Source organism: Pseudomonas sp. URMO17WK12:I9, from assembly GCF_900230165.1.
Lineage (GTDB): Bacteria > Pseudomonadota > Gammaproteobacteria > Pseudomonadales > Pseudomonadaceae > Aquipseudomonas > Aquipseudomonas fulva.
The window spans coordinates 1-56,364 of the sequence record NZ_OCMQ01000011.1 but is presented as its reverse complement, the minus strand read 5'-3'; the positions used below and the strand labels follow the sequence as shown (position 1 = coordinate 56,364).

54 protein-coding genes (1 of these 54 only partly in view) are annotated in these 56,364 nt (G+C 64.0%); 36 read left to right on the top strand and 18 right to left on the bottom strand.

What is annotated here, in order from left to right:
* Together CRP40_RS18650 and CRP40_RS18645 are read right to left on the bottom strand one after the other, a co-directional pair.
* Window positions 1-141, bottom strand: partial view of a hypothetical protein gene (locus tag CRP40_RS18650; RefSeq protein WP_027915238.1) — the beginning only. 246 nt of this gene lie to the left of the window's left edge; the window shows 141 of its 387 coding nt (coding positions 1-141); the start codon lies at window positions 139-141; its stop codon lies beyond the left edge, outside the window.
* A complete protein-coding gene (locus CRP40_RS18645) occupies window positions 134-1,540 on the bottom strand; it encodes a PAAR domain-containing protein (RefSeq protein ID WP_050587335.1) in 1,407 nt (468 codons plus the stop codon). Before CRP40_RS18645 ends, CRP40_RS18650 begins: the two co-directional genes overlap by 8 nt.
* Before the next feature lie 297 nt (window positions 1,541-1,837).
* On the opposite strand from CRP40_RS18645, the gene CRP40_RS18640 reads away from it, so the two are divergent.
* The 3 genes from CRP40_RS18640 to CRP40_RS18630 all read left to right on the top strand — a co-directional run bounded on the left by CRP40_RS18640 (window position 1,838) and on the right by CRP40_RS18630 (window position 5,692).
* Window positions 1,838-3,481: an acyl-CoA dehydrogenase family protein gene (locus CRP40_RS18640; protein ID WP_027915236.1), complete on the top strand. Its 1,644-nt coding sequence runs from the start codon at window positions 1,838-1,840 to the stop codon at window positions 3,479-3,481.
* Between the two features lie 102 nt (window positions 3,482-3,583).
* Entirely contained in the window at window positions 3,584-5,047 is a 1,464-nt protein-coding gene (gene amn, locus CRP40_RS18635) for an AMP nucleosidase (RefSeq protein WP_027915235.1), read from the top strand.
* Between the two features lie 6 nt (window positions 5,048-5,053).
* Complete coding sequence (locus CRP40_RS18630; protein WP_027915234.1) at window positions 5,054-5,692, top strand: pseudouridine synthase; 639 nt, start codon at window positions 5,054-5,056, stop codon at window positions 5,690-5,692.
* 36 nt (window positions 5,693-5,728) lie between these two features.
* On the opposite strand, the gene CRP40_RS18625 is transcribed toward CRP40_RS18630, so the two are convergent.
* Window positions 5,729-5,932: a DUF2788 domain-containing protein gene (locus CRP40_RS18625; RefSeq protein ID WP_023534618.1), complete on the bottom strand. Its 204-nt coding sequence runs from the start codon at window positions 5,930-5,932 to the stop codon at window positions 5,729-5,731.
* Between the two features lie 54 nt (window positions 5,933-5,986).
* Window positions 5,987-6,463 (bottom strand): Lrp/AsnC family transcriptional regulator, encoded by a 477-nt coding sequence (locus CRP40_RS18620; RefSeq protein WP_023534579.1) that lies wholly within the window; start codon window positions 6,461-6,463, stop codon window positions 5,987-5,989.
* A gap of 396 nt (window positions 6,464-6,859) precedes the next feature.
* On the opposite strand from CRP40_RS18620, the gene CRP40_RS18615 reads away from it, so the two are divergent.
* The gene (locus CRP40_RS18615; protein WP_027915233.1) at window positions 6,860-7,693 is read left to right on the top strand and encodes a DUF6515 family protein; all 834 of its coding nucleotides are present in this window, start codon (window positions 6,860-6,862) and stop codon (window positions 7,691-7,693) included.
* A 4-nt stretch (window positions 7,694-7,697) separates the two neighbouring features.
* Here the strand turns inward: CRP40_RS18615 and CRP40_RS18610 are convergent, their stop codons facing one another.
* Both CRP40_RS18610 and CRP40_RS18605 read right to left on the bottom strand, forming a co-directional pair.
* Window positions 7,698-8,567: a cation diffusion facilitator family transporter gene (locus tag CRP40_RS18610; RefSeq protein ID WP_027915232.1), complete on the bottom strand. Its 870-nt coding sequence runs from the start codon at window positions 8,565-8,567 to the stop codon at window positions 7,698-7,700.
* A 21-nt stretch (window positions 8,568-8,588) separates the two neighbouring features.
* Window positions 8,589-9,008, bottom strand: coding sequence for a hypothetical protein (locus tag CRP40_RS18605; protein ID WP_027915231.1), 420 nt, complete (start codon window positions 9,006-9,008; stop codon window positions 8,589-8,591).
* A gap of 119 nt (window positions 9,009-9,127) precedes the next feature.
* On the opposite strand from CRP40_RS18605, the gene hrpB reads away from it, so the two are divergent.
* Window positions 9,128-11,647 (top strand): ATP-dependent helicase HrpB, encoded by a 2,520-nt coding sequence (gene hrpB, locus CRP40_RS18600; protein WP_027915230.1) that lies wholly within the window; start codon window positions 9,128-9,130, stop codon window positions 11,645-11,647.
* Between the two features lie 49 nt (window positions 11,648-11,696).
* A complete protein-coding gene (locus CRP40_RS21845; RefSeq protein WP_128610956.1) occupies window positions 11,697-11,909 on the top strand; it encodes a hypothetical protein in 213 nt (70 codons plus the stop codon).
* A 185-nt stretch (window positions 11,910-12,094) separates the two neighbouring features.
* On the opposite strand, the gene CRP40_RS18590 is transcribed toward CRP40_RS21845, so the two are convergent.
* From CRP40_RS18590 to CRP40_RS22045, 4 genes are all read right to left on the bottom strand, one after another.
* A complete protein-coding gene (locus CRP40_RS18590) occupies window positions 12,095-12,823 on the bottom strand; it encodes an RHS repeat-associated core domain-containing protein (protein ID WP_081728210.1) in 729 nt (242 codons plus the stop codon).
* Between the two features lie 364 nt (window positions 12,824-13,187).
* Window positions 13,188-14,510, bottom strand: a complete 1,323-nt coding sequence (locus tag CRP40_RS18585; RefSeq protein ID WP_027915227.1) for an APC family permease — start codon at window positions 14,508-14,510, stop codon at window positions 13,188-13,190.
* Window positions 14,511-14,593: 83 nt separating this feature from the next.
* Window positions 14,594-15,418: a carbon-nitrogen hydrolase family protein gene (locus CRP40_RS18580; RefSeq protein WP_027915226.1), complete on the bottom strand. Its 825-nt coding sequence runs from the start codon at window positions 15,416-15,418 to the stop codon at window positions 14,594-14,596.
* A complete protein-coding gene (locus CRP40_RS22045) occupies window positions 15,415-15,570 on the bottom strand; it encodes a hypothetical protein (protein ID WP_154665194.1) in 156 nt (51 codons plus the stop codon). The genes CRP40_RS18580 and CRP40_RS22045 overlap by 4 nt, the downstream gene beginning before the upstream one ends.
* A 130-nt stretch (window positions 15,571-15,700) precedes the next feature.
* On the opposite strand from CRP40_RS22045, the gene CRP40_RS18575 reads away from it, so the two are divergent.
* Entirely contained in the window at window positions 15,701-16,480 is a 780-nt protein-coding gene (locus CRP40_RS18575; RefSeq protein ID WP_027915225.1) for a helix-turn-helix transcriptional regulator, read from the top strand.
* A gap of 16 nt (window positions 16,481-16,496) precedes the next feature.
* Here the strand turns inward: CRP40_RS18575 and CRP40_RS18570 are convergent, their stop codons facing one another.
* Window positions 16,497-17,153, bottom strand: coding sequence for a membrane protein (locus tag CRP40_RS18570; protein ID WP_027915224.1), 657 nt, complete (start codon window positions 17,151-17,153; stop codon window positions 16,497-16,499).
* Window positions 17,154-17,320: 167 nt separating this feature from the next.
* On the opposite strand from CRP40_RS18570, the gene CRP40_RS18565 reads away from it, so the two are divergent.
* The 5 genes from CRP40_RS18565 (at window position 17,321) to CRP40_RS18545 (ending at window position 21,682) form a co-directional block, all read left to right on the top strand.
* On the top strand, window positions 17,321-18,082 hold the full coding sequence (locus tag CRP40_RS18565) for a DUF2076 domain-containing protein (RefSeq protein WP_027915223.1): 762 nt from the start codon (window positions 17,321-17,323) through the stop codon (window positions 18,080-18,082).
* A 70-nt stretch (window positions 18,083-18,152) separates the two neighbouring features.
* Entirely contained in the window at window positions 18,153-18,632 is a 480-nt protein-coding gene (locus tag CRP40_RS18560; RefSeq protein WP_023534583.1) for an NYN domain-containing protein, read from the top strand.
* A 7-nt stretch (window positions 18,633-18,639) separates the two neighbouring features.
* Window positions 18,640-19,245 carry a 3'-5' exonuclease gene (locus CRP40_RS18555; RefSeq protein ID WP_027915222.1) on the top strand — a complete coding sequence of 202 codons (606 nt, stop codon included), beginning with the start codon at window positions 18,640-18,642 and terminating at the stop codon, window positions 19,243-19,245.
* Between the two features lie 130 nt (window positions 19,246-19,375).
* Window positions 19,376-20,269: a drug/metabolite exporter YedA gene (gene yedA / locus CRP40_RS18550; protein ID WP_027915221.1), complete on the top strand. Its 894-nt coding sequence runs from the start codon at window positions 19,376-19,378 to the stop codon at window positions 20,267-20,269.
* Window positions 20,270-20,350: 81 nt separating this feature from the next.
* Window positions 20,351-21,682, top strand: a complete 1,332-nt coding sequence (locus tag CRP40_RS18545; RefSeq protein WP_027915220.1) for a DEAD/DEAH box helicase — start codon at window positions 20,351-20,353, stop codon at window positions 21,680-21,682.
* Window positions 21,683-21,802: 120 nt separating this feature from the next.
* Here CRP40_RS18545 and CRP40_RS18540 read toward each other — a convergent pair whose 3' ends face one another.
* From CRP40_RS18540 to CRP40_RS18530, 3 genes are all read right to left on the bottom strand, one after another.
* Window positions 21,803-23,056, bottom strand: a complete 1,254-nt coding sequence (locus CRP40_RS18540) for a TIGR03862 family flavoprotein (protein ID WP_027915219.1) — start codon at window positions 23,054-23,056, stop codon at window positions 21,803-21,805.
* Between the two features lie 148 nt (window positions 23,057-23,204).
* Window positions 23,205-24,119 carry a histone deacetylase gene (locus CRP40_RS18535; RefSeq protein WP_027915218.1) on the bottom strand — a complete coding sequence of 305 codons (915 nt, stop codon included), beginning with the start codon at window positions 24,117-24,119 and terminating at the stop codon, window positions 23,205-23,207.
* A 110-nt stretch (window positions 24,120-24,229) separates the two neighbouring features.
* Window positions 24,230-24,916 (bottom strand): Ais protein, encoded by a 687-nt coding sequence (locus CRP40_RS18530; protein ID WP_027915217.1) that lies wholly within the window; start codon window positions 24,914-24,916, stop codon window positions 24,230-24,232.
* 181 nt (window positions 24,917-25,097) lie between these two features.
* Between CRP40_RS18530 and CRP40_RS18525 the strand changes: the two genes are divergently transcribed.
* The 8 genes from CRP40_RS18525 (at window position 25,098) to gabP (ending at window position 33,127) form a co-directional block, all read left to right on the top strand.
* Window positions 25,098-25,670, top strand: coding sequence for a GNAT family N-acetyltransferase (locus tag CRP40_RS18525; RefSeq protein WP_027915216.1), 573 nt, complete (start codon window positions 25,098-25,100; stop codon window positions 25,668-25,670).
* A 141-nt stretch (window positions 25,671-25,811) separates the two neighbouring features.
* The gene (gene tesB / locus CRP40_RS18520) at window positions 25,812-26,681 is read left to right on the top strand and encodes an acyl-CoA thioesterase II (protein WP_023534523.1); all 870 of its coding nucleotides are present in this window, start codon (window positions 25,812-25,814) and stop codon (window positions 26,679-26,681) included.
* On the top strand, window positions 26,678-27,268 hold the full coding sequence (locus CRP40_RS18515; RefSeq protein WP_027915215.1) for an HAD family hydrolase: 591 nt from the start codon (window positions 26,678-26,680) through the stop codon (window positions 27,266-27,268). Before tesB ends, CRP40_RS18515 begins: the two co-directional genes overlap by 4 nt.
* 48 nt (window positions 27,269-27,316) lie before the next feature.
* Window positions 27,317-28,327 (top strand): NAD(P)-dependent alcohol dehydrogenase, encoded by a 1,011-nt coding sequence (locus CRP40_RS18510; RefSeq protein WP_027915214.1) that lies wholly within the window; start codon window positions 27,317-27,319, stop codon window positions 28,325-28,327.
* 128 nt (window positions 28,328-28,455) lie between these two features.
* Entirely contained in the window at window positions 28,456-29,571 is a 1,116-nt protein-coding gene (locus CRP40_RS18505; protein WP_027915213.1) for an ABC transporter substrate-binding protein, read from the top strand.
* Between the two features lie 11 nt (window positions 29,572-29,582).
* Window positions 29,583-30,629 carry an iron ABC transporter permease gene (locus CRP40_RS18500; RefSeq protein WP_219858092.1) on the top strand — a complete coding sequence of 349 codons (1,047 nt, stop codon included), beginning with the start codon at window positions 29,583-29,585 and terminating at the stop codon, window positions 30,627-30,629.
* A complete protein-coding gene (locus CRP40_RS18495) occupies window positions 30,626-31,387 on the top strand; it encodes an ABC transporter ATP-binding protein (RefSeq protein WP_027915211.1) in 762 nt (253 codons plus the stop codon). The genes CRP40_RS18500 and CRP40_RS18495 overlap by 4 nt, the downstream gene beginning before the upstream one ends.
* Before the next feature lie 348 nt (window positions 31,388-31,735).
* Complete coding sequence (gene gabP, locus CRP40_RS18490) at window positions 31,736-33,127, top strand: GABA permease (RefSeq protein ID WP_027915210.1); 1,392 nt, start codon at window positions 31,736-31,738, stop codon at window positions 33,125-33,127.
* Between the two features lie 220 nt (window positions 33,128-33,347).
* Here gabP and CRP40_RS18485 read toward each other — a convergent pair whose 3' ends face one another.
* Window positions 33,348-33,827: a hypothetical protein gene (locus CRP40_RS18485; protein ID WP_042139356.1), complete on the bottom strand. Its 480-nt coding sequence runs from the start codon at window positions 33,825-33,827 to the stop codon at window positions 33,348-33,350.
* A 305-nt stretch (window positions 33,828-34,132) separates the two neighbouring features.
* On the opposite strand from CRP40_RS18485, the gene CRP40_RS18480 reads away from it, so the two are divergent.
* From CRP40_RS18480 to CRP40_RS18450, 7 genes are all read left to right on the top strand, one after another.
* Entirely contained in the window at window positions 34,133-34,984 is an 852-nt protein-coding gene (locus CRP40_RS18480) for an STAS domain-containing protein (RefSeq protein WP_027915209.1), read from the top strand.
* 3 nt (window positions 34,985-34,987) lie between these two features.
* The gene (locus CRP40_RS18475; protein ID WP_027915208.1) at window positions 34,988-35,350 is read left to right on the top strand and encodes an STAS domain-containing protein; all 363 of its coding nucleotides are present in this window, start codon (window positions 34,988-34,990) and stop codon (window positions 35,348-35,350) included.
* On the top strand, window positions 35,347-35,751 hold the full coding sequence (locus CRP40_RS18470; RefSeq protein WP_023534560.1) for an anti-sigma regulatory factor: 405 nt from the start codon (window positions 35,347-35,349) through the stop codon (window positions 35,749-35,751). Before CRP40_RS18475 ends, CRP40_RS18470 begins: the two co-directional genes overlap by 4 nt.
* A complete protein-coding gene (locus CRP40_RS18465) occupies window positions 35,748-36,761 on the top strand; it encodes an ATP-binding protein (protein ID WP_027915207.1) in 1,014 nt (337 codons plus the stop codon). Before CRP40_RS18470 ends, CRP40_RS18465 begins: the two co-directional genes overlap by 4 nt.
* Window positions 36,754-37,596 carry an ATP-binding protein gene (locus tag CRP40_RS18460; RefSeq protein WP_027915206.1) on the top strand — a complete coding sequence of 281 codons (843 nt, stop codon included), beginning with the start codon at window positions 36,754-36,756 and terminating at the stop codon, window positions 37,594-37,596. The genes CRP40_RS18465 and CRP40_RS18460 overlap by 8 nt, the downstream gene beginning before the upstream one ends.
* The gene (locus tag CRP40_RS18455; RefSeq protein WP_027915205.1) at window positions 37,593-39,536 is read left to right on the top strand and encodes a response regulator; all 1,944 of its coding nucleotides are present in this window, start codon (window positions 37,593-37,595) and stop codon (window positions 39,534-39,536) included. The genes CRP40_RS18460 and CRP40_RS18455 overlap by 4 nt, the downstream gene beginning before the upstream one ends.
* Window positions 39,537-39,657: 121 nt before the next feature.
* On the top strand, window positions 39,658-42,051 hold the full coding sequence (locus tag CRP40_RS18450; protein ID WP_027915204.1) for a TonB-dependent siderophore receptor: 2,394 nt from the start codon (window positions 39,658-39,660) through the stop codon (window positions 42,049-42,051).
* A gap of 210 nt (window positions 42,052-42,261) precedes the next feature.
* On the opposite strand, the gene CRP40_RS18445 is transcribed toward CRP40_RS18450, so the two are convergent.
* Both CRP40_RS18445 and CRP40_RS18440 read right to left on the bottom strand, forming a co-directional pair.
* Entirely contained in the window at window positions 42,262-44,115 is a 1,854-nt protein-coding gene (locus CRP40_RS18445; RefSeq protein ID WP_027915203.1) for a 3'-5' exonuclease, read from the bottom strand.
* A 121-nt stretch (window positions 44,116-44,236) separates the two neighbouring features.
* Window positions 44,237-45,124 carry a LysR substrate-binding domain-containing protein gene (locus CRP40_RS18440; RefSeq protein WP_027915202.1) on the bottom strand — a complete coding sequence of 296 codons (888 nt, stop codon included), beginning with the start codon at window positions 45,122-45,124 and terminating at the stop codon, window positions 44,237-44,239.
* A 168-nt stretch (window positions 45,125-45,292) separates the two neighbouring features.
* Here CRP40_RS18440 and CRP40_RS18435 point away from each other — a divergent pair, with 168 nt between their 5' ends.
* The 9 genes from CRP40_RS18435 (at window position 45,293) to CRP40_RS18395 (ending at window position 55,659) form a co-directional block, all read left to right on the top strand.
* Window positions 45,293-46,126, top strand: coding sequence for a MaoC family dehydratase N-terminal domain-containing protein (locus CRP40_RS18435; protein ID WP_027915201.1), 834 nt, complete (start codon window positions 45,293-45,295; stop codon window positions 46,124-46,126).
* A gap of 30 nt (window positions 46,127-46,156) precedes the next feature.
* Complete coding sequence (locus CRP40_RS18430; protein ID WP_027915200.1) at window positions 46,157-47,320, top strand: acyl-CoA dehydrogenase family protein; 1,164 nt, start codon at window positions 46,157-46,159, stop codon at window positions 47,318-47,320.
* Window positions 47,321-47,334: 14 nt separating this feature from the next.
* On the top strand, window positions 47,335-48,684 hold the full coding sequence (locus CRP40_RS18425) for an MmgE/PrpD family protein (RefSeq protein ID WP_027915199.1): 1,350 nt from the start codon (window positions 47,335-47,337) through the stop codon (window positions 48,682-48,684).
* Window positions 48,685-48,704: 20 nt separating this feature from the next.
* Entirely contained in the window at window positions 48,705-49,904 is a 1,200-nt protein-coding gene (locus CRP40_RS18420) for a CaiB/BaiF CoA-transferase family protein (RefSeq protein WP_027915198.1), read from the top strand.
* Window positions 49,905-49,919: 15 nt separating this feature from the next.
* On the top strand, window positions 49,920-50,747 hold the full coding sequence (locus tag CRP40_RS18415; RefSeq protein ID WP_027915197.1) for a CoA ester lyase: 828 nt from the start codon (window positions 49,920-49,922) through the stop codon (window positions 50,745-50,747).
* Between the two features lie 192 nt (window positions 50,748-50,939).
* Window positions 50,940-51,938, top strand: coding sequence for a TRAP transporter substrate-binding protein (locus CRP40_RS18410; RefSeq protein WP_023534545.1), 999 nt, complete (start codon window positions 50,940-50,942; stop codon window positions 51,936-51,938).
* Window positions 51,939-52,001: 63 nt separating this feature from the next.
* Entirely contained in the window at window positions 52,002-52,637 is a 636-nt protein-coding gene (locus CRP40_RS18405) for a TRAP transporter small permease (RefSeq protein WP_027915196.1), read from the top strand.
* Window positions 52,634-53,917, top strand: coding sequence for a C4-dicarboxylate TRAP transporter large permease protein DctM (gene dctM, locus CRP40_RS18400; RefSeq protein WP_027915195.1), 1,284 nt, complete (start codon window positions 52,634-52,636; stop codon window positions 53,915-53,917). The genes CRP40_RS18405 and dctM overlap by 4 nt, the downstream gene beginning before the upstream one ends.
* A 149-nt stretch (window positions 53,918-54,066) precedes the next feature.
* Window positions 54,067-55,659, top strand: a complete 1,593-nt coding sequence (locus CRP40_RS18395) for an argininosuccinate lyase (RefSeq protein ID WP_027915194.1) — start codon at window positions 54,067-54,069, stop codon at window positions 55,657-55,659.
* Between the two features lie 213 nt (window positions 55,660-55,872).
* On the opposite strand, the gene CRP40_RS18390 is transcribed toward CRP40_RS18395, so the two are convergent.
* Window positions 55,873-56,364, bottom strand: a 492-nt coding sequence (locus tag CRP40_RS18390; RefSeq protein WP_141400915.1) for a transposase, incomplete at its 5' end; no start/stop codon positions are given.

Below are 56,364 nucleotides of genomic sequence, written 5' to 3'. Positions count from 1 at the left end.
ACTGCGCTGGAGCGCTGCGATCATGACGTCGTATTCTTTTGAACATGCAATGCGCAGGTCCATGGCCAGTGAGATAAAGCCTATGATGAAAGGGGAAGTGAGCAGAAACAACTTCAGTTTTATGTCAAGGTGGTCAATCATTCTGCAAAGCCTCGAAGATTACCTCTCCTACGTATTCGCCGAATTCCATTCCTTCTAGGCTTCCAGCCAATGCTCCAGCCCCTGTAACCACTATCCCACAGGCCCATGCCTTTGGGCCGGTCCACCAGCAAATCCCGGGCGTTAATCTGCTAGCTAGCTTCGCTCCCCCCCATCCACCTACTAAACCACCCGAAAAATTACCAGCCTCAGTAAAACGCATTTTTCTACATGCTTTCGTATTCCCCACCCGGCACGCGTCGGCAATGTTCATCGCTGATCCAATACCCCCGAGCGTAATACCCACTGCCCCTCCAGCCTTCAAGTACTTGGCCATCTTCGCCAGTCTATCCAAGTGAGTCGAATACCCCGGTATGCTGGTGGGCCCGCCTGCTTTGCTCCAATGGTGCACCAGGCTTTTCGAGGAGATACCCAAGTCTCGGCGCAGTCGTGAGTAATCCCCAAGATTGAGCCTCTTGTTGAGAAAGGTGGCCTTTAAACCGGCACTCAACTGATTGAACAGGTGCTGGCGCTGGGCGAAGAAGTCTGGGTGGCGAAGGTGCCCGTGCTTGGTGAATTGCGCTTTGTGCAGGTCTTCGATTTTGCGCAAGAGGCGGGTGATTTCATCCAGTGACTTACCCGCCACCGTCTCGGCTACGCCCATGGCCAGACTGGTATCACCAAACAGCGCGGCGATCTCGGCCTGGTACTGCATCATGAAGCCGGCTTCCTCCTCGGTGAGGTCCGCCAATGCAGCACGCGCCTGCTCCGCTGCACCCATGACCGACATTTCTTGCCGGGTACACATGGGGTACCCCGATTCTTCACCCACGACGAACAGTTCGCCCGGTTTGAATCCGTTTCGCGAAGTGGGGTTGAGCCGTTCCAGTGCTGATCGGGACAAGTGAGCGTATGGGGCACCGAGTTCTATCAGCACCTCGTCATACGACATGCTGCGCGGCACGATGTAGAAACCCGGTTCATTAACGGGCTGAGCCACTGAAGGCGCAGCGTCCCGGAACCGCTCCGGATCGATCGTCCTAGCGCGGGCGTCGGGGTTTCGCACGGCGTCATTGACCGGTTCAGGTGCAGATGCCCTGGACGTTGCAAGGGCCGCAGATCCGCCCGCAATCACGCGGTTGCTGCCTATAGGACACCCACACGCCACCAATGCGCCGTCCAGGACCGTGGGTATGCCGTCCTGACTCCAATAGGGCTCGCCCTCCACCAGCGTGCCGGGTTGCCCGCAGCCGGGGCAGGGCGTGGTCTTGTCGCCTTGCAGCAGCCAGTTACGGCCATGGACGCGCCCCCTGGCTTGCCCGGCAATGCAAATGGCGCCGGTGGTGGTTTCATCGCTGTCCAGGCCTTGGTACCGACCCAGGATGCTGATTCGCATGCTCATGGCTTGCCTGCTGGTCAAGAACGAACTCGCAACCTAGCAGGCGGCATCCGCTTTATAGGCGCTTGATTCAGCTTCTAGGAAGACTCCCACGGACGATTGGGAACTGGATTACAAGTTCCTGAAGGCCTCACCGGTTCGGGCGTCGAACGAACACGCCGCTGGCGATCCCGATGAAGCCGGCCGCCTAAGCGCCGCTCATCACGCACCCCTGCGTTTAGTCAGGAATGCCCCTTTGTCCATCGACCAGACAGTGCTTCACTGGGAACCTCACGCCTGCCCGGATTCAGGAGTACCTCCATGAACCTGCACCAGTTCGCTGAAACCCACGAGGTCACCAATCAGCCGCCACCGCTGGACGGGGCCAACCTGTACCGCCTGGACCTGCCGCTACAGGAGTGGTCCAGGCGCTTTGGTGCCGACTGGGCGCAGTCGCGGATCGATGCGTACGGCGCGCTGGCCGGTGGGCCGTTGATGCAGGCAGGCTTTCTGGCCAATGCGCACAAGCCTGTGTTCAGCAGCCATGATCGCTATGGCCATCGCATCGACCTGGTCGAGTTTCACCCCGCCTATCACCAGTTGATGCGCACCGCCGTCGAGCATGGGCTGCCGTCGCTGCCCTGGGCCGAGCCGCGCCCGGGCGCCCATGTGGCCCGCGCGGCGATGACCTACCTGCACAGCCAGGCCGAGGCCGGCACGGGCTGCCCGCTGACCATGACCTTCGCTGCGGTGCCGGCCCTGCGCCTGCAACCCGAGATCGCCCACTACTGGCTGCCCAAGGCGCTGTCGCGTGAGTATGACCCGCGCAACGTCGGCGACCGGCACAAGGCCGGCGTCACGTTGGGCATGGCCATGACGGAGAAGCAGGGTGGCACGGACGTGCGCGCCAATACCACCCGTGCCTACCCAGTCGGCGCGCCGGGGCCCGGCCAGGCCTACGAGCTGGTGGGTCACAAGTGGTTCTGTTCGGCGCCCATGTGCGATGCCTTTCTGGTCCTTGCCCAGACCGAGCACGGCCTGAGCTGCTTCCTGCTGCCCCGCCACCGCCCGGACGACACCCGTAACCAGTTCTATATCCAGCGCCTGAAGGACAAGTTGGGCAATGTCTCCAACGCCTCCAGCGAAGTGGAGTTTCGCGGTGCGCTGGCCTGGATGATCGGTGAGGAGGGCCGGGGCGTACCGACCATCATCGAGATGGTGGCCATGACCCGTTTCGACTGCATGGTCGGCTCCAGTGCCCTGATGCGCCAGGCGCTGACCCAGGCCCTGCACCACTGCGCGCATCGGCAGGTGGCGGGCCGCCTGTTGACCGAGCAGCCGCTGATGCAGAACGTGCTCGCCGACCTGTCGTTGGAAAGCGAAGCGGCATTGGCCCTGAGCCTGCGCATGGGCCACGCCCTCGAGCAGCTCGACGACCCCCAGCAGGCGCACTTCGCGCGCCTGGTCACGGCGGTAGGCAAGTACTGGATCTGCAAGCGTGCCCCGGCCATGATCAACGAAGCGGCCGAGTGCCTGGGCGGGGCGGGGTATGTGGAGGACAGCATCCTGCCGCGGCTTTACCGCGAGGCGCCCGTCAACTCGACCTGGGAAGGTTCGGGCAATGTGCAGTGCCTGGATGTGCTGCGCGCCTTGTCCAAGGAGCCGGGTGTGCTGGAGGCGTTGTTCGCCGAACTGGGGGACGGACACGGCGACAAGCGCCTGGCCACCTGCATCGTCAACCTGAAGGATGCGTTCCTCGACACGGGCGACATCCAGTACCGGGCGCGGCAACTGACCGAGACCATCGCCCTGGCATTGCAGGCCAAGTTGCTGCTGGAGGCCGGCCATTGTGCGGTCAGCGATGCGTTCATCGCCAGCCGCCTCACAGGGACAGGGCGCGCTTATGGCACGCTGCCGCGCGGTGTGGACGTACAGGCCCTGATGGCGCGGGCCATGGCCAGCTGACCGGCTCGGCCCAGCTGCGCCGCCTTGCATCATCAAGGGGATGAATTTACCCGAGAAGGCAGGCAAGATGGTTCGCATGCATGTCCAGACAGGAAGCACAGTGTGAGCCACGCGTTTGAAGTCGTTGATACTCCCGAACAGGCCGTCGATCGTCTGGCGGCCTTGCATGAGCAGGCCACCGGTGCCCTGAGCCAGGCCCTCAAGCGTTACCTCAAGGACCGCACCGAGCCCGATGCCCAGCAGCGAGACCTGTTCCGCTACCCGGCGCTGCGCCTGACCTACCACAGCAATGGCGAAGTCGCTGCCACCACGCGGGCCTACGCCAAGGTCCAGGTGGCGGGCACCTACAGCGTCACCATCACCCAGCCGGCTGCTTTTCGCGGCTACCTGCTGGAGCAATTGCGCCCGTTGATGCACGACTACACCGTCACGGTCGAAGTGGGGGTGAGCGAGCAGCCCATTCCGTATCCGTACGTGGTCGACCAGGGCGACGAGCTGGCCGGCAGCGGCATCACCGCCGCGCAGCTGGCGCGGGTATTCCCCAGCACCGACCTGTCCTCGGCCACCGACAACATCGCCGATGGGCTCTACGACTGGGACAGCACCGATACCTTGCCCCTGGCGCTGTTCGATGCCGCGCGCGTGGACTTCTCGCTGCGGCGCCTGGTGCACTACACCGGCAGTGACTGGCGCCACGTGCAGCCCTGGATCCTGCTGACCAACTACCACCGTTACGTGGACCAGTTCATCAGCCATGGCCTTGAGCAGTTGCGCGATGATCCGCGCTTCGTGCGCATGGTGTTGCCGGGCAACGTCGTGATCGAGAAGAGCATGGACCATGGTGAGGTCCAGGCGCTGGTCGCCGGTGTGGTCTGGCACCGCTACCAGATGCCGGCCTACCACCTGATTGCAGGGGACGGCGACGGCATCACGCTGGTCAACATCGGCGTCGGCCCGTCCAACGCCAAGAACATCACTGACCACCTGGCAGTGCTGCGCCCGCATTGCTGGCTGATGATCGGGCACTGCGGCGGGCTGCGCCAGTCGCAGACCATTGGCGACTACGTGCTGGCCCACGCCTACATGCGCCGTGACGGCATCCTTGACCGCGTGGTGCCGCCGAACATTCCGATCCCGGCATTGGCAGAGGTGCAACTGGCCCTGCAGGAAGCCGCTGCGCAGGTGACCGGCGAGCGGGGCGAGCAGCTCAAGAAGCGCCTGCGCACCGGTACCGTGCTGACTTACGACGACCGCAACTGGGAGCTGCGCTGGGCCCAGGAACGGCCGCTGATCAACTTGTCCCGCGCCGTTGCCGTGGACATGGAAAGCGGCACCATCGCAGCCCAGGGCTATCGCCTGCGGGTGCCGTACGGCACCTTGCTGTGCGTGTCCGACAAACCGCTGCACAGCGAAATCAAGCTGCCAGGCTCGGCCAACGCGTTCTACAACCGCGCGGTCAGCCAGCACCTGAAGATTGGTATCGCGGCGCTGGACCTGTTGCGCACCGAGCTCAATTCGCTGCACTCGCGTAAACTGCGCAGCTTCGACGAGCCGCCGTTCCGCTGAGGACCCATGCCACTGCCACCCCGTTCCAAGCCGCGCCGCCCTCAGGGGCGGCCTGTGCCTGGCGCTCACCGCCAGCCCAAGGCGCCACCCGCCGAGCCGCGGTTGATCCTGTTCAACAAACCCTTCGACGTGCTGACGCAGTTCAGCGACGGCGAGGGGCGCGCCACGCTCAAGGATTTCATCGATATTCCGGGCGTCTACCCCGCCGGCCGGCTGGACCGGGACAGTGAAGGCCTGTTGCTGTTGACCAATGACGGCGCGCTGCAGGCGCGTATTGCCGACCCCAAGCACAAGCTGCCCAAGACCTACTGGGTGCAGGTCGAGGGCGAGCCCACCGAGGAGCAGCTGCGCCAACTGCGCGAAGGCGTGCAGCTCAATGACGGACCAACGTTGCCCGCCGAGGCCCGCAGCCTCGAAGCCCCCGCTCTGTGGCCGCGCAACCCACCAGTACGCTTTCGCAAAAGCGTACCGACCTGTTGGCTGGAGCTGGTGATTCGCGAGGGTCGCAATCGCCAGGTACGGCGAATGACCGCCGCCGTGGGCCTGCCCACCTTGCGCCTGGTGCGCGTGCGTATCGGCGATTGGACACTCGATGGGCTTGAGCAAGGCTGCTGGCGCGAGGTGGCGCCGACCCTGCGGCGCTAGGCGGCATGGCCAGCGGGCACGTGGCGACCGCGCTGGCTACACCCCCTCGATGAACCCCACCACCACGCTCTTGATGATGAACGCCAGCACACCCAGGCCGAGCACGAAGAACAGGATCAGGGTGCCGAACCGCCCCGCCTGGGATTTTTTCGCCAGGTCCCAGACGATGAAGCCCATGAAGCCGATCAAGGCGGTCACCAGGATGATCATCATCCACTCTTCGAATACGGCAGGATCCATTGCAGTGCTCCAGGCGGGTTGAGGGGGCAAGTATACCCGTGAGGTGGCAGCCGATCAGCGAAGGTGGGTCAATGGAAGCTCGGTGCTGGCCAACACCTGGTTGAGCACGAAGCTTGAACGCACGCTGGTGACGCCCTCGATGCGCGTGAGGCTACCGAGCAGCAGCTTCTGGTAATGGTCCATGTCGGGCACGACGACCTTGAGCTGGTAGTCGGCGTCCATCCCGGTCACCAGGCTGCACTCCAGCACCTGCGGCAGGTTGCGGATGGTGGCCTCGAAGGTTTCGAAACGCTCGGGGGTGTGCCGGTCCATACCGATGAGTACGTAGGCAGTCAGGCTCAAACCCAGCTTCTTGCGATCGAGCAAGGCCACCTGACGGGAAATGTAGCCGTCGTCTTCGAGTTGCTTGACGCGGCGCGAGCAGGGCGAGGGTGAAAGGCCGATGCGTTCGGCCAGCTCCTGGTTGGAGATGCGCGCGTCACGCTGCAATTCAGCCAGAATGCTCAGGTCGTATCGGTCCAGCTTGCTCATGAATCATGCCTTTTCTGTTCGGATTGCGGCGAATTATCAATCCAGGGTTAAAAATTGCGCAAGTGCTATTTATCTGAGCAATCTTAGCAATCCTGTGCCGGGGCGCGACCGGTATCGTTAACACCAGAATCACTGCCCGGACATCAGTCCACGGCGATGCGCCCCAGACGGGCGCTCGCGGCCAAGCCATCCAACAGGATGGGCCAGGCCCCCGGGCTACGCACCTTCCAGAAGACGGTGTGAGGTGAGCCGGCGCCACAAGTGCCGAGCACGGACGACAATTGCTGAAGGGAGGCCCAGGTGGCCTCCCTTTTTTCATGGCTGAAATTTAATGGGCGGCGTGATGGGGCGCGGTAGACTGGCGCAGTCAGCCGTTTTACCGTCGAGAGGACTACCATGAAGTCGCACATCTGGCAGTGGGCAGGTGTTGGTTTGCTGGGCATGGGCATCAGCGTTGCAGCCCTGGCGGCCGGGCCCAACGACGGCCCAGGTGCTTTGCCCCCCGCCGCTACAGGGCCAGGTGTGGAGGCAGGGCCCGCGCCTGGGCGTGCGCTCAATTCGCGTGACGAAGTCGGTCAGACGCAGCCCCCACGGCCGGGGTTCTACCAGGACATTCCCCGCCGCCCCGATGACGGCCCGCGTTGGCATGGCCCAGGCCCTGGCTACGCGCCTCACGAGGGCTGGCAGGGCCGCCCTGGGGGCCACGGTGAAGGCTGGGGCCCCGGGCCGCACTACCGGCCTGGCCAGACCGTGGAGCGGTTTGCTGACCGTTTCTGGAAGGTGCCCTACCAGGGGCAGGACTATTTCTACTCCGGCGGGTACTGGTACCGCCCCTGGGAAAGGGGTTACCAGGTCGTGGTGCCGCCCCCGGGTGCGCGAGTCAGCTACCTGCCGCCCTATGCGCACAAGTTTCGCGTGGACGGCGCGATGATCTACCTGGTCGCCGACACCTACTATCGCTACCTGGAAAACAGCCGCGAGTACGTGGTGGTCAATCCCCCAGCACCTGCGCCTACAGCGGCGTCGGGGTATGACGTGGTGGCTTATCCGCGCTATGGACAGGGGCAGGAGCAGCAGGATCAGGACCGTTACCAGTGCCATCGCTGGGCGGTCAGCCAGTCGGGGTTCGATCCTGCCATGGCGGCCTACGCGCCGGCGCCTGCGGTTGCAAGTACCTACCAACGGGCGCTTGGCGCGTGCTTGTCCGGGCGAGGCTACAGCGTCAACTAGAGGGCTACACCGGGTCGGCGTGGACCATCACGTCGGCCTTGGGGTACTGCTGGCGGATCACTTCCGACGCCTGCACGCACAGCCCATGTGCGTGATGCAGCGGCAGTTGCCCAGGCAGCTCGATGTGCAATTGCACGAACCACTGGTTGCCCGATACCCGGGTGCGCAGGTCGTGCACGCCCAGCACGCCCTCGATGGCCAGCACGCGGCTGGCCATGTCTTCGCTCACATCCACGGGCAGCTCCTTGTCCATGAGAATCGCCGTGCTTTCGCGCGCGATCTGCAGGGCGCTCCACAGGATGTACAGTGCGATGCCCAACCCGAACAGCGCATCGAGTTGCGGCCAGCCGAAGCGCGCCAGCAGCAACGCCAGCAAGATGCTGCCGTTGAGCAGCAGGTCGGAGCGGTAGTGCAGGGAATCGGCGCGTACCGCCGTTGAACCTGTGGCGCGGATGACCTTGCGTTGCACGGCCAGCAGCGCGACGGTCAGCACCAACGACAACAGCATCACCCCGATGCCGATGGCGGTATCGCCTAACGGCTGCGGGTTGCGCAGGCGCTCCAACGCCTGCAAGGCAATCAGCACGGCACTGCCGCCGATGAACAGCGCCTGGGCGATGCCAGCCAGGGCTTCTGCCTTGCCGTGCCCGAAGCGGTGGTCGTCATCGGCCGGGCGCAGGGCGTAGTGCACAGCCAGCAGGTTGAGGAAGGACGCCACGGCGTCGAGGGCCGAATCGGTCAACCCGGCCAGCAGGCTAACCGAGCCGCTCAACCACCAGGCCAGCGCCTTGCTGACCACCAGGATGCTGGCCACCGCCAGGGAGGCGCGCGTGGCCAGGCGGAGCAACCGTTTGTGTTCGGCCGAAGTGGTCATCTCAGGCGGTCGTCCTTGACGTCAGGCGGCAGGTACCAGCCCAAGGCTGGCCAATTGTTCGGCACTGCCGCGGTGCTGGATCAAGCGTGGGTCGTCCAGCGGCAGGCGCTGCCCCAGTTCGCTTTCCAGAATGGCCTGCAGTTTGAGATTGTCCACGCTGCCATCGGCATTGACGGCGTCCTTCAGTTTGGCCGGGTCCACCTGCGCAGTTTGCCCTGGTGGGTAGTAGATGGCGCCGGTGGCGAAGTCGATGCCGAAGGCGATCAGCCCTGGGATGACGTAGAACAGCAGGCCAACGGCATCCAGCACGGCGATCGCAGGGTCGACCTTGCCGTCGATCTGGCCGCGACGGTCTGGGTAGAAGATGGAGCCGCAAGCCGTCAGTTGCGTCAGCAAGGTGCCCACGAGGGCAGCACCGATCAGGCGGGAAGCAATGCGCATGTAAATCTCCGGGCGTGGCGTTCGGCAGGCCAGGCAAGGCGCCTGAACCCGCGCAGTTAAGACCATGATAGGACAACGTCGGTTCGCCGTTATACTCGCCTGCTTGTTCGAGGGCCACCATGATTTCATTACCTATAGACCGTGTATTGCCAGATCTGCGACAGGCCCTGGCCAGTCGCAATGAAGTGATACTCGAAGCGCCCCCGGGTGCTGGCAAGACCACTCGGGTGCCCCTGGCGTTGTTGCATGAGCCCTGGCTAGCCAGGCAAAAGATCCTGATGCTCGAACCTCGCCGACTGGCTGCGCGGGCAGCGGCGGAGCGTTTGGCCAGTGAGCTGGATGAGCAGGTGGGCGAGACGGTCGGCTACCGCATTCGCCTTGAAAGCAAGGTAGGGCCGCGAACGCAGATCGAAGTGGTCACCGAAGGCATTCTGGCTCGCAGGCTTCAGGAGGACCCGGCGCTGGACGGTGTGGGCGTGGTCATCTTCGATGAGTACCACCTGCGCAACCTCGATTCCGACCTGGCACTGGCGCTGTGCCTGAGCGCCCGTGAACTGCTGCGCGATGAGCCCCCGCTCAAGCTGCTGTTGATGTCTGCCACGCTGGAGGGTGCCCGCCTCTCGAAGGTGCTCGACGATGCGCCTGTGGTCACCAGTGAAGGGCGGATGTATCCCGTCTCGACGGTATGGGGCAGCCCCTATCAGCCGGGCGAGCGAATCGATGCGCGCATCACGGACACGTGCCTGGCCGCCCTCGATGAACAACCTGGCAGCATCCTGGTGTTCCTGCCTGGGCAGGCGGAAATTCGGCGGGTGGCAGAGGACCTCAAGGCACATCTCGGCAGCCGTCCAGAGGTGATGGTGTGCCCGCTGTACGGTGACCTCGACCTGCAGGCGCAGCGTGCGGCGATAGACCCGGCCCCCAAGGGCTCGCGCAAGGTCGTATTGGCCACGAACATCGCCGAGACCAGCTTGACCATCGAAGGGGTCAGGGTGGTGGTGGACAGTGGCCTTGAACGAGTACCCAGATTCGACCCCCGCAGCGGCATGACCCGACTCGACACACAGCGCATTTCCAAGGCCAGCGCTACCCAGCGGGCGGGACGGGCGGGGCGCCTGGAGCCTGGTGTCTGCTATCGGCTGTGGTCGCAGTCCCAGCACGAGCAGATGGCCAGCTACAGCACCCCTGAAATCCTCCAGGCAGATCTGGCAGCCTTGGCGCTCCAGCTGGCTCGATGGGGCATGAAGCCGGAAGAGATGACCTGGCTCGATCAACCACCAGCGGCGCCCTTCGCTCAAGCCACAGACCTGCTCAAGCGCCTGGGCGCGCTCGACGATGCTGGACAGCTCACGCCACACGGTGCGGCCATGAGCGCGTTGCCAGCCCACCCCCGGATCGCCCACATGCTCATCAAGGGCAATGCGATGGGCCTGGATGACTTGGCATGCAACATCGCGGCTCTGCTGGGCGAGAAAGATATCCTGCGTGGGGCCGGTGCCGACCTGCACTCCCGGCTCAGCGCACTGTCGGGCGAGCAGCATGCCCGTCGCAGTGGCGGTTCCCTGCAACGCGTGAAACAGTCTGCTCGGCAGTACCGGTCGCTGCTGCGTGGCAAGGCCTCGAGCCCTGTAGACGCGCTCGATCACCCACGGTGGGTAGGATGCCTGCTGGCGTTCGCCTATCCCGACCGAATCGGCCTGCAAAGGCGCGCCAGTGCAGCGGAGTACCGCCTCTCCAACGGCCGGGCAGCCCTGTTCCCCGAGCCCGATGCGCTTACCAAGCACGCGTGGCTAGTGGTCGCCGACCTGGGTAGCCGGCAAGGACAGCGCGAGGAGCGGATCTACCTGGCGAGTGACCTCGATCCGGCCTTGTTCGATAACCAGCTGGCTGACCTGGTGAGGTCGGTCGATGAGGTCGATTGGGACGAGCGCGAAGGCGTGCTCAAGGCGCAGCGGCAGTGGCGGGTAGGCCAGCTCGTGCTGTCGACGAAAGCGCTGGCGAACCTTGACGAGCAAACCCGTTCGCTGGCCTTGGTCAGCCTGGTGAGGCGCAAGGGCATCGAGCTTCTGCCCTGGAACCCCGAGCTGCGGCAATGGCAGGCCCGGGTGGGTCTGCTGCGCCAGCTGGATATCGAGCGTGGGCAGGCACAAAGCAAGTGGCCTGACCTGAGCGATGCCAATCTGCTGGACACGCTCGACCAATGGCTCACGCCCTACCTGGGTAAAGTCACGAGGCTCAGCCACTTCAGCCAGCTGGACCTGCCCTCGATCATCAGAAACCTTCTGCCCTGGCCGCTTCCACAGGAGCTGGACACCCAGGCACCCCAGGCGATCCAGGTGCCATCCGGCTCGAATATCCGTATCGACTATTCGCAGCATCCGCCAATTTTGGCCGTGCGGCTTCAGGAGCTGTTTGGCCTGGCAGAAACCCCACGCATCGCTCAGGGCAGGCAGCCGCTGGTTCTGCACCTCCTGTCGCCGGCTCGCAGGCCTGTGCAGGTCACCCAGGATCTGGCGAACTTCTGGCGCAGCACTTACGTGGAGGTGAAGAAGGATCTGAAGGGGCGATACCCGAAGCACTATTGGCCTGAAGACCCGCTGGTGGCCGAAGCGACTGCCAGGGCTAAGCCTAGGAAGTAGCGATGCGCATACGTAACTGAACGTCGCCCGCCGTGTGCAGAACGGCTTGGTGAGCGAGCACAACGCACTGGAAATCCTCGCCGGCAAGCTGGGCGACGACCAGACCGGCGTGCCGGTGGTCGGCATCGACATCATCCTCAGCAAACAGCCCTCTACGCCAGCGCCGCCACCTGATGGACAGTGCCCTGGCCAGCCAGGATGTCATCAATCTGAGCCTGTGCGTGGCCCTGACCGGCGCGCAGGTCGGAGCACTGACCCATGACATCGTGTGGATGAAAAACAGTGTCATAGGCGGGCAGACCATACGGGTGCCGACTTCGTACTTGATCCAAGCGGACGCCCACAAAGTTCGTAGCCGCCGTAGTATTCCTTTCCGTCGATAGCGGAAGGTTCAAGAACCTTAGCGCTTGAGGGCAGCGGTTGGGTATCTCGAAGTTTTGTACAGCCTTAGTGACGCATTTTGACAGTTCTAAAATCATGGACACTGGGGATAATAACGGGCATGCCGTTCCGCATCAATGTCGCCAGTTCTGCATTAGACTCCACCGGCATGCTTGGTTTGTAGAGTCCTTCCTCCAACAACGACTCAATAACGTGTACGAGGCGTCCTGTAATCTTTGAATTTAATGCTTCAGTCAATACATGGTGGCGGTTCTCAGTTTTAACATATTTCTCGATGGCCTCTGAAGCATCATTTGGGCTGCGCAGTATATTGCGTTTCGCTTCTTTTAACTCCCCTTTGGAAATCTTGAACCAGTGTTGAATCTCTTTATAGGACATTTCCTTCAGTTTCATATTGCTGAAATCCCTTTTCGCTAACTCCGAGGGATGTGTCGGCCACTTGCCTGCTTCGCCGCGACTCGGCAGCGTAATAGCTGGTCTTCGCACATTTTTGTTGGGGTATAGGAAAGAGTGCCCAGTGGGATCGCTGCGGTTCACGGGGTCGTTTGAACAGTAGGCGTAGGTATTCATGCCACCCGCGTCGAACGGGCTTAGGCTATCAGGTGAAAGAAAACGCATTAAGCGCGTGTTGTAGACTCTGTATCCGGAGCCAAGCAGGTAGAGCGGTGTCAGCGCTTGCGCATGCTCACCATTGAAGCCAAGTAACGTGTGTGCAGATCGAATCTCTGCGGCAAAGCCGTAAGGCGAGTACGCCGATCTCTCGAGTCTGTTCATGCGATTGTGCTCGCGGTTGGAGAACTGTCGTTTCGCCCGTTAGCAGGGCGGGCGTCTTGAGTATCCGGGTGATGTACGCACCCGGCCACTGGCAAAACTGACAGGTGTTAGAGAACGGCCTTGGGCCCCGCACGAAATCGCGAGCAACCCAATCGCCGAACCACGAATGCCAACGGTTATAAAGATCCATGCCATTACGCATTTGTTATCCGTCGACGGCCGGAAGCCTCATAGAATTCCAGCTGCGAAGAACGCCACCGAGTTTTCCAGATTTCGCACTGGCCGCAATCATCCGATCCCCACCCTGACCCAAGCCCTGCGGGGCATATCTCCAAGCCCCGCAAATCATACTGCCCACTCGACCTCAAGCCTCCTCGAAATGCATCTCTGGCGGCTGTTGGCGCAACCCACGGGTGATGACCAGCAGGTACAGGCACCCCATGCCCAGCCAAGCCACGCCAAGGTAGATGGCCATGGGGTCCAGGCTTGCCATCAGCCACAGATCCGCCATCAGCCCGACCAAGGGGAAGGCCAGGTACACCGCTGCCGCCTTGAGCCCGCGCTCGCCCTGGGCGATCCAGTAGTGAAAGATCACCGACAGGTTGACCAGGCTGAACGCCAGGAAAGCGCCGAAATTGATGAACGAGGTAGAGGTCGTCACGTCCATGCGCAAGGCCAGCAGCGCGACTACGCCACACAGGACGATGCTGATGACCGGTGTGCCGAACCGCGTACTCAGTCGCCCGAACCAACGCTTGGGCAGCACACCGTCGCGGCCCATGGCGAACAGCAGGCGCGAGGCACTGGCTTGGGCGGAAAGCCCCGAGGTGAACTGGCCCACGATCAGGCCGATCAGGAAGAAACTCACGAAAATGTCCCCGCCAATGGCCTTCGCGATTTCGTAGGCGGCCGAGTCCGGGTTGCTGAAGGTCGCGCTTGGGTGCGCGAGTTGGACGAAGTAGCTGGCCACGATGAAGATGAAACCGCCCAGCAGGGTGATGAGCAGGATGGCGCGAGGGATGGTCTTGCGCGGTTCATGGGTCTCCTCGGTCAAGGTGCTGACCGCATCGAAGCCCAGGAACGAATAACAGGCGATGGCGGCGCCACTCATGATCAGGGGCAGCTGGAAACCGTCCTGATGAAAGGGTGCCAGCGACCACAACGGCTGGTTCAGCTCGCCGGTGGCGTAATGCACGGCCAGGCCCACGAAGGCTGCCAGTACGAGGAACTGAAGCAGCATAAGCACGCCATTGACGGTCTTGGCCAGCTGCAGGCCGATGATGTTGATGGCCGTGGTGACGGCAATGAAGGCCAGCACCCACACCGGGTGCGGCACCGCCGGAAAGGCCGAATGCAGGTAGGCCGCGCCGATCAGCCAGATCGCCATGGGCAGGAACAGGTAGTCCAGCAGCACCGCCCAACCGGCCAGAAAACCCAGCTTGGGGCTGATGGACTTGCGCACGTAGGTGTAGGCCGAGCCGGCGACGGGGAAGGCCTTGGCCATCTTGCCGTAGCTCAGGGCGGTGAACAGCATGGCGATGGAGGCGGCCAGATAAGCCGAGGGCACGGCGCCCTGGGTGGTGTCGGCGAGGATGCCGAAGGTGCCCAGCACAATGATGGGGGTCATGTAGGCGATGCCGAACAGCGTCACCGCACCCAGCGACAGGGTGCGTTTCAAGTGGGCCATGGTGTTACTCCGGATTGTGTTTTTTATGGAGTTCAATGTCAGGGCCCGGCCTGGGCCCTGGGCGCCAGCCGTGGCGCAAAGGTTCAGACGGTGGTCAGGATCAGTTCTCGCAAGCCGTCAGGGTGCTCGACCTGCTGGCCTGGCAGTTCGAAGCGGCGCTCGGCCAGGTAGCTGTAGTCCTGGCGCGCTTGCCCGATCAGCGCCAGGTCGAGGTCCAGTTGCAGCCGGCAGGCGGTGCGCCCTGCCTCGCATAACAGTTGGCCGTAAGGGTCGACCACCGCGCTGCCGCCTGCAAAGACCAGGTTGCCATCGCCCTGGCCGACGCGATTGACCATGACCGCATAGGCCTGGTTTTCCATGGCGCGGGCGCTGATGGCGGTGCGGTGCGTGGGGCCATAGGGGTCCATGTTGCCGTTGGTCACCAAGATCAGCTCGGCGCCCAGCTGGCCCAGGGCGCGGGCGCTTTCGGGGAATTCGATGTCGAAGCAGATCAACAGCCCTACGCGCACCCCTTTGTACAACGCCGTGGCGTAGCGATCGCCCGCCGTGAAGATGCCCTTGTCGGAGGCCCACAGGTGGGTTTTGCGGTACTTCAACGCGACACCGTCCGGGGTGATCAACACGGTGGTGTTGTAGAAGTGCCCGTCTTCGCCCGCTTCGGCAAGGCCAACCACGGCTGCCACGCCCTTGTCGGTCACCGCTTGGGCGACGGCGGCAAGCGTCGGGCCGGTCAGGGGCTCGGCGATAGCCGCGATGTTGTCATGGGTTGGAAAGCCCATCAGTTGGGTTTCCGGGAACACGATCAGGTCCACATCCGCTGCTGCGCGGTGGATCGCCTCGAGGGTGCGTTCCAGGTTGTAGGCGGTGTCGCCGTCGCGACCGTCCAGCTGGACGAGTTCTACTTTCATTGCAACTCCTGAATGCGCAGCCCAACGGCTGCCAGGTGATCGACGCGGCGTGAAACCAGCTGCTGTGGCGCACGGTGAGTGCCCGAGTATGCCGCTGCCATCGGCGGCGGGGTAATTACGCCCTTGAGGTAACCCATAGGGGTTAGCCCCATGCAAATCCGTCGGTACTGGTCGACGCTGCGCTGAAAACAGCGCCGCAATGCCGATGCACTCCAGTACACTTTGCCTGCTCGGTTGTATTCACCCTGACCTGCGTCTCACCTTTTGGTACAGAGCCCGGACATGAACCTTACACTTCAGGACATTGCCTGGCATCGCTCGGTCGGCCAGGTGATCGATGCGTTGGACCACCCCGGCTTCTGGCTGCGCCTGGTGCGTTTGCTGGAGCAATACGTGGCGTTCGACAGCTGGGTCGCGTTTCTTTTCAGTGAGCACCGCCCATTGGTGTATGCCGAATCCCCGGGCAGCGACGGCGGGCTGGACCCGTTATTCCGGGATTACCTCAAGGGCCTCTACCTGCTGGACCCGTTCTACATCGCCAGCCGGGAAGCACCGGCAAGCGGCCTGGTCCAACTGGCCGACGTGGCCCCTGAATGCTTCGAGCGCACCGACTACTACCAGCGTTATTTCCGCCTCAACGTGGTGGCCGACGAGGTGCAGTACAACGTGGCCCTGGATGCAGGGCGCACGCTTTGCCTGTCGCTCGGTAGCCGCTCACGCTTCGCAGGTGAGCAGATTGCGTTGCTGCACCTTTTGCAACCCTGGGTGCTGGCCACCATGCGCCAGCGCTTTCGGTTCGAGCACGATGTCGACGAAGTCACCCCGGCGCCTGCGTGGCAGAACCACTTGGCCGAGGGCTTTGGCCACCTTGAAACGCCGCTCACCGCCCGCGAACTGGAAGTGGGCCGCATGCTGCTAAGCGGCTGTTCCAGCAAGGAGATCGGCCGCAAACTCGCCATTTCATCGGAAACCGTGCGGGTCCATCGCAAGCACATCTACCGCAAGCTGGGCATCAAGTCCCAGTCGGAGCTGTTCGCGCTGTTCCTCAAGGCCCAGCGCTAGCAGCCAACGGCTGCGTTCAGGTGCGCTGCTCGACTTCGAGCAGCATGAACAGCCGGTACATGACCACCGTGCCGAACAATTGCAGGAAGCCTGCCAGGCTATCCACGAGCAGTTGCACGCCAGGGGAAGGATCGGGGATGGCCATCAGGATCAGGCCTTCGATCAGCCAGATCGACGCCAGCACCCCCAGCAGGCACACCAGAATGCGCATGAAATGGCCAGTAGTCATGCGGGCGCTTTCGCGCATCGCCTGCACCACGGGCAAGCCGCGCAGCACCAGCAGGTATTCGCCGAACACCAGGTTGACCATGATCCACACCCCTGGGAACACGAACAAGGCCATGCCGGCCATGATCAGCAACGAGCTGATCAGCACCAGCAGCGTCAGCGCCGGCCAGAGCTGCACCGCACGGGCAAACAGGTCGCGCTTGGCGATGGCCTGGCCATTGCTGCGGGTATCGAGGTAGAGGATCAGTGCAGCGCTGTACAACGGGTAGCACAGCACGTAGATCAGCATGCCGTAGGCCGGCGAGGCCTGCTCGCCCAGCTGGCGATACAGCACCTGGGTCAGCACGGCTTCGAGCACCACCAGCGGCAGGCACAGTTGGGCAATACCGGCCAGGTGGCGGGTGAAGAAGTGGAGGGAGTCGCGCAAAACGCTCAGCGGATTCATGGGTCAACATCGCATGGCAGTTGAAACAGGGGGTCTAACTCTAGCCCAAAGCGACCCCTGATCCGTCACTTGCTGAAAAAAGTTTCACCCCGCCAGTGATTGAATCAGCCGCGTTAACGCCCCATCTTTGAGCCTGTCCGTTGTCCCGCTACCCACGAGGTCGCCCCATGAATACCGAAGAACAATCCCTGATCGATGGCCTGTTCAGCCGCATCAAGCAGGCCGAAGACCCAAGCCAGCCCCGTGATGCGCAGGCACAGGCCTGTATCGAGGCGCACGTGCGCCAGCAGCCGGCGGCCCCTTACTACATGGCCCAGGCGATCCTGGTGCAGGAAGCGGCCATCAAGCGCCTGGACGAACAGAACAAACAGCTCGAAGCCGAACTCAAGCAGGCACGTGCCCAGGCCGAGGCTGCGCAGGCCGGCGCCTCGCAGAACACAGGCGGCGGCGGTTTTCTGTCCAGCATCTTCGGCGCTGGTGGGCGCAGCTCGGCGCCGGCACCTGCCCCTCAACCCCAGCGCTCGGTCGCGCCGTCCGCACCCGCCGGTGGCGGCTGGCGCGAGCCGGCGGCACCTGGCTTCTCGCAGCCGCCGGCCCAGCAGCCGGGCTTTGGCGCAGCGCCCGCGCGTGGCGGTGCCAGCAGCTTCCTGGGCGGCGCCATGCAGACTGCGGCCGGTGTAGCCGGGGGTGTCTTGCTGGCCCAGGGCATCAGCAGCCTGTTCAACCACAACGCCCAGCCCGAAGAGGTGGTCGAGGTGATCAAGGAGGAGCCTGCGCAGGCCAGTGACAGTGGCGGCTGGACCGACCAGAACGAGCAGCAGCACGTGGCCGACAACAGCGGCTGGGGCAGCGACCAGGGCGGTTACAGTGACGCCGATTACGGCGGTGATGACGGTGGATTATTCTCCGACGACGATTCCTACGTCTGACGGCTCTGGCATACTGCTGGCCTTCGCGGGGCGCTGAACCCGCCCCGATTCGGCCAGACGAGGTGCCAAGGTGAAAAAGATCGCGTTGTTCGCCGACGTGCAGAACCTCTATTACACCGTGCGCCAGGCCCACGGTTGCCATTTCAACTACACCGCCTTGTGGAACCAGGTCAGCCGAGAAGGCCAGATCGTCGAGGCGGTGGCCTATGCCATCGATCGGGGCGACAGCAAGCAGCAGCAGTTTCAGCAGATACTGCGCAACCTGGGTTTCGATGTGCGCCTCAAGCCCTTCATCCAGCGCAGCGATGGCTCGGCCAAGGGCGACTGGGATGTCGGCATCACCCTGGATGTGATCGATGCGGCCAGCCGCGTGGACCAGGTGGTACTGGCCTCGGGTGACGGGGATTTCGACCTGCTGCTCGACCGCGTGATCCAGCGCCACGGCACCGAAGCGGTGGTCTACGGCGTGCCGGGGCTGACGGCGATGTCGCTGATCCGCGCCGCCACCCGCTATGTGCCCATCGAGGGCCCGTTGTTGCTCAAACACTAAGGTTTTTATGGAACGTATCGCTGTCATCGACTTTGAAACCACCGGCATTTCCCCAGGCACCGGTTGCCGCGCCACTGAGGTGGCCGTGGTGATGCTCGAGCGCGGGCAAATCGTCGAGCGCTATCAGAGCCTGATGAACGCGGGGGTGTCGGTGCCTGCTTTCGTGTCGGGCTTGACCGGCATCACCACCGCCATGGTGCGCAAGGCACCCCCGGTGGAGCAGGTGATGAACGAGGTGGCCGAGTTCGTGGGGGCCACGCCGCTGCTGGCCCACAACGCCGCCTTCGACCAGAAGTTCTGGGATTTCGAACTGAGCCGCATCGGCCGCAGCCGCAGCCAGCCCTTCGCCTGCTCGCTGTTGCTGTCCCGGCGCCTGCTGCCGGCCGCCCCCAACCACAAGCTGGGCACACTGAACCACTGGGCCGGGCTGCCCAACACCGGCACGGCCCACCGGGCCATGGCCGACGCGGAAATGGCCGCTAACCTGGTCCAGCACCTGGCCGGCGTGCTGCGCCAGGACCACGGGGTGCAGCAGCCTTCCCACGACTTGTTCTGCCGTTTGCAGAAAACCCCCGCCGCCAAGGTGCGCGACGCGCTGGCAGCCTACCGCTGAAACGGGCAGCGCCTGGCGTCGCACGCCCGCGGCTGCAAGTGTGCTGCTTATCCAACGCCTCACTGTAGGGTTGCCGCTGCGTTTCACACCGTTAGACTGCGTCACCCGCAAATGGATTTTCGAGTCGACCATGTCCAGCACCCGCCGCTTCCCGCTGTTGCTCATCGGGGCCTTCGTGGCCCTGTATTTCGTATGGGGTTCAACCTACCTGTTCATTCGCATCGGTGTGGAAAGCTGGCCGCCCATGCTCATGGCTGGGGTGCGCTTTCTGATTGCCGGGGGGCTGTTGTACGGCTTCATGCGCTGGCGAGGGGCGCCATCACCGTCCTGGCCGCAGTGGCGGGCAGCGGGGCTGGTGGGCTTTTTGCTGCTCAGCTGTGGCAACGGGGGCGTGACGATCGCTGAGCATGCCGGCGTGGCGTCCGGCGTGGCAGCGCTGGCGGTGGCGACCGTGCCCTTGTTTACCCTGGTGTTTGGGCTGATGTTCGGTTATCGCAACTCAGGGCTCGAATGGGCGGGCATCGTGCTTGGCCTGACCGGCATCGGCTTGCTCAACCTGGGCTCCAACCTGCAGGCGAGCCCGCTTGGCGCGGCGCTGTTGATCTTCGCCGCCGCCTCGTGGGCATTCGGGTCGGTCTGGAGCAAGCGCCTGCCCATGCCTCCGGGCCCCATGGCCAGCGCTGCACAGATGCTGGTCGGTGGTACGGCGTTGCTGTTGGGCAGCCTGCTGTCGGGTGAACGCATGACGCAGATGCCCACCGCTGCCGGCTGGGGCGCGCTGGCCTACCTGGTGTTCTTCGGCTCGATCCTGGCGTTCAGCGCCTACATGTACCTGCTCAAGCACGTTCGCCCGGCGGCGGCCACCAGCTATGCCTACGTCAACCCGGCCGTGGCGGTGCTCTTGGGCATCGTGTTTGCCGGCGAGCAGATCGGTGCCGAAGAGTGCGTTGCCATGGCCGTGATCATTGGCGCGGTGGTCCTGATCGGCCTGCCGCAGTGGCGCAAGGCGCGGCCCATCGCCTAGCCGCTCGACCGGGAAACCTGCAAGTGCACAGGGGGGATGCGGTAGACTTGCCGGCTTCGCTGAACCCCTGATGGTATTGCCATGAATTTCGCCAAACTCGGCCTGATCGAACCCTTGCTGCGCACCCTTGAGCAGCGCGATTACACCAACCCGACCCCGGTACAGGCCCAGGCCATCCCCGCCGTGCTGGCCGGCCGCGACCTGATGGCCGCCGCCCAGACCGGCACGGGCAAGACCGCAGGTTTTGCCCTACCCGTGTTGCAACGCCTGGCGCTTGAAGGCGAGAAGGTGGCGGCCAACTCGATTCGTGCCTTGGTCCTGGTGCCCACCCGTGAACTGGCCGAGCAGGTGCATACCAACGTGCGCGAGTATGCCGAGCACCTGCCGCTGAGCACCTATGCGGTGTATGGCGGGGTCAGCATCAACCCGCAGATGATGCGCCTGCGCCGTGGTGTGGACCTGCTGGTGGCGACCCCGGGCCGGCTGCTGGACCTGTATCGCCAGAACGCGATCAAGTTCAACCAAGTGCAGATTCTGGTGCTCGACGAAGCCGATCGCATGCTCGACCTGGGGTTCGCCGAGGAGCTGCAATCGGTCTATGCCGCGCTGCCCCGCAAGCGCCAGACGCTGCTGTTTTCGGCGACCTTCTCGGACCAGATCCGCCTGCTTGCAGGGCTCGCGCTCAACGACCCGCTCAGCATCGAAGTCAGCCCGCGCAATGCCACGGCGGCGAGCGTCAAGCAATGGCTGGTGACGGTGGACAAGAAGCGCAAGGTCGACCTGTTCTGCCACCTGTTGCGCAAGCAGCGTTGGAAGCAGGTGCTGGTCTTCGCCAAGACCCGCAATGGCGTCGATCAACTGGTCGAGCGCCTGCTGGCCGAAGGGGTCAAGGCCGATGGTATCCATGGCGACCGCCCCCAGGCGACACGGCAACGGGCGCTGGACAGCTTCAAGGCACGCGAGGTGCAGGTGCTGGTGGCCACCGACGTGGCTGCGCGCGGGCTGGACATCGACGACCTGCCGCTGGTAGTCAACCTGGACCTGCCGATCGTGGCCGAAGACTATGTGCACCGTATCGGCCGCACTGGCCGTGCGGGCAACACGGGTGAGGCGATTTCGCTGGTGTGCGCGGATGAGGTGCAGTTGCTAGCGGCCATCGAAGTGCTGACCCGGCAGACACTGACGCGTCATGAAGAGCCTGACTTCATTCCTGATCACCGGGTACCCCTGACCGATGCCAGTGGTCAGGTGATGAAAAAGCCCAAGAAACCGAAGAAGCCCAAGGAGAACAGTGCCAAGCGTGGGCTGGGTCGCTGGATGGACAGTGATGAGGCAGGCACCGCGCCACCTGCGGTGAAGGCCGTGCGCAAGGTGCCTAGCTTCAATGGGGGGCCGCGCAAGCGCAAGCCCTGACGGTTAGAGCGTTGGCGTGAGGCAGTGGCTTTTGATCTCAACGGGGCAGGTACGAGCTTTAGCAGCGCGTTGGGTATAGCCCCGATTGCTAAAGCGAGGACAGGCCTGTGAAACCTGCGATCAGCCCGTCGTATTCCCCTGCCGCCCCACCCACGCCGCCGCTGCCCGACCGGCCCGCAGCCCGCTGGCGAAGCAGGCAGTCAGCAGATACCCGCCTGTTGGCGCTTCCCAGTCCAGCATCTCGCCCGCACAGAACACCCCTGGCATGTGCTTTATCATCAGCCCCTCATCCAGGCTTTCGAAACGCACCCCGCCGGCACTACTGATCGCTTCGTCCAAGGGACGAGTGCGCACCAGCGTGATCGGCAGGGCCTTGATCGCCTGGGCAAGGGCTGGCGGGTCGGCGAATGTGGCCGGGTCGGTCAGCTCGCGCAGCAGCGCCGCCTTGACCCCGTCCAGGCCCACTTGCCCTTGCAAGTGCTTGGCCATGGACCGCGAGCCCCTCGGGCGTGCCACGGCTTGGGCAATCTTGTCCACAGGCTTGTCCGGCAGCAGGTCCAATATCAGCACACCGCTGCCACATTGCTCGATGGCCGCACGCACCTGCGCCGACCAGGCGTAGACCAGGCTGCCTTCCACACCCTGGGCGGTCAGGATGAACTCGCCTTTGCGCGGCGCACGGCCTGGCACGCTCAGGGCAATGTTCTTGACCGGCGCCCCTGCGAACTTGTCGGTGAGCACCGCACTCCAGCCCGCGACCTCGAACCCGCAATTGCTCGGTCGCAGGGGTGAGATATCCACAGCGCGGTCAGCCAGGGTTGCCTGCCAGCGCCCATCCGATCCCAGCCGCGCCCAACTGCCGCCACCCAGTGCCAGTACGACCACGGCGGGCCGGACCAGCCGCTCGCCCTGTGGATAAGCAATGCGCAGCGCGCCGTCCTCGCTCCAGCCCAGCCAGCGATGACGGTTGTGGATAACCACGCCGGTTTCACGCAGGCGCTTGAGCCACGCGCGTAAGAGCGGGGCGGCCTTCATGTCGGTTGGGAACACGCGGCCCGAGCTGCCCACGAACGTGGCGATACCCAGCCCGTGAATCCACTGGCGCAAGGCGTCTGCGTCAAAGTCGCGCAACAGCCCGTCAACCTCGCTTCGGCGCTCGGCATACCGCGCCGCAAAAGCAGGGTAGGGTTCGGAGTGGGTGATGTTCATGCCGCCCACGCCTGCCAGCAGAAACTTGCGACCCACCGAAGGCATGGCGTCGAACACTTCCACCGAAAGCCCGGCCTGTGCCAGGGCTTCAGCCGCCATCAGGCCGGCGGGGCCGCCCCCAATGACAGCGGCGACAGGAGGGGCGGGGTGACTTACTTCGGACATGATGGGCTGCAGGCTGTGGAAAAGATGCGCATTCTAGCGCAGCACAGCCCTCACAAGCACTGATCAAAAAATGATCAATGTCGCGCAAGCAGCGCTATTAAAGGGCTACAGCCTGTTTCGCTCAGGTTATCCACAAGCGGTTCCACAGTCATTGTGCACAACGCAAGACGTTGGCCGCCGTGTGATGAAGTACGCCGTGGCGCTTGGCCAGCGCTCTGCGATCCTTGCTGTAACCGCCCCCGATCACGCCCATGACCGGAATGTCGCGGCCCAGGCACTGGCCGAGCACGCGCGCGTCACGTGCGGCCAGCCCTGCATCGGTGATTTGCAGGTAACCCAGGGCATCGTCCTTGTGAACATCGACCCCGGCGTCGTACAGCACCAGGTCAGGCTGATAGAGCGGCAGCAGGTAATTGAGCGCCTCATCCACCACGTGCAGGTAAGCGTCGTCCCCCATGCCACGTGGCAGGGGGATGTCCCAGTCGCTTTGCGCCTTGCGGGCCGGGAAGTTCTGCTCGCAATGCAGGGAGACGGTAATGGCGTCGGGCGTGTCTTCAAGAATGCGCGCGGTACCGTCCCCTTGATGAACATCGCAATCGAAGATCAGCACCCGGTGCACGCGACCGGCTTCGAGCAGGTAACGGCTGATCACGGCCAGGTCATTGAAGATGCAAAAGCCGGCTGGGTGGTCGTAGTGGGCATGGTGGGTACCGCCCGCCAGGTGACAGGCCACCCCGTGTTGCAGGGCCATCTCGGCCGTCAACAGCGAACCCCCGACCGCACGCACGGTGCGCCGCGCCAGCGCTTCGCTCCACGGCAGGCCCAGGCGCCGCTGGTCCTCGCGGGATAGCTCGCCGTGCATGTAGCGCTCGATGTAACGGCGGTCGTGGGCCAGCGCAAGAATGTCATTGGGGCAGATTTCGGGCCGCAGCAACGCCTGGTCGGTGGTCAACCCACTGTCGATCAGGTGATCGTGCAGCAGACGAAACTTGTCCATCGGAAAACGATGGTCCGGCGGAAACTCCGGGCTGTAGTCTTCGTGGTAGATCAGCGGCAGCGACATGGGTTATCCACAGCAAGAAACAGACTTGATCTTGCCATGACAGCCAACGGCTGTGGAAAACTTTGCTAGCCCAGCGTGCAAGCCGGTGCCCACCTATGCAACGGGCACTTTCAACGTGCAGCGCTGGCCAGCACGCGCTGCCATTCGGGCGCGTTCAACCGCCCCAGGATGCGTGCCTTGCCACTGTCGTCCACGGAAACGAACAGGGCACTGGCATAACCGCTGTCCCGTTCGCCGCCGGTAACGTTCTGCTGGCGAGCGAACTGATCGACGCAGCCGTTGTGGGTTACCAGCACCAGGTTGTGTTCGGGGCGTTTGGCTGCCAGCGCCTGAGCCGGGAAGCCGCCGTCGCACTGGCCGATCCATTCCCGCGTGGCCACCGGCTGCCCCAGAATGAAATGCGCCGTCTGCTGGGTGCGCACCTTCGGGCTGCTCAACAGGTCGGCATCGGCCAGCCCCAGGTGCTTGAGGCCTTCGCCCACGCGCCCGGCAGCCTGGCTGCCGGCGACCGTGATGCCAGCCGGGTCGCCCAGGCAGGGGCCCGGTGCGCTGTCACAGCGCTCGGCATGGCGGATCATGACGATCACCGCACCGTTGGCCCAGGCCTGGAGCAGGCCGCTTTTGCTGAGTTGTTGTTCGCTACCAAGGTCCACGATGGAGGTTCTCGTCATAAACCAGGAGGTCGATGCCGCCACGGCCAGGCACAGGCTCAAGGCGACGGTCACGGTGCTGCGGGGCAGCCATCGCTTGCGCGGTGAATGCATTGCGTAGGGCGGCAGAGTGTTGCTCGACAGCATGGGTGGCTCCGACAGGGAAACCGCGCGCTGGGCGCGGCAGGGATGGCGGCATTTTGCTAACCCGCGTGTTGCCAGCCGGTGAAGCGCATGTGAAAAATGCATTCGGCTACTCATTACCCGGTGCGCGGTCGTGCCTGCGCCTACGCTGTACAGTGCAGCACGCCAAAACGGAGCGAACCCCATGACCCCCATTCTGGAACTGGAAAGCGCGCGGCTGATTCTGCGCCAATGGCAGGACGAGGATCTGCGCGAGTTCGCTGCCCTGTGCGCCGACCCCCAGGTCATGCGCTACTTCCCCGCGCCGCTCACACGCCTTGAAGCGGCTGCCTTGATCGGCCGCATCCGCGGGCATTTTCATGAGTACGGGTTTGGCCTGTGGGCGCTTGAGCGCAAGGACAGTGGGGCTTTCATCGGCATGACGGGCCTGCTCAATGTCAACTTCGACGCGCCCTTCGCCCCGGCAGTCGAGATCGGCTGGCGCCTGGCACGTCGGCACTGGGGTCTGGGGTTTGCCAGTGAGGCGGCCTGGACGTGCTTGCGCTGTGCGTTTGCCCAGTTGCAGGTCGAGCAGGTGGTGTCCTTTACCAGCACCCTCAACCTGCCCTCGCAGAAGGTGATGCAAGCCATCGGCATGGAGCAGGACCTGGCAGGCAGTTTCGACCACCCGCGTGTCGCCCTCGGCCATCCACTGCGCCCGCATGTGCTGTATCGGATCGATCGCGCGCGGTGGGAGCAGACCTTGCGGGCCGAGTGAACCGCCAGGGGGGCTGGCGATGTCAAACCCTGTATTATTTGCGCTATTGGACGGTGCGGCTCATGCGTGGGCCGCGCCGGTTGAATCGAGCGCCGGCCCACGGCGCCTTGTGAGCACGTCTTGCGTCTACGGAGAACCCTGATGAGTCATGTGTTGGACGACCTGGTCGACCTGTTGAGCCTCGAAGCCATTGAAGAAAACCTGTTCCGCGGCCGCAGCCAGGACCTGGGTTTTCGCCAGCTGTATGGCGGCCAGGTGCTGGGCCAGTCCTTGTCGGCCGCCAGCCAGACGGTAGAGGATGCCCGCCACGTGCACTCGCTGCACGGCTACTTCCTGCGCCCGGGCGATGCCAGCCTGCCGGTGGTGTACTCGGTGGACCGCGTGCGTGATGGCGGCAGTTTCAGTACCCGACGCGTCACGGCGATTCAGAAGGGCAAGACGATCTTCACCTGCAGCGCCTCGTTCCAGTACGACGAGGACGGGTTCACCCACCAGGCACAGATGCCCGATGTGGTCGGCCCTGAAAACCTGCCTACCGAAGTGGAACTGGCCAGCGCCATGGCCGATCAGCTTCCTGAGCGCATCCGCGACAAGGTGCTGTGCGCCAAGCCCATCGAGATTCGCCCAGTAACCGAGCGTGACCCGTTCAACCCCAAGCCCGGCGACCCGGTGAAATACGCCTGGTTCCGCGCCGACGGCAATCTGCCGGCTATCCCTGCGCTGCACAAGTACATCCTGGCCTACGCCTCTGATTTCGGGCTGCTGACCACATCGATGCTGCCCCATGGCAAGTCGGTCTGGCAGCGGGACATGCAGATCGCCAGCCTGGACCACTCTTTGTGGTTCCACGGCAACCTGCGGGCTGATGAATGGCTGCTGTACGCCACCGACAGCCCCTGGGCTGGCAATGCCCGTGGCTTCTGCCGCGGCAGCATCTTCAACCAGGCCGGTCAACTGGTCGCCTCGTCCAGCCAGGAAGGCCTGATCCGTCATCGCAAGGACTGGGCATGAACCTGGGCCAGGTGCGCCATTGGGTGTTCGACATGGACGGCACCCTGACCGTGGCCGCGCATGATTTTGCCGCTATCCGTGTGAAGTTGGGCATTCCTCCCAAGGACGACATTCTGGCGCACCTGGCGGCTCTGCCCGCAGACGAAGCCGCCGCCAAGCATGCCTGGCTGCTGGAGCACGAGCGTCATCTGGCGCTGGTCTCCAAAGCTGCCCAGGGGGCGGTGGAGCTGGTCCGTGAGCTGGCCAGCCGTGGTTGCCAACTGGGCATCCTCACCCGCAATGCCCGCGAACTGGCACACATCACGCTCCAAGCCATTGGCCTTGCCGACTGTTTTCCGGTGGCGCACATTCTTGGGCGTGACGAAGCGCAGCCCAAGCCCAGCCCCGATGGGCTGCTCAAGATTGCCGGCGCCTGGGGCGTCGCGCCGCAGGCGATGGTGATGGTGGGCGACCACCGCTTCGACCTCGACTGCGGGCGAGCCGCCGGCGCGGGCACGGTGCTTGTGAACCAGCCGCACGACGCCTGGCCGGGCCTTGCTGACCGACATGCGCCCGACTGTCATGCCTTGAAGCGTATGCTGGGCTGACCCCACGCTCGCCGACCACTTTCCTTTTTACAGATGGAGCACTCGACCATGAGCAACAAGGCGATCTACGTTCAACCCGGCGGCGGCTACGACAAGGTCGAGGTCGGCACCTGCGAGGCCACTGCCCCAGGCGTGGGTGAAATCACCGTACGCTTGCATGCCAGCTCCCTCAATTACCACGACTTCGCCGTGGTCAGCGGCATGTGGGGCCCAGCCGAACGGCGCATCCCGATGGCCGACGGTGCCGGCGAGGTGATCGCCGTGGGCAGCGGCGTCAGCGACTTTCAGGTCGGTGACAGCGTGGTCAGCACCTTCTTCCCTGACTGGCTGGATGGTGAGGCCAATGTCGAGGGCTTTGCCCGGGTGCCGGGCGATGGCCTGGACGGTTATGCCCGTGGCCATGTGACCGCGTTGGCCACAGCCTTCACCCGCGCGCCCAAGGGCTTCAGCCACGCCGAGGCGGCGACCTTGACCACCGCCGGGCTTACCGCCTGGCGCGCGCTGATGAGCGACGATCACCTCAAGCCCGGTGACACGGTGCTGGTACAGGGCACCGGCGGGGTGTCGATCTTTGCCCTGCAGTTCGCCAAGCTGGCCGGTGCGTCGGTGATCGCCACCTCTTCCAGCGATGCCAAGCTCGAGCGGCTCAAGGCCTTGGGCGCCGACCACGTGATCAACTACACGCGCACGCCGGCCTGGGGCGAAAAGGTGCGTGAGCTGACCGACAACCGTGGGGTGGACCATGTGATCGAAGTCGGCGGGCCCGCCACCCTGGAGCAATCGATGATCGCCGCACGCATCGGGGGCCATGTCTCGCTGATCGGCATTTTGACCGGTGTGGCGGGGCAGCTGCCGCTGGTGCAGGCCCTGGTGCGGCAGATCCGCCTGCAGGGTGTGCTGGTAGGCAGCCGTGCCCAGCAGCAGGCCATGGTCCGGGCCATCGAGGCCAACGGCCTGCGCCCGGTGGTGGACAAGCACTTCGAGCTCGAACACATCGTCGATGCGTTTCGCTATCAGGAAAGCAACCGCCATTTCGGCAAGATCTGCCTGACCTGGTAACGCCTTGGGGTAACGGGATGTAATGGCTGGCGACCAGACCAATACATTCGCGCACATCGGGAGCACAGGCGGCTGGCTAGAATGCCCGGCTCCGTTGCGACTGATTCTCTCTTCAAGAGGACGCCCCGATGTGCCTGTTCCCCCGTTTGCGGCAGCGCCTGCTGCCTGCCTTGCTGCTGCTGGCGTCCTGCCTCGGCTTTGCCCACACCGCCCAAGCCCTGCAAGTTACCGATGTGCTGGGGCGTACCGTCGAGCTTGACCACGCCCCGCAACGTATCGTGCTGGGCGAGGGGCGTTTGTTCTTCGCCCTGGCGCTGCTCGACCGTGATAACCCCTTCCAGCGCGTGGTGGGCTGGCAGAACGACATGCGCTTGCTGGACCCGCATACCTATGAGGTCTACGCCCGGCAGTACCCGCAGATCGCCAAGCTGCCCTTGATAGGGCAGGCCTCCGAGCAGAGCGTGAGCGCCGAGCAGATCCTGTCGCTCAAGCCTGACCTGGCCATTTTCAGCATCGCCGGCGAAGGCCCGACCCAGCACAGCCCGGTGGCCGATCTGCTGGCCAAGGCCGGCGTGCCGGTGTTGTTCATCGATTTTCGTGTGCACCCCATGCGCAATACCCACGTCAGCATGCAGGCGCTGGGTACGCTGCTAGGCCGTGAACAGCAGGCGCAGCAGTACCTCGACCTGTACGACCGTCACCTGGAGCAGGTGAAAGCGGGCGTGGCTGGCATCAAGGAAAGCGAGCGGCCCAAGGTGTTTCTGGAATTGCTGGCCGGGGTGTGGCAAGCGCCTGGCCATACCACTGGCAAAAGCGGCTTGGGCAGTGTGGTCCAGGCGGTGGGTGGCCATAACATCGGTGCCGACGTGGTGCCCGGTGCGCTGGGCGATGTGAGCGTCGAGTACGTGCTGCAAGCCGACCCCGACGTCTATATCGCCACCGGCAACCGCGCCCCCGGCGTACTGCTGGGGGCCGGGGTTTCCGAAAAAACGGCCCGGGACAGCCTGGCGAAGATCACCGCCCGCCCGGAATTCGCCCCCTTGCGGCCCATCCAGGCCGGCCAGGCCCATGGCTTGTGGCATGACTTCTACAACTCGCCGTTCAACATCCTTGCGATTGAAGCGATGGCGCGTTGGGTGCACCCGGAGCGGTTCAAGGACATCGATCCGCAAGCGACCATGGCCGAGATCAACCGCATGCTCAAGGTAGGGCTGGACGGTCAGTACTGGGTCGACGCCCAGTGACCGCACAGGCGCTGCCAGGCGTGCAACAGGCCGCCTGGCACTACCGCCGGCTGCTGTGGCGGCGTACCGGGCTGATTGCCGGGCTGGCCGTGCTGTTGCTGGTTTCGGTCTTGAGCGACCTGGCCAGCGGTGCGTCGGGGATGAGCCTGGGGCGACTGGTGCAAGGCCTGTTCGACCCGGCCACGCTCAGCGCCACGGAGCGGGTAATCATCTGGAACGTTCGCTTGCCCTACGCGCTGATGGCCGTGCTGGTGGGCACGGCACTGTCGCTCGCAGGGGCCGAGATGCAGGCAATCCTCGACAACCCGCTGGCCAGCCCCTTTACCCTGGGGGTGTCCTCGTCAGCGGCACTGGGGGCTTCGCTTGCCATCGCCTACCCGCTCAGCATCGCCTGGATGACGGCGGGGGTGCAGGTGACGGTGATGGCCTTCGTCTTCGCCTGCCTGTCGGTGGTGTTGTTGCAGGCCATGTCGCGGCTTCGCGGGGCGGGCGTGGAGAGCCTGGTGCTGTTCGGCATCGCCCTGGTGTTCAGCTGCAATGCCCTGGTGTCGCTGTTGCAACTGCTGGCCACCGAAGACGTATTGCAGCAACTGGTGTTCTGGACCATGGGCAGCCTGGCCCGGGCCGATTGGAACAAACTCGGCATTCTGGCGCTGGTCGTGGCGCTGGTGTTGCCGTTTTCGCTGCGCTCAGCACCTTCGATGACGCTGCTGCGCATGGGCGAGGACCGGGCGCGCAGCTTCGGTGTGGACACCCGGCGGCTGCGTTTTGCCTCGCTGCTGCGCATCAGCCTGTTGTCGGCAACCGCCGTGGCATTCGTTGGCACCATCGGCTTCGTCGGCCTGGTCGGGCCGCACATTGCGCGCTTGCTGGTGGGTGAAGATCAGCGGTTCCTGCTGCCGGCCAGCGCGCTGGTGGGCGCACTGATGCTGTCGTTGTCCTCCATTGCCAGCAAGCTGATCATGCCAGGCGTCATCGTGCCGGTCGGCATCGTCACCGCCCTGGTGGGGGTACCGATTTTCGTGACGCTGGTGTTCCGGCGGGGGAGAAAGCTGTGAGCCTGGTGATCGACAAGGTTTCGGTCGCCTACGGTGCGCGGCAGATTCTGCACGAGGTCAGCCTGCCTGCCTTGCCCGGAGGCAGCCTGGTGGCGCTGGTGGGGCCCAACGGGGCGGGCAAGTCCACGCTGCTCAGGGCCCTGGCAGGGCTTGAACGCATGCGTGGCGGCCTGCGCCTGGATGGCCAGGACGTGACCCGCCTGGCCTTTGCCGAGCGCGCTCGACGGCTAGCCTACATGCCCCAGCAGTTGCCCCCCGGCATTGCCCTCGGCGTGCTGGAAAGCATCATGGCGGCACTTCGCGTAGGCACCGCGGACGACCTGCTGGGCCAGGCCTTTGCGGCCCTGCGCCAGCTGGGTATCGAGCACCTGGCCCAGCGCTCGCTGGACAGCTTGTCCGGTGGGCAGCGGCAATTGGTGGCGCTGGCCCAGTTGCTGGCGCGCAACCCGCAGGTGCTGCTGCTCGATGAGCCCACCAGCGCGCTGGACCTGCATTATCAATTGCGGGTCATGGACGCCGTGCGTGAGCGCGTGCAGGTGCATCGCCTGTTGGCGGTGGCGGTGCTGCACGACATCAACCTGGCTGCCAGCCATGCCGACTGGCTGGTGGTGCTGCGCGAGGGCAGGGTGGTCGCCAGTGGTACGCCGCAGGATGTGTTGGTGCCCGACTTGCTGGCGCAGGTGTATGGCGTCCAGGCGCGGGTCGAGCGCTGTTCCCTGGGGCGGCTGCAAGTGCTGGTCGACCACGCCTTGGCCTGATGCCCGCGCCACCCGCTGCCTGTTGAACGGGCAGCCGGGGCAGCACACTCGAATGAAAAACAGAAGCGCCATTGGCGTTCATGGCGCGTTCGGACATGCCAATCGCGACATTTGTCGCTTGCACAAAAGCGCTGTCGTGATCGAACAGTTCCGGGGCGTTCTCGTGTAATTTCCCTCATCCCTGCGGGGCTTAAATGAAGCCCGACCCCCACTGGCACGTTGCCTTGTGATGCGCTGCAAAGATCAACAACAGAGCGCAAGCAACCTGTCGACCTGAACCCTTCAAGGAGCTATTTTCGCCTACGCCTGCCCGTCCATCCTTGTGTCAGCAAAAAGAGAACAACATCAATGAACACCGTGGGATCTGATGGCAACCTTGCACAAGGTTTCAAGCCACGTCATGTAACGATGCTGTCCATCGCCGGCATCATCGGCGCCGGACTTTTCGTCGGCTCGGGCCACGCCATTGCGGCAGCCGGCCCGGCTACCATAATCTCCTATTTCGTGGCCGGGACCTTGGTCGTCCTGGTCATGCGCATGCTCGGCGAAATGGCCGTCGCGCACCCCGATACCGGTTCATTTTCCACCTACGCCGACCAGGCCATCGGCCGCTGGGCCGGCTACACCATCGGCTGGTTGTACTGGTGGTTCTGGGTGCTGGTCATTCCCATCGAAGCCCTGGCGGCAGGGCATGTGCTCAACGCCTGGTTCCCGCAGATAGACAGCTGGATATTCGCCTTGGCGTCGGTGCTGTTGCTGGCAGGTACCAACCTGTTCAGTGTGGCCAAGTACGGTGAGTTCGAGTTCTGGTTCGCCATTTTGAAAGTGACTGCGATCCTTGCCTTCATCAGCCTCGGCTTCGCGGCGCTGATGGGGTGGCTGCCCAACCGTGAAGTCAGCGGTTTGAGTGGGCTGATTGCCGAGCATGGCGGTTTTGCGCCCAATGGCTGGGCGGCGGTGGTGGGCGCGTTCATCACTGTGATGTTCAGCTTCATCGGCACGGAGGCAGTGACCATCGCCGCTTCGGAGTCGAGCGATCCTTCGCGCAACATCGCCAAGGCCACCCGTTCGGTCATCTGGCGCATCAGTACCTTCTACATCCTCTCCATCTTCGTGATCATTTCCGTCGTGCCGTGGAACGACCCACAGTTGGCTATGGTGGGCTCGTATCAGCGTGCACTGGAAATCATGAACATCCCCAATGCGGCCTTGCTGGTCGACCTGGTGGTGCTGGTAGCGGTCACCAGCTGCATGAACTCCTCGATCTACATCGCCTCGCGCATGATGTATTCGCTGGCCAAGCGTGGCGATGCGCCGGCAATGCTCAAACACACGTCCAAGGTCGGCGTACCCCGTGCTGCGGTGTTCGGCAGCACCCTGATCGGTGCATCCATCGCCGTGCTTAACTACTTCGCACCCAAGGGCGTGTTCGAGTTCCTGCTGGCAAGCTCAGGTGCCATCGCGCTGCTGGTCTACATGGTCATCGCCATCTCCCAACTGCGCATGCGTCGCCGTCTTGAGCGGGAGAATACTGAGCTCAAGTTCCGCATGTGGCTGTTCCCCTGGTTGACCTGGGCGGTGATCATCTTCATTGCCCTGGCCTTGGCGGTGATGATGTACACGCCCGAGCACCGGGCGGAAGTGAGCGCCACGCTGGGGCTTGCGATCCTGATTTCCTTCCTGGGTATCGTGACGACACGCGGTCATGCGCAGCCTGTGGGGGCGCGGTCGTTGGGTTGAGATGAGCTTTGCTGGAGCCTTGAGGCTGCGATGCGGCCTCAGGGTTATCAGCTTCGCAACTCAGGGTGCTGGGGCCGCTTTGCGGCCCATCGTGGCACGAGGCCTGCTCCTACTTGGATGGGTAAGCCTTCGGGGCTGCACACGTCTGTACTGAGGCAGGCGGGAATGCCAGCCTTGCAGGGCTGGCAGCTCATAGGCGCTGGGCGGCGAGGCGATCAGCCTACTGCGCCGGGCGCTTGTCTTGCGTGCAGGCAACGTAGGTACTGCCCGACTCGCCCCGCAACGACACATCGTGGTTGCCAACTTCCTGGGTGTAATGCCCCAGGTCATCCTTGCCGATGCCGCTCAGCTTGGCGATGTCCTCGACGCGCTGGCCCTTGAACATCCCCGAAAACTCGTTGAAGTCACCTTCGCCGTCACTGGCAGCATGTACCGTCAGCTGCGTGATCGGTTGGCCGTAGACCTTCACTGGCTGCGCCAGCGAGTACTCAGCGTCCGACAGCTCCGACGCCTGGACGGTGGCCTGGCCCTTGGCCGCCGTGACCAGTGCATCGAACTGCTCGGGTGAGACCACGCGCTTGCACGTCAGAACTTGGCCGATACGCGTGAGAGCCTCGGTTTGATCGAGGTTTTCAGCGTGAGCGGTGGCCACGCCAGCAAGGCTGGCAAGCAGGGGGAGGATCAGGCGAGTCGTGTTCATGCATCAGTTCCTTCTGGTGGGTAGCCCCTATTGAGTGCCGGGGTCACCAATGGTTTCAAGGCGCCAGGGACGCTACCGGCCATGGCGTGAAGAGGCAGGCCACCCATGCTTTGGTCCGGTGCTCACGGCGCACTCGCCTGCCCTTGATCCAACCTGCCAAATTTCTTTGAGCAATGGACTACCATCCGATGGCCTAATGCAATTAAATGCGCCACCCGGACAACTATTCCGGCCAGTAACTGTCACTCACAAAACACCCGGTCATAGCGTGAAGGTGCCCGCTTTCACCACAGGAGCTCAGATACATGGCAGCACTGCAAAGCAGTACGTTGGACGCGGTCGAAAACAACCAGGATCAGTTGCTGACCCAGTGGTTGGCAGGCCTGGAAGCCAACGGTGCCACGCGCAACGTCAAGGAACAGGTGCTGGCCCAAGAGACACGCGAGTTCCTGCAACTGTTGGTGCAGGGCTTGAAGGGCCAAGGTGGCGCCAACCTGGCAGCCGCCGATTGGGAGGCCGTACGCCGGTTCCTCGAAAAGCTGTCGTCATCGCGCGCGCAGATGGGCCATGACTCCCACCAGACCGTGCACTTCATCTACGCCCTGAAGCGTCCGCTGTTCGCCTTGCTGCAATCGCACTACAGCGCCGACCCGGCCACGCTGGCCGAGGAACTCTGGCGCGTGTCCGAGCTGCTCGACAGCATGGGCATGCACACCATGCGCACTTACCAGGCGAGCCGTGAAAACGTCATTCGCCGCCAGCAGGAAGAACTGCTGGAGCTGTCTACGCCGGTGGTCAAACTGTGGGACGGTGTGCTGGCCTTGCCATTGATCGGCACCCTCGACTCCCAGCGCAGCCAGACCGTCATGGAGTCGCTGCTGCAGCGCATCGTCGACACCGGTTCGGAAATCGCCATTATCGACATCACGGGCGTGCCCACCGTGGACACCCTGGTGGCGCAGCACCTGCTCAAGACCGTGACGGCCATTCGCCTGATGGGCGCCGATTGCATCATCAGCGGCATCCGCCCGCAGATCGCCCAGACCATCGTGCACCTGGGCCTGGACCTTGGCACCCTGACCACCAAGGCTAACCTGGCCGATGCCCTGAAGCTGGCCCTGACCCGCGTGGGCAGCGACCTCGGCCAGCGAGCCTGAGCCATGGAGCGTATCCCGATCCTGCAGATGGGGGAATTCCTGCTGGTGACCATCCAGGTGGACATGCATGACCAACTGGCCCTCACCCTGCAGGAAGACCTGACCGACCGCATCAGCAGCACCTCCGCCCGCGGCGTACTCATCGACATCTCGGCACTGGACATGGTCGACTCGTTCATCGGGCGCATGATCGCCAGCATCTCGGGCCTGTCACGCATCATGGACGCCGAGACCATGGTGGTCGGCATGCAGCCTGCCGTAGCCATCACCCTGGTGGAACTGGGCCTGACGTTGCCCGGGGTAAGTACGGCCTTGAATGTGGAACGCGGCATGCAAGTGCTGCGTCAGCGTGTGACCCGCAAATGAATGTGCGCGACAGCGGTAGCCTGCCGGTGCGCATCGAGCAGGATGTAGTCCTTGCGCGCCAGTTGGCCCGCAAGCTGGCGGGCGAGTGCGGCATGCGCCTGGTCGACCTGACCAAGCTGGTCACCGCCGTCAGCGAGCTGGCCCGCAACACCGTGGTCTACGGCCGTGGCGGCGACATGGACTGGCAGGTGCTGGAGGACTTCGGTCGCGTGGGCCTGCGCCTGCATTTTCGTGACGAAGGCCCCGGCATTCCCGATATCGGCCTGGCGTTGACCGACGGCTGGACCTCGGGCGGTGGCATGGGCCTGGGCCTGACCGGCGCGCGGCGCCTGGTGGATGAGTTCGAGTTGGATACCGCGCCTGGCGAGGGTACCCGTGTGACGATCACACGATGGGCGTGAGCATCGCTGCCAGCCAGACCTGCGTCGTACCGTTGGCTGACCCCAGTGACGTTGGCCACGCTCGACGGATCGCGCAAAAACTTGCACAGGCCCACGGTCATGACGAAACGGACGCCGGACGTGTCGCGCTGGTGGTGACCGAGCTGTGCACCAACGTGCTCAAGCATGCCGGGCACGGCGAGCTTCATCTGCGGGCGCTGCCGCGCGGTGACGGCAGGTTTGGCATCGAAGTGCTCACCCTCGATCGCGCGCAAGGGTTCGATGCCCAAGCCTGCCTGGCCGACGGCTATTCGTCGGCGGGCACCCAAGGCATTGGCCTGGGCGCCATCGCCCGCCAGGCTCAAGTCTTCGACGTCTATGCCGATACCCGGGGAGCCGTAGTTCTGGCGCGGTTGTATGCCCAGAATGACCCAGGTACTGACCTGCGCTTCGGCGTCAGCCAGCATGCCCTCAATGGCGACCCGGCCTGCGGCGACACCTGGCACCTGACCTTCGATGGGCTGCGCGTGAGCGCCCTGGTGATCGACGGGCTGGGGCATGGCAGCGAAGCCGAAGCGGCAGCCCAGGCGGGCGCGGCAGTGTTCGCACAGGCACCGTTCGCCCACCCGCAGCAGCAGCTTCTGGCCATGCACCAGGCGATGGCAGGCACACGCGGTGGCGCCGTGGCCCTAGCGCACTACGACGGCTGCAATGCACGGCTGAGCTACACCGGCATCGGCAACATCGGCGCGAGCCTGGTCAATGGCAGCCAATCACGAGGCCTGGCGTCAATGCCCGGCATCGTCGGCGGGCAATTCAGAAAAACCCAAGTGTTCGACTACGCTGATCTGAACGGAAATGTGTTGATCATGTACAGCGATGGCCTGCAGTCCCGGTGGAACCTCAAGGATTACCCTGGCCTGGTGCACCGTCATCCGGCCGTGATCGCTGCGGTGCTGCACCGCGACTTCTGCCGAGGCCGGGACGATGTCACCGTACTTGTCATCGACCTGGAGCTGCCCAATGGCTGATGCCGCACTGATTGCCCGCCTGCAAGCCGAGAACGACGCCTTGCGCGCCGAGCTGGATGAAACCAACCAGGGCGTGCTGGCGCTGTATGCCGAGCTGGATACCCAGGCTGAGCACCTGCGCCAGGCCTCGGACCTCAAAAGCCGCTTCCTGTCCTACATGAGCCATGAGTTTCGCACCCCGCTGGGCTCGATCTTGAGCATCACCGGCCTGCTGACCGACGAGCTCGACGGGCCGTTGTCGGCGGAACAGCACCGTCAGGTCACCTTCATCAGTACCGCTACCCGCGAGCTGTCCGACATGGTTGACGACTTGCTCGACTTGGCCAAGATCGAAGCCGGTCGCATCACCATTTCGCCGGCCTGGTTCGACATGTTCGACCTGTTCGCCGCCCTGCGAGGCATGTTCAGGCCCATTGTCGATGCCTCGGCCGTGGACCTCATCTTCGAAGAACATGCCGGCCTGCCGCGGCTGTACACCGATGACAAGAAGCTGGCGCAGATTCTGCGCAACTTCATTTCCAATGCCCTGAAGTTCACCTCACAGGGCGAAGTGCGTATTTCCGCCTGCCTGGAAGGCGATGACAGTATCCGTTTCGCCGTGAGCGACACGGGTATCGGCATTGCACCGGAGCTGCTGGGTACCCTGTTCGAAGACTTCGCCCAGGTGGACTCGCCGTTGCAGAAACGCTTGCGCGGTACGGGCCTGGGCCTGTCGCTGTGCAAGCGCTTTGCCGAGCTGCTGGGAGGTCATGTGGGCGTTGAGAGCGAGCCGGGCGTCGGCTCCTGTTTCTTCGTGGTGATCCCGCTTGCCCTCGCCCCGGAGAGCACTGAATGAATGCCGATGTGCGCTTGCTGATCGTCGATGACAACGTTGCCACCCGCTACGCCATGCGCAGGCGGTTGGCGGTGCACGGGTACCAGGTACTGGAGGCCGGCACGGGCGGCGAGGGCCTGGCGCTGATCCGCGACAGCCAGATCGACGCCTTGATCCTGGACGTGAACCTGCCGGACATGAGCGGCTTCGACATCGTCCGGCTGCTGCGTCAGGATCCACGCACGGCGCTGCTGCCAGTGATTCATGTGTCGGCCGCGTCGATCCAGAGCGGCGACATCATCACCGGGCTGAACGCTGGCGCCGACGCCTACCTGATTCACCCCGTCGACCCGGATGTGCTGCTGGCCACCCTGCGCACCTTGCTGCGCGTGCGCGACACCGAGCGCGCATTGCGCCAGAGCGAGGCACGCTTTCGCGAGATTTTCACCAGTGTGTCGGCGCCGATTGCCGTGATGGACGCCCAGCTGAAGGTGCATGAATGCAACCAGGCGTTCAGCTACCTGATCCAGGACAACCGCCACCCTGAGCAGCTGCACGACTGCTTCGCCGATGGGCAGGAGGCGGCGCTGGCCAGCCTGCGCGAGCACCTCATGGCCGGCGAGCGCTGGCAGGGCACCTTGAGCATGCAGGTGCATGGCCATGTACGCGAGACCGAGTGGCAGCTTTCGCCGTATCAGGCGCCGGGTTTGTGCCTGGTGTTCGTCGAGGATATCACCGAGCACCGTCACCGCGAACGCTCGCACCTGGCCCGGCTGGACGACGCCACCAGCCAGTTGGCCCATGAAGTGGCCGTGCGCGAACGCACCGAGGCGCAGCTGGTGCAACTGCAAAAAATGGAGGCGCTGGGCAGCTTGACCGGCGGCATCGCCCACGACTTCAACAACCTGCTGACCGGCATCATCACCAGCCTCGAACTGATCTGCAAACGGGTGGCCGAGAACCGTGTCGACAGAGTGCCGCGCTATGCCGAAGCTGCGCTCAGCTCGGCCAACAGCGCGGCTTCGCTGACCCATCGGCTACTGGCCTTCGCTCGCCAGCAACCGCTGGACACCCGACCCGTGGACGTCAACCGCCACGTGCGCTCGCTCGAAGAACTGCTGACCCGCACCATTGGCGAGCGCATCACGTTGACCCTGAACCTCTCCACCCAACCGGCCATCGCCCTGGTCGACCCGGTGCAGCTGGAAAGCGCGGTGCTCAACCTGGTGATCAACGCCCGCGACGCGCTGCCCAAGGGCGGGCGGATCTGGCTCGACACGGCCGCCATCTGGTCCCAGGAAAACCCCAATCTTGCCGACGGCCCCTATGTGATGGTCAGCGTGCGCGACAACGGCACCGGCATCGAACCTGAGTTGCTGGACAAGGTGTTCGACCCGTTCTTCACCACCAAGCCCGTCGGGCAGGGCACCGGCCTTGGGTTGTCGACCATCTATGGTTTCGCCCGGCAGTCCGGCGGCCACGTGATGCTCAACAGCGTGGTGGGGCAGGGCACCGAAGTGGCGCTGATGCTGCCGGCCAGCGCGCAGGCAGCCGTGCCCGTGGTGCGCGAGCGTGGGCTCGATCTACAGGGTAACGGCGAGCATGTGCTGATCGTCGAGGACATGGCCTCGGTGCGGCTGTCGGTGGCCGAAGCGCTGGCCGATGCCGGCTACCACTGCACACTGGCTTCGACCACCGACCAGGCGCTGCAATACCTGCGCGACGACCCGAGCCTGGACCTGATGCTGACCGACGTTGGCCTGCCAACGCTCAGCGGCCGGGAGCTGGCCGACCTTGCCCGTGGCTACCGGCCCGAACTGCCTGTGCTGTTCATGACCGGCTATGCCGATGCCGCGTTGGACCGGCAGGCGTTTCTCGGCGATGGCATGGACATGCTGATCAAGCCGTTCCGTATGGGTGAGCTGCTGGGCAAAGTGAGGCAGGCCATCGGTAAGGTGTAGGACCCAACCTACATCCGAAGTTAATTAATCTGAAAATAAATGAGGTGTTTTCTCATTCTCGTTCGGCAGGTAGGGAAGGCCGGAATACAGGCCGCCCGCCGATACGCTACGGAGCGAGAGAATGAGTTCTACCCCGGTTTCACCGCGCCACCCCCTGAACCGAGCCCTGCGTGGCGCCTTGCTCGGGCTCGTGGTAGGCAGCCATGTCCTGCCAGCCCTGGCCCAGCCTGCGGCCACTGACAGCAGCAGCCCGCTCAAGCAGTGGAACATTCCGGCAGGCCCGCTGGCGCCAGCGCTCGATCGTTTTGCCAGGGAAGCCGGCATCAGCCTCTCGTATGACGCGCAAAGCGTGGCCCACCAGACGACGCCGGGCGTCCAGGGCTCGCTGGGTACCGCAGCGGCCTTGTCTTCGCTGTTGCAGGGCAGTGACCTGCAATCTGAACAGCAAGGCCCCAACGCCTACCTGTTGCTGCCCCAGCCCAAGCCCACCGGCCCGCTGGAGCTGGGCGCCACCGAGGACTACCGCCTGGCCCCGGTGATCGTCAACGCCAAGGTCAAGGCCAGCGCCGACGACGACATCAACTCGGTCGTGGCCAAGGAGCTTTGGGTGGGGGGCAAGGTCGCCACCAGCATCCTCAATACCCCGGCGTCGGTATCGGTGGTGACCCGCAAGGAGATGGAGCAGCGCAGCGTCAGCACCACCGAAGAAGCGCTGCAGTACACCCCAGGGGTGATCAGCGACTTCTATGGGTCGGACGACCGTAACGACTACTTCCAGATTCGCGGCTTCCAGGCCACCACCTACCGTGACGGCCTGACGCTCAGCTCCATGCGTGGCGTGCGCGAAGACCCTTACGCCTACGAGCGTATCGAGATCATTCGCGGCGCCAACTCCACCCTGTTCGGCCCCGCCGACCCAGGCGGCTCGGTCAACTTCGTGACCAAACAGCCACGGTTCGAGCGTTTCGGCCAGGGCTACGTGACCTACGGTTCGTACGACCATGCCGAGACCGGCATTGATGTGGGCGATGTGCTCAACGAAGGCGGCACCGTGGCGGGGCGCTTCACGGCCAAGCTGCAGGACAGCGACCGTGAGTACGACCATTCCCGGGACGACAGCCGCCTGGTGATGGGCGGGCTGACCTGGGCACCGAGCGACTTCACCTCGGCCACCGTGGTGCTGGACTACCTGAAGACCAACAGCTCGCCCAACAGCGGTGGCTACCCGCTGGACAAGGAGTACGACCGCAGCAAGTTCTTCGGCGAGCCCGGCTACAACTTCCACGATGTGGAGCGCACCAGCCTGTCCGGCAACATCACCCACGACTTCGACAACGGCTTTGTATTGCGTGGCAACCTGCGCTACAGCGAACTGACCGACGATTTTGGCTACGCCTACTTGAGCGACAGCCCATCGCGGGTGGGCACCACCATCCCGCGCTATGTGTTCGGCACCGACAGCGACGCCGACCAGCTCAACGGCAACCTGATGCTGCAATACGATGCGCAGTTCGAGCACATCGACAGCAGCACCCTGGTGGGGGTGGAGTACCTGGACTCCTCGACCAAGCAGCGCTCGGTCTATAGCCTCGCCCCCCCGATCGACATCGCCAACCCGGTGTTCACCGGCGTGCCGCGTGGCATCGAGCCCTACAGCCGCAAGAAGCAGGACGTGACCACCAAGGCTGTGTTCATGCAGCAGAACCTTTCGTTCTACGACCGCGTCATCGCCACCGCTGGCGTGCGCAATGACTCCATGGATCTGTCCAGCACCGAGTACGTGGGCGGGGCCGCCAAGCAGAGCGACGATTTGTCGGAAACCTCGTATCGCGCGGCGCTCACCTACATCGTCAACGACGAAGTGTCGACGTACGTGAGCATGGTGGAGTCGGTGTCCCCACCCCAGGTGGGCGTCACCCCGCAAACCGGCAAGCAGTACGAAGTGGGCGTGAAGTACTCGCCCATCGGCATGGACGCGATGTTCTCCGCTGCGGTGTATGACCTGACCCAGGAAAACGTCACCATCGCTGTGGTACTGCCCAGCGGCATCATCGAACAGCAAACCGTCGGTGAGTCCCACGCACGCGGCCTGGACCTGGAAGCCAAGGCCCAGGTGACGGCTGATATCAGCGTGATTGGCGCGTATTCGTACATGGACACCGACGTGAAACGCGGGTCGCTGTATGACGGCTCTTCGCTCAAGGGCAACGCTTTTGCCACCGCACCCAAGCACTCGGCTTCGTTGTGGACGTACTACGACATTCCGGCGACCGACGTGAGTGTCGGGCTGGGCGCACGGTACGTGGGGGCTTACTACATGGATGCGGCTAACACCAAGAAGACCGACGGCACCACGTTGTTCGACGCGGCATTCAAGTACCAGATCGCCAAGGGCACCGACCTGGCGGTGAACGTGAGCAACCTGTTCGATGAACAGCACGTGGTGGGCTCGGGGACGGCTGATTATTACAACCCGGGGCGTGAGGTGACGGCGCGGGTGAGTTATAGCTGGTAAGCCATTATTTGGGGGGCTGAGCAGTGTCTGTAGAGGCTGCAATCGATGGCCTGTGCAGTCTGGCCGTTGTGAGCCGCACGGTAGGCCTTGAGCTCTAATGTGGAGCTGAAATGTTGGGGCCGCTTCGCGGCCCATCGCGGCCGGTCCGGCATCCCGGCGAGGCCGCGCCCACTAATACCGCGCAACCCTTAGTCCCGCACTATCAAGCAGCTAAAGGCTCGCTTGAACCTGAGCCACTGCCTCCTGCAGGCGTTCGGTGAATCCGGAGTGGGTCTGATGGGTCATCACCAGCCTGTCCACGGCGCGGGTCATGGCTACATACAGCAAGCGCATCTCATCGGCTTCGTCTTCGCCCTGCACCGGCATCTCGTGCAAGCGCGGAATCACCACGAACCCGAATTCCAACCCCTTGCTCGAATGCATGCTCACGATTTTCACCGTGTTCTCGCCATACAGCGCGCTGCGTTTGGAAACGGTCTTGGCGCTGGTGTACGGGATACCCGCGGCCTTGAGTGTGTCCTCGATCCAGGTGGCCTGGAAACCTTCTCGGTAGATCACGGCCATGTCTTGCCAGGCCCGGCCGTTTGCCTGCTCATGCTCAAGCCGGGCGACAAGGCATTGGGCTTCCTGCACAAGCCCAGGGTGGCTGAGCAGTTGCGGCAAGTCGCCGCGCCGGCCTGCGCTTTGCGGAGCCAGTACCGGGATATGGTCATCTTCGGCATCGCGGGCGCTGAGCAAATCCTTGGAAAACGCATGCGCGACCGACAGCACTTCCAGCGTATTGCGGTAGTTGATGCGCAAGATGGTGGTCCGCCCTGACGCCTTGATCCCTACACTGGCGAAGCTGAATGTCATCTTCGAGGCAAGGGTGGCCTTGCCGCGGTAGATGGCCTGGGCGTCGTCGTAGAGCACCAGCAGGTTTTCCTGCTCCTGGTCGAGTTGGTGAACGACCAGGCGGAACCACTCCGGTTTGAAGTCGTGGCCCTCATCGATCAGGATCGCGGCATACCGATCAGCGTCCAGCTTGCCGTCCGCCATGTGCTTGAGCACATCGTCCTCGAGCGCCTGGAAGAACTTCTGCCCGTTGAGTTGAGGGATGGGCAGCTGCGCATCGGTCAGCAGCTTGCGACACCAAGCATGAAAGCTCATGGCAACTACCTGAACGTCTTGCTGGTGCGCCTTGAGCACTTGGTTCAAGCGCGCTGCGAGGGTCTTGTTGTAGCACAACACCAGTACCGGCTTGCTGGAGGTGCGCGCCAGGTAGAGGCTGCGGTACACCAGGACCATGGTTTTGCCGCTGCCGGCCACGCCGTGAATCACCCGGTGCCCACTGCCCATGGAACGCGCCAGTTGCTCCTGCTGCAGGTCCATGACCTTGATCAGGCTGGGCATGGGCGCCTCCTGCTCACCGAACAGCCCGAACTGGGCACGTGCCGGGTTCAGGCGGATTTCCGGGAACAGGTGGTAACGCACGCGGTCCACGTGCTCGTCCGACAGCGCCACGGGAAAGTGCTGCACGAACATGGCCTTGAAGCGTTGTTCGAACAGGCCTGCATCCACGGTTTCGAACATTTCGTCCTTGCAGATGACACGCAGGCTTTGCAAGGCCGAACCGGCTTGCAGCGAGGTGAATTCCTTGCGCGTCATCTCTGGCAGCACGACGCCCCAGGTATAAGGCATCAACAGTTTGCCCGCTCGGATAGAGCCTGGCTTCTGGGTCAACGCGGGGTCCTTTTCCAGCGCTTCCTTCGTTTCGAACGCGTTCTTGCGGGCCTGCGCCATGGGGTTGATGACGGTGACTTCGCGACCGTCCTCGAGCTTGGTGACTTCGTTGATCGTCACCTCTTTCAGCGAGCTCAGCTTCCAGTCCTTGACCTCGAGAATGAGCAAGCCCACTTCAGGGTGCAGGAGGACGAAGTCCGGTTGCAGCCCCTTTGGGCCAACCGGCACGTTGAACCAGCATAACCAGTCATCGGGGAGTTTCTTTTCGAGGCGCTCAGCCAGGCGTTTTTCCCCGGGCGAGTCGAAACGGCACGCGCCGAGTGTTGGGATGATTTGGGCCATATCCTTATTGTCCATATCCAAAACGACGCGCCACAGTAGGATTTATCCTTCTGCAGTGCAAATCTGAACCACTGTCCTGCACCCGATCTGACGGTCAGATAACCCGAGCGTAATGGCTTGCCTAGTTCGCAGGCATCAACGTCTTGATCAATGCGCGCACCGTCCCCGGCAGGGCCTCCAGCTCCCGGACGAGTATGCTGCGTTCGCGCTCGGCCCAGGGTTCGTCCAGGGCGATGGTCACCAGATTCATGGTGTGGCTGTGGCGCGATGCGGACGACTCGGGAATGATGCCGATGCCCACGCCTGCCTCGACCATGCGGCAGATGGCCTCGAAGCCCGACAGCTGGATACGCAGGGCCAGGGTTTCACCCATGCGCTCGACCTGGTCGCGCAGAAAGGTCAGCAGGGTGCTGCCGTCGTGCAGCCCGATGTGCTGGTAGGCCAGAGTCTGTTTCAAGGTCACCTGGCGGCGGTTGGCCAGCTCGTGGCCGGCGGGCACGATCAGCACCAGCCGATCGGTGCTGAAGTGCATCACCTGCAGGCCGCTGGCCTCCACGGGGCCGGCGATGATGCCCATGTCGGTGCTGCCATCGAGCACGCCTCGCACGATGTCACGGGACAGGCGTTCCTGCAGGTCGACCGTGACCCCCGGCCGTTGCGCCAGGAAGCCTGCCAGCACCTCGGGCAGAAACTCGGTCACCGCCGTGGTGTTGGCAAAGATGCGGATATGCCCCGCCGAATCGCCTCCGAACTGGGTGAACTCCGCCTTCAGGTAATCCACCTGGCGCATCACCAGGCGTGCGTGGGTCAACAGCGTGTGCCCGGCCGGGGTCAGTTCGACGCCGCGGCTGTCGCGGTACAGCAGCCGTGTGTCGAGCTGCGCTTCCAGCGCCTTGATACGCGCACTGGCGGCGGCCGGGGAGAGGTGGGCACGGCGGGCGCCCTGGGTCAGGCTGGGAGATTCGCCGATGTGGATGAACAGGCGCAAGTCAGCCAGATCGAAGTGCATGGGCAAGTCCTGGGTAGGGAAGGCGTTCGGCATTTATGAACGCCGGGTTATGGAAATGCAAATTCACAGAATGCGCGACAGGGTCGCATGATCGTCCCTGTCGCCTGCGCAGCGTCGATGACGCGTCTGCAAGCGGCCTGCCATAACAACAATTCCAGAGGCCCACCCATGCCCACTACGCCCTTTGATTACAGCCCTTGGCTCGGCCGCACCGAGCACGCCTGGGATGTGCTCAGCCGCAACCTGGTGCAGCGCATCGCGGCGACGTTCGGCGAGACCGCCCCGGCCCATGGCGAGGCGTTGCCGCCGCTGTGGACCTGGTGCTTCTTTCAAGACCCTGTACCCGAAGCGCAACTGGGCACCGACGGGCACCCGGCACGCGGGGGCTTTCTGCCGCCGGCTGACGGGCGCAACCGCATGTGGGCCGGTGGCCGGGTCGAGTTCATCGCCCCCCTGGTGGTCGGCGGCGAGGCGCAGCGTACCTCGACCATCCTGCACATCGAGGAGAAACACGGCCGCAGCGGCGCCTTGCTGTTCGTGACGGTGCGCCATGACTACACCCAGCACGACCAGCTGTGCATCCGCGAAGAGCAGGACATCGTCTACCGCGAGCCGACCCCGCCCAAGGCGAGCACGGGCGAGCCTTGTGAAACCGGCACCTGGGGTGAAACCGTCACGCCCACCGCGACCCTGCTGTTCCGCTATTCGGCGGTCACCTTCAACGGCCACCGCATCCATTACGACTACCCCTATGTCACCGCTACCGAGGGATACCCGGACCTGGTGGTGCACGGCCCCCTGATCGCGACGCTCAACCTGCGGGCCTTTCTGCGCGCCAACCCCGGTGCCCGCCTGCGCCGCTACAGCTACCGCAGCCTGCGCCCGCTGACCCTGCCCACGCCCTTCCAGCTCAGCGGCTGCCTCGACGGCCCAGGCCAGGCGCGCCTGTGGGCCGGCAACGCTGCCGGCGTGGCGCAAAGCGCCGACGTCACCTTCGACTGACCCCCTTTCAGCACCGTAGAGAAGCCTGCCATGCACAGCTACGACAGCGATGACCTCAACGCCATCCGCGAAGGCGTGCGCGCCTTGTGCGCCGAATTTCCGGCCGAATACTGGCGCACCCTGGACGAGCATAAGGCCTTCCCCGAAGCCTTCGTCAAGGCCATGACCGACGCCGGCTGGCTGTCGGCGATGATCCCCGAGGCCTACGGCGGTTCAGGGCTGGGCCTGGCCGAGGCGTCGGTGATACTCGAGGAAGTGAACCACTGCGGTGGCAACTCCGGCACCATCCACGGGCAGATGTACAACATGTTCACCTTGCTGCGCCACGGCAGCGAGGAACAGAAACGTCATTACCTGCCCAAGCTGGCCAGCGGCGAGCTGCGCCTGCAGTCGATGGGCGTGACCGAACCGACCACCGGCACCGACACCACGCAGCTCAAGACCACGGCCGTGCGCGAGGGCGACGACTACGTGATCAATGGGCAGAAAGTGTGGATCTCGCGCATCCAGCATTCGGACCTGATGATTCTGCTGGCGCGTACCACGCCGCTGGCGCAGGTCACGCGCAAGTCCGAAGGCATGTCCATCTTCCTGGTGGACCTGCGCACGGCCATTGGCAACGGCCTGACCGTGCAGCCCATTGCCAACATGGTCAACCACGAAACCAACGAGCTGTTCTTCGACAACCTGCGCATCCCGGCCAGCAGCCTGATCGGCGAGGAGGGCAAGGGTTTTCGCTACATCCTCGACGGCCTGAACGCCGAGCGTACGCTGATCGCTGCCGAGTGCATCGGCGACGGGCGCTGGTTCGTCGAAAAGGCCAGCCAGTACGCCCGCGACCGCGTGGTGTTCGGCCGCCCGATCGGCCAGAACCAGGGCGTGCAATTCCCCATCGCCGAAGCCCACATCGAACTGGAGGCGGCCGACCTGATGCGCTGGCGGGCGTGCGCCGAGTACGACAGCGGCGCCAACGCCGGTGCTGCCGCGAACATGGCCAAGTACTTGGCAGCCAAAGCCTCGTGGGAGGCGGCCAACGCCTGCCTGCAAACCCACGGCGGCTTCGGCTTTGCCAACGAGTACGACGTGGAGCGCAAATTCCGCGAGACCCGCCTGTACCAGGTGGCGCCGATTTCCACCAACCTGATCCTGTCGTACGTGGCCGAGCACCTGCTCGAGCTGCCGCGCAGCTTCTGAAGGAGGGTATGCCCATGCGTGATACCCAAGCACTGGCCACCTTCCTGGCCGACCTGCGCTACCAGGACATCCCGCCCTCCGTGCTGGCGCGTACCGAAGACCTGTTCCTCGACTGGCTCGGCTCGGCCCTGGCCAGCCAGGGCGCGCACCCGGTGCCGCTGTTCGAGCGCTACGCCGAGCGCATGGGGCCACCTGCCGGTAAAGCCCGGTTGATGAGCACCGGCCGTGGCACCTCGCCGTATTTCGCTGCGTTGGTCAATGGCGCAGCGTCGCACCTGGTGGAGCAGGACGACCTGCACAACAGCTCGGTGCTGCACCCGGCCACGGTGGTGTTTTCCGCAGCCCTGGCTGCCGCGCAGGACCTGGACAAGTCGGGGCCGGACCTGCTGCTGGCGGCTGTGGCCGGCTACGAGGCTGGCATTCGCATCGGCGAATTCATGGGCCGCTCGCACTACCGCATTTTCCACACCACCGCCACCGTCGGCACCCTGGCGGCGGCTGTCGCGGTGGGCAAGCTGATGGACTTCGACCAGGCCCAGTTCATCAACGTGCTGGGCAGTGCCGGCACTCAGGCGGCCGGGCTGTGGGAGTTCTTGCGCGATGCGGCCGATTCGAAACAGCTGCACACCGCCAAGGCAGCTGCCGACGGGCTGCTGGCGGCGTACCTGACCGCCGATGGCCTGAGCGGGGCGCGCAACATCCTGGAAGGCGACCAGGGCCTGGCGGCCGGCATGTCCAGCGACGCCGACCCGGCCCGCCTGTCGGACCGCCTGGGCAGCCGCTGGGCGCTGGCCGAAACCTCGTTCAAGTTCCACGCCTCGTGCCGCCACACCCACCCGGCGGCCGATGCCTTGCTCGAACTGATGCAGCGCGAAGGGCTGCGCCACGGCGACATCGCCGAGGTGATCGCCCACGTGCACCAGGGCGCCATCGACGTGCTCGGCCGGGTGAAGGTGCCCACCAGCGTGCACCAGGCCAAGTTCTCCATGGGCACGGTGCTCGGCCTGATTGCCGTGCACGGCAGCGCGCAGTTGCTGACATTCCGCGACCTGGCCCTGAGCGACCCGGACGTGGCGGGGTTCCGCGACAAGGTGCGCATGCAGCTGGACCCCGAGGTGGACGCCGCCTATCCGGCCCGGTGGCTGGGCCGGGTAGAAGTGGGCTGCAAGGACGGGCGCCGCTTCACCGCTGCCATCGACGAACCCAAGGGCGACCCCGGCAACACCTTGTCCCGCGCGGAACTGGAGGACAAGTTCCAGCGCTTGCTGGCCTACGCCGGGCAGCGCAGTGCGGCCGACGGCCGTGCCTTGATCCAACGTGTCTGGCAGCTGCGCGATACCCGCTCGCTGGCCGACCTGCCATGACTCCCGCACAGGACCTTGCCATGAGTGCATCTGCCCCCCGCCCCCTGGACGGCATCACCGTCGTCAGCCTGGAACACGCCATCGCCGCGCCGTTCTGCACCCGCCAACTGGCCGACCTGGGCGCCCGGGTTATCAAGGTCGAACGCCCCGGCAGCGGTGATTTTGCCCGAGGCTATGACCAGCGCGTCGACGGCCTGGCGTCCCACTTCGTGTGGACCAACCGCTCCAAGGAAAGCCTGACCCTGGACCTGAAGCAGCCTCAGGCCGATGCCATCCTCGAAGGGCTGCTGGCCAAGGCCGACGTGCTGGTGCAAAACCTCGCACCTGGCGCTGCGGCGCGCATGGGCCTGGGGTTCGAGGCCCTGCACGCGCGCTTTCCACGGCTGATCGTGTGCGACATCTCTGGCTACGGTGAAGGCGGCCCCTATGAGAAGAAAAAGGCCTACGACCTGCTGATTCAAAGCGAGGGCGGTTTCTTGTCGGTCACCGGCAGCCCAGGCGAGGAGGGTATGGCCAAGGCTGGATGCTCGGTGGCCGATATCGCCGCTGGCATGTACGCCTATACCGGCGTGCTTTCGGCCCTGCTGTTGCGTGATCGCACCGGGGTGGGTAGCCGCATCGACGTGTCCATGCTCGAAAGCCTGGTGGAGTGGATGGGTTACCCCATGTACTACGCCTACAACGGCGCACCGCCACCGCCTCGCGCGGGTGCTTCGCACTCGACCATCTACCCGTACGGCCCTTTCCCCACAGGCGATGGCGGCACGGTGATGCTGGGGTTGCAGAACGAGCGTGAATGGCAGCTGTTCTGCGAGAAGGTCTTGCTCGACCCGGCGTTGGCCACCGACGAGCGCTTCTGCGCCAACTACCGGCGCTCGGAGAACCGCGATTCGCTGCGCCAGATCATCGTCGAGGGCTTTGCTGCGCTGAGCCTGGAAGACGTGGTGTCACGCCTTGAAAGCGCCCAGATCGCCAACGCCCGGGTCAACGACATGCACGGGGTGTGGCAGCATCCCCAGTTGCAGGCCCGTGACCGCTGGCGCGAGGTGGACAGCCCGGCGGGCAAGCTGCCGTCCCTGCTGCCGCCGGGGCGCAACGCGGCCTTCAGCCCGCGCATGGACCCGGTGCCTGCACTGGGCCAGCACACCGCCGCGATCCTGGCCGAGCTGGGGTATGGCGACGATCAGCAGGCGCAATTGAACAGCGCAGGCGTGGTTTAGTAGAGGAGCAAAAGCATGCCATACCCCATCGTTCGCTCCGCCCTGTTCGTGCCCGGTAGCCGCCCGGAGCGCTTCGCCAAGGCCCTGGCTGCCGGTGCCGATGCCGTGATCGTGGACTTCGAAGACGCGGTCGAAGAACCGCTCAAGGCCCAGGCCCGCGAGCACCTGGCGCGCTTTCTGGGCGAACACCCCGACGCCCGGGTGTGGGTGAGGGTCAACGCACCCAGCCATCCAAACCACGCCGAGGACTTGCAATTTTGCGCGCAGCACCTGGGCGTGACCACGGTGCTGCTGCCCAAGGTCGAGAGCGCCGCACAGGTGGCGGTTACCGCCCGCACGGGCAAGGCCGTGGTCCCTATCATCGAGACCGCCAAGGGGCTGTTGGCCCTTGAACGTATCGCCGGCGCCGAGGGCGTCGAGCGCTTGTCGTTCGGCAGCCTGGACCTGGCGCTGGACCTTTGCCTGAACACCGACAGCCCGGCAGGTCAACGCTTCATCGACCAGGCCCGCATGGCCGTGCAACTGCATTCCCGGGGCGCCGACCTGGCGCCGCCGCTGGACGGTGTGTTTCCTGCGATCCGCGACCCGCAAGGGCAGCGCGAGGCCATGCGCCATGCCTACGACATGGGCTATGGCGGGGCGCTGTGCATTCACCCAAGCCAAGTGCCGGTGATTCACGAGGCCTTGCAGCCCAGCGAGCACGAACTGGCCTGGGCGCAGCGCGTGCTCGAGGGCAGCGCAGCGGCGGGTGGGGCAGGGGCCTTCCAGCTGGACGGGCAGATGGTCGATGCCCCGGTGGTGTTGCGCGCGCAACGCCTGCTGGCATTGGCCCATGCTGGCTAGTGGCTAGTGGCTAGTGGCTAGTGGCTAGTGGCTAGTGGCTATGGTCCAGGCCAAGGCATGAGGGGCGGCGTTCGTTTTTGCCGAACGCAGCCTTACACAAAAGCAGATTCCCCAAACACCTATACTTGCGCCACCGTAATCTTGGCTACGCTTCCCTGCTGACCTTACCAACAACAATAACAGGTGAAACCCATGTTGAAGCTGACCCAGGCGCTGTTCTGCGCCGCCGCCGTCTCCCTGACCTCGTTCGCTTACGCCGCGGACCCGGTCATCATCAAGTTCGCCCACGTAGTGGCCGACAGCACGCCCAAAGGCCAGGGCGCGCTCATGTTCCAGAAGCTCGTGGAGGCCGATGACAAGCTCAAGGGCAAGGTCAAGGTCGAGGTTTACCCCAACTCGTCGCTGTTCGGCGACGGCAAGGAAATGGAAGCGCTGCTGCTGGGCGACGTGCAGATGCTGGCGCCCTCGCTGGCCAAATTCGAGCACTACAACAAGCAGGTGCAAATCTTCGACCTGCCGTTTCTGTTCGACAACCTGGCGGCGGTCGACCGCTTCCAGCAGGGGCCCCAAGGCAAGGCGCTGCTCACCTCCATGGAAGACAAGGGCATCCGCGGCCTGGCCTACTGGCATAACGGCTTGAAGCAGCTGTCGGCTAACAAGAAGATCCTGCTGCCCAAGGATGCCCGTGGCCTGAAGTTCCGCGTACAAGCCTCCAGCGTGCTGGAAGAGCAGTTCAAGGCCGTGCGCGCCAACCCGCGCAAGATGAGTTTTGCCGAGGTGTACCAAGGCTTGCAGACCGGCACCGTCAACGGCACCGAGAACACCTGGTCGAACTACGAAAGCCAGAAGGTCAACGAAGTGCAGCCGTTCTTCACCGAGACCGACCACGGCCTGATCGACTACATGGTGATCACCAACGCCAAGTTCTGGAACGGCCTGCCTGAAGATGTGCGCACCGAACTGCAGGGCATCATGGACAAGGTCACCGTCGAGGTGAACAAGCAGGCCGAGGCGCTGAACCAGGCCTCGCGGCAGAAGATCATCGACGCCAAGACCAGCGAGGTCGATGCGCTCACCCCCGAGCAGCGTGACGAATGGCGCAAAGCCATGCGTCCGGTCTGGGACAAGTTCGAAGGCCAGATTGGCGCCGACCTGATCAAAGCCGCCCAGGACGCCAACACAGCCTCTTGATTGGCCCCGCCTGCAGCCGCCCCTGCGTGGGCGGCTCAGCCTCATTCTGCGCGGAGAATGCCCATGCAAACGTTACGGCGCGTCTGGGAGCGCTTCGAGGAAGGCATGATCGCCTTTCTTCTGGCGGCCATGACCCTCATCACCTTCATCTACGTAGCGCTGAACAACCTCTACACGATGTTCTACAACTTGAGCGACCGTTGGACCTTTGCCAGCGAGCCGCTGTTGAACATCGGTGACCACTTGATGGGCTACGCCCAGGAAATGACCTGGAGCATCGCCCTGACCAAGGCCCTGTTTGGCTGGCTGATCTTCTTCGGCATCGCCTATGGCGTACGTACCGCCGGCCACCTTGGGGTCGATGTGCTGGTCAGGCGCACCCGCAAGCCGGTGCAGCGTGTGCTGGCCATGGTTGCCTGCGCCTGTTGCCTGGCGTATGCCGGGCTGTTTCTGATTGCCAGCATCAAATGGGTCAGCGCTGTGCTGGCGGCTGGCATCGGGGCCGAAGACCTGGACCGCTACGGCATCAAGATCGGCCACATCGCGATGATTGTGCCCTTCGGGTTCGCTTTGATCATCGTGCGCTACCTGGAAATCCTCTACCGCATCTACACCCACCGCCAGATCAACCTGGGCCTGGCCGACGAAGCGGCCGAGGCGAGCAAGCTGGCCAACCCCGGTGAGGAGTCGCAGCAATGACCGTTATCTGCCTGTTCCTGCTGCTGTTCATCTTCATGTTCCTGGGCGTGCCCATTGCCATTTCCCTGGGCCTGTCGGGGGCGGTGTCGATTCTGCTGTTCAGCCAGGACTCGCTCAGTTCGTTGGCGATCAAGCTGTTCGAAACCTCTGATAGCTACACCTTCCTGGCCATCCCCTTCTTCCTGCTGTCTGGCGCCTTCATGACCACCGGCGGCGTGGCGCAGCGGCTGATCGATTTTGCCAACGCCTGCGTGGGGCACATTCGGGGCGGCCTGGCCATTGCCGCCGTGCTGGCCTGCATGTTGTTCGCTGCGTTGTCCGGCTCGTCGCCGGCCACGGTGGCGGCAGTGGGTTCGATCGCCGTGGCCGGCATGGTGCGCTCGGGGTATCCGAAGGAATTCGGCGCCGGCATCATCTGTAACGCCGGTACGCTGGGCATCCTGATCCCCCCGTCGATCGTGATGGTGGTCTATTCAGCCGCGACCGAAACGTCGGTGGGCAAGTTGTTCATGGCTGGCGTGATCCCTGGGATCTTGCTGGGCGTGTCGCTGATGGTAGCCATCTACATCGTGGCGCGGGTCAAGAAGCTGCCTGCCCAGCCACGTGCCAGCTTCCGCGAATGGCTTACGGCCGCGCGGCGGGCGTTCTGGGGGCTGTTGTTGCTGGTGATCATTCTGGGCGGCATCTACAGCGGCATGTTCACCCCCACTGAAGCGGCGGCCGTGGCGGCGGTGTACTCGGCGTTCATCGCCCTGTTCGTGTACAAGGACATGACCTGGCGCGAGTGCCCCAAGGTGTTGCTGGAGTCCGGGCGGCTGACCATCATGCTGCTGTTCATCATCGCCAACGCCATGCTGTTCGCCCATGTGCTGACCACCGAGCAGATCCCGCAGCAGATCACCCAGTGGGTGCTCTCCGAAGGCCTGACGCCCATCGGCTTCCTGATCATGGTCAACGTGGTGCTGCTGATTGCCGGCAGCTTCATGGAGCCGTCGGCGATCATCCTGATTCTGGCGCCGATCTTCTTCCCCATCGCCATGGAACTGGGCATCGACCCGATCCACCTGGGCATCGTGATGGTGGTGAACATGGAGATCGGACTGGTTCACCCGCCAGTAGGGTTGAACCTGTTCGTGACCAGTGCCGTGACGGGCCTGACATTGGGCCAGACCATTCGCGCAGCGCTGCCGTGGCTGTCGATCTTGTTGCTGTTCCTGATCCTGGTCACCTACGTGCCGTACATCTCCCTGGCGCTCCCAGAGTTTCTCGGCATGCCCTGACCGGCGGCTCGATCAACCCCGCCACTGCACCGACGCCACCGCCTACCCGGCGGTGGTTTCACTTTCGGCCAAGGGGGCAGGGGTGTAGGTTGACCCTCCAAGGGTGCCACCAGCCCGCCAGCCTTCCACAAGCCCCGAGCGGACCCACCATGACAACAACAAGATCACTGCTGTGCCTTGCCATCGCCTGCGCCTGGCTCACCAGCCCCGCGGCCCAGGCCGCCAACACCGCCGACAACCCATGCAAGACCACCGCCGAGTGCGCCGAGCAGGCCCGCAAGATCGGCGCCTTCGTGGAAAAGACCCCCGACGGCCAGCGCCACGGCGAGACCCAGTTCGACTACCTCAACCGCATCAACAAAGCCTCGCTGGTGATGCTCAAGGAAGCCGGCATCGTCACCGCCGAACAGGCCGCGACCATTGCAGGCGGGGTACGCCACGCCATCGACCAGGCCACCCAGCCAGGCGGCAAGCGCCCCAGCGATGTGCTGCAACTGGAGCAGATCATCACCGACAAGGTCGGCCCCGAGGCCTCGCTGATTCACTCGGGGCGCAGCCGCCAGGACATGTACGCCACCTACCGCCTGGCCTCGCTGCGCCGCCACGTGCTGGCCTACGGCGACGCCCTGGACGCCACCCGCCAGCGCTTGCTCACGCTGGCCGCCCAACACGTCGATACCCTGGTGCCGGCCTATACCAACGGCGTGCAAGCCATGCCCATCAGCTACGCCCATTACCTGCTGGCCTACGAGGCCTCGTTCGAGCGCGACGCCCAACGCCTGCACGAACTCTACGCCCGCCTGAACCTCAGCCCCATGGGCACCGCCGTGCTGGCCAACTCCGGCTACCCCATCAACCGCGAGCGCCTGGCCCAGCTGCTGGGCTTTGACGGCGTGCGCGAGAACTCGCTGGACGCCAGCCAAGTCTCGACCTACGACATTCCGCTGGAAGCCGCCGGCCTGGTCTCGTCCTCGGCCATTCGCATCGGCGCCTTCATCGGCGACATTCACACCCAGTACCACCAGACCCGCCCCTGGCTGCTGCTCGACGAAGGGGCCACCTACACCAGCAGCGCCATGCCGCAAAAGCGCAACCCTGGCCTCTTGATGCGCACCCGCGAAGCCGCCTCCGACGTGGTCGGCCTGGCCAACGCCACCACCCTGCGTGCCCACAACGTCACCACCGGCATGACCGACTACAAGGCCGCCTTCGACGACCTGGGCCTGTTCCGCTCCACGGGGGACATGTTCAAGCGCCTGGACCAGGTGCTCGACGCCCTGAAAATCAACGCCGCACGCGCCGAAGAAGAACTGGACGCCGACTGGACCACCTCCATGGAGCTGGCCGACACCCTGGAGCGCAAGCACCACGTCCCCTTCCGCATCGGCCACAGCTTCGCCTCGCTGATCGTCGAAAAAGCCCGCGCCGACGGCACCTTGCCCAAGGACTTTGCCTACGCCGATGCGCAGGCGTTGTTCACCCAGGCGGCGGACAAGTACAAATGGAAGGACAACACCCTGCCCCTGAGCGAAGCGGATTTCCGCGCCAGCCTGTCCCCCCGCGCCATGGTGCAAAGTCGCAAGGGTACTGGTGGGCCGCAGCCTGAAGAAGTGCGGCGCATGTTGGCTGAGGCCCAGGCGCGATTGAAGGCGGATCAGGCGTGGATGGAGCAGCGGCGGCAGAAGCTGGTGGATGCGGATGCGGGGTTGGACAAGGCGTTTGATGGGCTGACGAGGCGGTGATCTGGCAGGGGCGCTTGCTCCGATGACTCGGTGATCTGACAGAAACACGCCCTCCGTGTGGGAGCAACTGTCTTGCCCGATTTATTTAAAATCTAGCCCGCCCCTCCAGGGGGCGCGCTTGTCGCGCGGCCTCGGGCGAAGCCCGTGCCATCCAGCGCGGTATTGGATTGATGGGCAAGCCCGCTCCTGTATGAGTTACGTCGGCTTCCTGCTCTAGGTCCGCATAGGCTGTGGCAAGACCAGATCAAGCCAAGGCTTGCCCGTCCTTAGCATGGCATTGAGCCGTACGATCAATACCCGCATACAGGCTACGAGGGCGACCTTGGCAACTTTTCCGCGTCCGCGCAGCGCCTCATAACGAGCCTTGAGTGCTGGGTTGTACTTTATCGCCACAAGGCATGACATATACAACGATCGCTTGGCCTCAAACCGCCCGCCCGAGATAGAGCGTTTGCCCACGGATTTTCCGCTGTCGTGGTTAAAAGGCGCCACCCCGACCAACGAGGCTATTTCTTTGGACTCGACACGCCCCAGTTCTGGCAGAAGTGTTATCAGCTTGCCCGCCGTTACCAGCCCAATGCCTTTGACCTGGACCAGCTGAGTAACCCGTTCATCTTTCAGGGCTTCCGTTTGCTGGCTGATCGCTTGCTCAATCAGCTTGATCTGCGACTTGAAGTGCTGAAGGTTGGCTTTCAGAAAGTCGGA

Excerpts from the sequence above, each read along its gene's own strand:
- CRP40_RS18410 (WP_023534545.1), top strand. The coding sequence starts at position 50,940 with ATGTTGAAGCTGACCCAGGCGCTGTTCTGCGCCGCCGCCGTCTCCCTG.
- CRP40_RS18395 (WP_027915194.1), top strand. The coding sequence starts at position 54,067 with ATGACAACAACAAGATCACTGCTGTGCCTTGCCATCGCCTGCGCCTGG.
- CRP40_RS18645 (WP_050587335.1), bottom strand. The coding sequence starts at position 1,540 with ATGAGCATGCGAATCAGCATCCTGGGTCGGTACCAAGGCCTGGACAGC.
- CRP40_RS18585 (WP_027915227.1), bottom strand. The coding sequence starts at position 14,510 with ATGGCCCACTTGAAACGCACCCTGTCGCTGGGTGCGGTGACGCTGTTC.
- CRP40_RS18510 (WP_027915214.1), top strand. The coding sequence starts at position 27,317 with ATGAGCAACAAGGCGATCTACGTTCAACCCGGCGGCGGCTACGACAAG.
- CRP40_RS18405 (WP_027915196.1), top strand. The coding sequence starts at position 52,002 with ATGCAAACGTTACGGCGCGTCTGGGAGCGCTTCGAGGAAGGCATGATC.
- CRP40_RS18470 (WP_023534560.1), top strand. The coding sequence starts at position 35,347 with ATGAATGTGCGCGACAGCGGTAGCCTGCCGGTGCGCATCGAGCAGGAT.
- dctM (WP_027915195.1), top strand. The coding sequence starts at position 52,634 with ATGACCGTTATCTGCCTGTTCCTGCTGCTGTTCATCTTCATGTTCCTG.
- CRP40_RS18530 (WP_027915217.1), bottom strand. The coding sequence starts at position 24,916 with ATGCTGTCGAGCAACACTCTGCCGCCCTACGCAATGCATTCACCGCGC.
- CRP40_RS18605 (WP_027915231.1), bottom strand. The coding sequence starts at position 9,008 with ATGCGCATTGCTTCCCGCCTGATCGGTGCTGCCCTCGTGGGCACCTTG.
- CRP40_RS18630 (WP_027915234.1), top strand. The coding sequence starts at position 5,054 with ATGCCACTGCCACCCCGTTCCAAGCCGCGCCGCCCTCAGGGGCGGCCT.
- CRP40_RS18450 (WP_027915204.1), top strand. The coding sequence starts at position 39,658 with ATGAGTTCTACCCCGGTTTCACCGCGCCACCCCCTGAACCGAGCCCTG.
- CRP40_RS18575 (WP_027915225.1), top strand. The coding sequence starts at position 15,701 with ATGAACCTTACACTTCAGGACATTGCCTGGCATCGCTCGGTCGGCCAG.
- CRP40_RS18625 (WP_023534618.1), bottom strand. The coding sequence starts at position 5,932 with ATGGATCCTGCCGTATTCGAAGAGTGGATGATGATCATCCTGGTGACC.
- CRP40_RS22045 (WP_154665194.1), bottom strand. The coding sequence starts at position 15,570 with ATGGGGCTAACCCCTATGGGTTACCTCAAGGGCGTAATTACCCCGCCG.
- CRP40_RS18460 (WP_027915206.1), top strand. The coding sequence starts at position 36,754 with ATGGCTGATGCCGCACTGATTGCCCGCCTGCAAGCCGAGAACGACGCC.
- CRP40_RS18535 (WP_027915218.1), bottom strand. The coding sequence starts at position 24,119 with ATGTCGCTGCCGCTGATCTACCACGAAGACTACAGCCCGGAGTTTCCG.
- CRP40_RS18620 (WP_023534579.1), bottom strand. The coding sequence starts at position 6,463 with ATGAGCAAGCTGGACCGATACGACCTGAGCATTCTGGCTGAATTGCAG.
- CRP40_RS18415 (WP_027915197.1), top strand. The coding sequence starts at position 49,920 with ATGCCATACCCCATCGTTCGCTCCGCCCTGTTCGTGCCCGGTAGCCGC.
- CRP40_RS18540 (WP_027915219.1), bottom strand. The coding sequence starts at position 23,056 with ATGTCCGAAGTAAGTCACCCCGCCCCTCCTGTCGCCGCTGTCATTGGG.
- CRP40_RS18430 (WP_027915200.1), top strand. The coding sequence starts at position 46,157 with ATGCACAGCTACGACAGCGATGACCTCAACGCCATCCGCGAAGGCGTG.
- CRP40_RS18565 (WP_027915223.1), top strand. The coding sequence starts at position 17,321 with ATGAATACCGAAGAACAATCCCTGATCGATGGCCTGTTCAGCCGCATC.
- tesB (WP_023534523.1), top strand. The coding sequence starts at position 25,812 with ATGAGTCATGTGTTGGACGACCTGGTCGACCTGTTGAGCCTCGAAGCC.
- CRP40_RS18435 (WP_027915201.1), top strand. The coding sequence starts at position 45,293 with ATGCCCACTACGCCCTTTGATTACAGCCCTTGGCTCGGCCGCACCGAG.
- CRP40_RS18555 (WP_027915222.1), top strand. The coding sequence starts at position 18,640 with ATGGAACGTATCGCTGTCATCGACTTTGAAACCACCGGCATTTCCCCA.
- CRP40_RS18525 (WP_027915216.1), top strand. The coding sequence starts at position 25,098 with ATGACCCCCATTCTGGAACTGGAAAGCGCGCGGCTGATTCTGCGCCAA.
- CRP40_RS18455 (WP_027915205.1), top strand. The coding sequence starts at position 37,593 with ATGAATGCCGATGTGCGCTTGCTGATCGTCGATGACAACGTTGCCACC.
- CRP40_RS18640 (WP_027915236.1), top strand. The coding sequence starts at position 1,838 with ATGAACCTGCACCAGTTCGCTGAAACCCACGAGGTCACCAATCAGCCG.
- CRP40_RS18440 (WP_027915202.1), bottom strand. The coding sequence starts at position 45,124 with ATGCACTTCGATCTGGCTGACTTGCGCCTGTTCATCCACATCGGCGAA.
- CRP40_RS18545 (WP_027915220.1), top strand. The coding sequence starts at position 20,351 with ATGAATTTCGCCAAACTCGGCCTGATCGAACCCTTGCTGCGCACCCTT.
- CRP40_RS18590 (WP_081728210.1), bottom strand. The coding sequence starts at position 12,823 with ATGAACAGACTCGAGAGATCGGCGTACTCGCCTTACGGCTTTGCCGCA.
- gabP (WP_027915210.1), top strand. The coding sequence starts at position 31,736 with ATGAACACCGTGGGATCTGATGGCAACCTTGCACAAGGTTTCAAGCCA.
- CRP40_RS18475 (WP_027915208.1), top strand. The coding sequence starts at position 34,988 with ATGGAGCGTATCCCGATCCTGCAGATGGGGGAATTCCTGCTGGTGACC.
- CRP40_RS18420 (WP_027915198.1), top strand. The coding sequence starts at position 48,705 with ATGAGTGCATCTGCCCCCCGCCCCCTGGACGGCATCACCGTCGTCAGC.
- CRP40_RS18570 (WP_027915224.1), bottom strand. The coding sequence starts at position 17,153 with ATGAATCCGCTGAGCGTTTTGCGCGACTCCCTCCACTTCTTCACCCGC.
- CRP40_RS18505 (WP_027915213.1), top strand. The coding sequence starts at position 28,456 with ATGTGCCTGTTCCCCCGTTTGCGGCAGCGCCTGCTGCCTGCCTTGCTG.
- CRP40_RS18615 (WP_027915233.1), top strand. The coding sequence starts at position 6,860 with ATGAAGTCGCACATCTGGCAGTGGGCAGGTGTTGGTTTGCTGGGCATG.
- yedA (WP_027915221.1), top strand. The coding sequence starts at position 19,376 with ATGTCCAGCACCCGCCGCTTCCCGCTGTTGCTCATCGGGGCCTTCGTG.
- CRP40_RS18515 (WP_027915215.1), top strand. The coding sequence starts at position 26,678 with ATGAACCTGGGCCAGGTGCGCCATTGGGTGTTCGACATGGACGGCACC.
- CRP40_RS18425 (WP_027915199.1), top strand. The coding sequence starts at position 47,335 with ATGCGTGATACCCAAGCACTGGCCACCTTCCTGGCCGACCTGCGCTAC.
- CRP40_RS18485 (WP_042139356.1), bottom strand. The coding sequence starts at position 33,827 with ATGAACACGACTCGCCTGATCCTCCCCCTGCTTGCCAGCCTTGCTGGC.
- hrpB (WP_027915230.1), top strand. The coding sequence starts at position 9,128 with ATGATTTCATTACCTATAGACCGTGTATTGCCAGATCTGCGACAGGCC.
- CRP40_RS18610 (WP_027915232.1), bottom strand. The coding sequence starts at position 8,567 with ATGACCACTTCGGCCGAACACAAACGGTTGCTCCGCCTGGCCACGCGC.
- CRP40_RS18445 (WP_027915203.1), bottom strand. The coding sequence starts at position 44,115 with ATGGCCCAAATCATCCCAACACTCGGCGCGTGCCGTTTCGACTCGCCC.
- CRP40_RS18480 (WP_027915209.1), top strand. The coding sequence starts at position 34,133 with ATGGCAGCACTGCAAAGCAGTACGTTGGACGCGGTCGAAAACAACCAG.
- CRP40_RS18580 (WP_027915226.1), bottom strand. The coding sequence starts at position 15,418 with ATGAAAGTAGAACTCGTCCAGCTGGACGGTCGCGACGGCGACACCGCC.